The 57,671-nt window shown below is 73.2% G+C and carries 19 protein-coding genes (2 of these 19 only partly in view); 16 read left to right on the forward strand and 3 right to left on the reverse strand.

The genetic code is table 11. The features are described from left to right. The 12 genes from ACWEGE_RS17235 to ACWEGE_RS17290 form a co-directional block, all read left to right on the forward strand. Positions 1-316, forward strand: partial view of a cytochrome P450 gene (locus tag ACWEGE_RS17235; RefSeq protein ID WP_449661435.1) — the 3' end only. 908 nt of this gene lie to the left of the window's left edge; 316 of the gene's 1,224 nt are visible here — the last part of the coding sequence; its start codon lies off the left edge, out of view; the stop codon is at positions 314-316. A gap of 194 nt (positions 317-510) precedes the next feature. Further along, on the forward strand, positions 511-17,088 hold the full coding sequence (locus ACWEGE_RS17240) for a type I polyketide synthase (RefSeq protein WP_449661436.1): 16,578 nt from the start codon (positions 511-513) through the stop codon (positions 17,086-17,088). Between the two features lie 23 nt (positions 17,089-17,111). Beyond that, positions 17,112-29,513, forward strand: coding sequence for an SDR family NAD(P)-dependent oxidoreductase (locus ACWEGE_RS17245; protein WP_449661437.1), 12,402 nt, complete (start codon positions 17,112-17,114; stop codon positions 29,511-29,513). 14 nt (positions 29,514-29,527) lie between these two features. Further along, positions 29,528-39,826: a beta-ketoacyl synthase N-terminal-like domain-containing protein gene (locus tag ACWEGE_RS17250; RefSeq protein ID WP_449661438.1), complete on the forward strand. Its 10,299-nt coding sequence runs from the start codon at positions 29,528-29,530 to the stop codon at positions 39,824-39,826. Between the two features lie 37 nt (positions 39,827-39,863). Next, positions 39,864-41,030: an FAD-dependent monooxygenase gene (locus tag ACWEGE_RS17255; RefSeq protein ID WP_449661439.1), complete on the forward strand. Its 1,167-nt coding sequence runs from the start codon at positions 39,864-39,866 to the stop codon at positions 41,028-41,030. Positions 41,031-41,188: 158 nt separating this feature from the next. Continuing rightward, on the forward strand, positions 41,189-42,304 hold the full coding sequence (gene dpgA / locus ACWEGE_RS17260) for a 3,5-dihydroxyphenylacetyl-CoA synthase DpgA (protein ID WP_449661440.1): 1,116 nt from the start codon (positions 41,189-41,191) through the stop codon (positions 42,302-42,304). A 14-nt stretch (positions 42,305-42,318) separates the two neighbouring features. After that, positions 42,319-43,032: an enoyl-CoA-hydratase DpgB gene (dpgB, locus tag ACWEGE_RS17265; protein WP_449661441.1), complete on the forward strand. Its 714-nt coding sequence runs from the start codon at positions 42,319-42,321 to the stop codon at positions 43,030-43,032. Then, positions 43,029-44,390 carry a (3,5-dihydroxyphenyl)acetyl-CoA 1,2-dioxygenase DpgC gene (dpgC, locus tag ACWEGE_RS17270; protein ID WP_449661442.1) on the forward strand — a complete coding sequence of 454 codons (1,362 nt, stop codon included), beginning with the start codon at positions 43,029-43,031 and terminating at the stop codon, positions 44,388-44,390. The genes dpgB and dpgC overlap by 4 nt, the downstream gene beginning before the upstream one ends. Further along, positions 44,374-45,183 (forward strand): enoyl-CoA-hydratase DpgD, encoded by an 810-nt coding sequence (gene dpgD / locus ACWEGE_RS17275; protein WP_449661443.1) that lies wholly within the window; start codon positions 44,374-44,376, stop codon positions 45,181-45,183. Before dpgC ends, dpgD begins: the two co-directional genes overlap by 17 nt. Positions 45,184-45,523: 340 nt before the next feature. Continuing rightward, positions 45,524-48,289 carry an AAA family ATPase gene (locus ACWEGE_RS17280; protein ID WP_449661444.1) on the forward strand — a complete coding sequence of 922 codons (2,766 nt, stop codon included), beginning with the start codon at positions 45,524-45,526 and terminating at the stop codon, positions 48,287-48,289. 118 nt (positions 48,290-48,407) lie between these two features. Continuing rightward, positions 48,408-50,120 carry a 3-hydroxyacyl-CoA dehydrogenase family protein gene (locus ACWEGE_RS17285; RefSeq protein ID WP_449661445.1) on the forward strand — a complete coding sequence of 571 codons (1,713 nt, stop codon included), beginning with the start codon at positions 48,408-48,410 and terminating at the stop codon, positions 50,118-50,120. A 427-nt stretch (positions 50,121-50,547) separates the two neighbouring features. Then, entirely contained in the window at positions 50,548-51,519 is a 972-nt protein-coding gene (locus ACWEGE_RS17290; protein WP_449661446.1) for an anti-sigma factor RsbA family regulatory protein, read from the forward strand. Positions 51,520-51,664: 145 nt separating this feature from the next. Here ACWEGE_RS17290 and ACWEGE_RS17295 read toward each other — a convergent pair whose 3' ends face one another. Further along, positions 51,665-52,171 (reverse strand): helix-turn-helix domain-containing protein, encoded by a 507-nt coding sequence (locus tag ACWEGE_RS17295; RefSeq protein ID WP_449661447.1) that lies wholly within the window; start codon positions 52,169-52,171, stop codon positions 51,665-51,667. 212 nt (positions 52,172-52,383) lie between these two features. Here ACWEGE_RS17295 and ACWEGE_RS17300 point away from each other — a divergent pair, with 212 nt between their 5' ends. The 4 genes from ACWEGE_RS17300 (at position 52,384) to hypF (ending at position 56,782) form a co-directional block, all read left to right on the forward strand. Next, the gene (locus ACWEGE_RS17300; RefSeq protein ID WP_449661448.1) at positions 52,384-53,403 is read left to right on the forward strand and encodes an NADH-quinone oxidoreductase subunit B family protein; all 1,020 of its coding nucleotides are present in this window, start codon (positions 52,384-52,386) and stop codon (positions 53,401-53,403) included. Further along, positions 53,400-53,912 carry a NifU family protein gene (locus ACWEGE_RS17305; protein ID WP_449661449.1) on the forward strand — a complete coding sequence of 171 codons (513 nt, stop codon included), beginning with the start codon at positions 53,400-53,402 and terminating at the stop codon, positions 53,910-53,912. Before ACWEGE_RS17300 ends, ACWEGE_RS17305 begins: the two co-directional genes overlap by 4 nt. Then, entirely contained in the window at positions 53,909-54,502 is a 594-nt protein-coding gene (locus tag ACWEGE_RS17310) for a DUF5947 family protein (protein ID WP_449661450.1), read from the forward strand. Before ACWEGE_RS17305 ends, ACWEGE_RS17310 begins: the two co-directional genes overlap by 4 nt. 129 nt (positions 54,503-54,631) lie before the next feature. Next, positions 54,632-56,782, forward strand: coding sequence for a carbamoyltransferase HypF (hypF, locus tag ACWEGE_RS17315; RefSeq protein WP_449661451.1), 2,151 nt, complete (start codon positions 54,632-54,634; stop codon positions 56,780-56,782). On the opposite strand, the gene hypB is transcribed toward hypF, so the two are convergent. Both hypB and ACWEGE_RS17325 read right to left on the reverse strand, forming a co-directional pair. Next, positions 56,739-57,434, reverse strand: a complete 696-nt coding sequence (gene hypB / locus ACWEGE_RS17320) for a hydrogenase nickel incorporation protein HypB (RefSeq protein ID WP_449661452.1) — start codon at positions 57,432-57,434, stop codon at positions 56,739-56,741. The genes hypF and hypB overlap by 44 nt on opposite strands. Next, positions 57,427-57,671: the 3' portion of a hydrogenase maturation nickel metallochaperone HypA/HybF gene (locus ACWEGE_RS17325; RefSeq protein ID WP_449661453.1), read on the reverse strand. Its footprint extends 91 nt past the window's final position; 245 of the gene's 336 nt are visible here — the last part of the coding sequence; its start codon lies off the right edge, out of view; its stop codon occupies positions 57,427-57,429. Before ACWEGE_RS17325 ends, hypB begins: the two co-directional genes overlap by 8 nt.

The following is a 57,671-nucleotide window of genomic DNA, read 5'->3' on the forward strand; positions in this document are numbered from 1 at the left end:
CATCGAGGTCGGCGAGTGCACCATCCGGGCCGGCGAGGGCGTGATCATGGCCAGCTCGATGACCAACCGGGACGCCGCCGCGTTCCCCGACCCGGACACGTTCGACGTCGACCGCAACGCCCGCCACCACCTGTCCTTCGGCTGGGGGGTGCACCAGTGCCTCGGTGCGAACCTGGCCCGGCTGGAACTGCAGGTCATCATGCCGAAGCTGTTCGAACGGATTCCGACGCTGCGGCTGGCCGTTCCGGTCGAAGAGCTGTCGCTCAACGGCCCGGGCACCACCCAGGGGGTCGCGCAGCTGCCGATCGCCTGGTAGGCGGCCCCGAACACTCCGCCGCCCCGAGCTCGAACGCCGAGCGCGGGGCGGCTTTCGCGTGCCCGGCCCGAATTCTAGGGGGAGCGGCGCAATTCCTAAGGGGCACCGAGATTAGGGGACCCCGCATCCGATCCGCGAGCTAACTTGGGCCGTGCCGCACCTGCCGACTCGTGGGTTCAGGGGGAATGTTTCGCATGCTGCGTGCCGACCTCATCCGGCCACTGCCCGAGATCCTGCGGGACCGCGCCGCCCAGTCGGGCGAGCGGACCGCCTTCGACGACGGGCAGCTGAGCGTCACCTACCGCGAGCTCGAGCTGCGCACCCGAAAGCTGGCCGGGCACCTGGCCGATCTCGGCCTCGCCCGCGGCGACCGGGTCGCCATGGTCATGCACAACCGGGTCGAGGCGGTGGAAACCTACTACGCGGTCGCCAGGGCCGCCGGGGTGGCCGTCCCGGTCAACCCCCGTGCGGCGGACGCGGAACTGTCCCATGTGCTCGGTGACAGCGGGGCGAGCTTCGTGGTGACCGACACCGCCCACCTCGCCCAGGTGACGCGCCTGGCGGCCCCCGGGGTGACGGTCGTGGTCGCCGGAGCCGCGGCGCCGGAGGGCTTGCTGTCCTACGACGACCTGGTGACGCTCGAACCGGTCGAGGACGCCCGCGACGACCTCGGGCTGGACGATGTGGCCTGGTTGCTCTACACCTCGGGCACCACCGGTGCCGCGAAAGGCGTGCTGTCCACCCAGCGGAACTGCCTGTGGTCGGTCGCCGCGTGCTACGCGCCGGTACTGGGCCTCACCGCCACCGACCGGGTGCTGTGGCCGTTGCCGTTGTTCCACTCGCTGGCGCACGTGCTGTGCGTGCACGGGATCGTGGCCGTCGGCGCGAGCGCGCGGATCATGCCCGGCTTCGCCGCCGGCGAGGTGCTCGAGCTGTTGCGGTCGGCGGACTTCACGGTCCTGGTCGGCGTGCCGTCGATCTACCAGTACCTGCTCCAGGCCGGGCCGCGCGACGGACTGCGCACCGAGGACCTGCGCCTGTGCCTGGTGACCGGCTCGGTCGCGACCGCGGACCTGCGGCGCCGGTTCGAGGACGCGTTCGGCCTGCCGCTGGTGGACAGCTACGGCAGCACCGAGACCTCCGGGGCGATCACCGCGAACTCGCCGGCGGGCCCCCGGGTGCCCGGCTCGTGCGGGCGGGCCGTTCCCGGCCTCGACGTGCGGGTCGTCGACCCCGGCACCGGGCTGGACCGCCCGGCGGGCGAAGAAGGCGAGGTCTGGGTCCGCGGGCCGAACGTGATGGCCGGCTACCACGGCAGGCCGGCGGCGACCGCGGCCGCGCTGGCCGGTGGCTGGTACCACACGGGCGATCTGGCCCGGTTCGACGAGAACGGGTACCTCACCGTCACCGGCCGGGCCGGCGACGTGATCATCCGCGGCGGCGAGAACATCCACCCGGCGGAGATCGAGGACGTCCTCCTGCGGATCGACGGCGTGACCGACGCCGCGGTGACCGGCAGGCCGCACGACCTGCTCGGCGAGGTGCCGGTCGCGTACCTGGTCACCGACGGCCCGGTGGATCCCGCCGTGGTGTTCGCCGAGTGCGAGGACCGGCTGGCGGACTTCAAGGTGCCCGAGGAACTGTACGAGACGGCCGCCGTTCCCCGGACCACCACGGGCAAGCTGACCAGGCACGTGCTGCGCGAATGGCCGGCCACCGTGCTCGCGATCCGGAACGCCGCGCGGGACCTGCTCCTGCGGCTCGACTGGACCGAGGCGCCGGCCGAAGCCGGCACCCCCGGCACCCCGGAGACCGAGGTCGTGACGGCGGCCGCGCCCGGCGCCCGGGCCGCGGTCGAGGAGTGGCTCGCCTCCGGGTGTTCGCGGCTGGTCCTGGTGACCAGGGGTGCGGTCGCGGTGTCCGATGAGGACACCCTCGACCTGGCGCACGCCGCCCTGCTGGACCTGGTGCGGCCGGTCCGGACCGCGCACCCGGAGCGGATCGTCCTCGTCGACACCGACACCGACACCGGCTTCGACCAGGTGCTGGCACGAGCGCTGGCCGTGGGGGAACCGCAGGTCGCCGTCCGGGACGGGAAGGTGCTGGTGCCGCGGTTCGTCCGGGTCGCGACCGCACCCGAGCGCGGCGAACCGGGACTGGCGCCCGAGGACCCGGTCCTGGTGACGGCACTCGACGCGAGCCTCATCCGGCACCTGGCCGCCCGGCACCGGATCCGGCACCTGCTGGTGGTCTGCCCGCCCGAGGACTCGGCGGCCGCCGAGGCGTTGCGCGTCGAGCTCGCCCGGTCGGGCGCCGCGATGACGTACGCGGTCGGCGACCCGGCCGACCGCGACCTGCTCGCCCGGCTGGTCGCGGGGTGCCGGCTGGGTGGTGTCGTCCACCTCGGTGGCGCCGAGGTGGATGCCGCGCTCCAGCTGCACGAGCTGGCCGGTTCGTCGCCCCTTGTCCTCTGCACGCCGGTGGCCGTCCGCTCCGGCGAGACGGCGGCCTTCTCCGACGCGCTGGCCAGGCACCGTCGCGGCCGCGGCCTCCCGGCGGTTTCGTTTGCCGTGGACTCGCTGTCCGACCGGGAAACCGTGGCCCTGTTCGACTTCGCGCTGGGTTCGGCGGAGCCGGTCGTCACGGCCGCGCGGCTGGACGTGGCCGCCCTGCGCGCCCGGGCCGACGCGGGAGACCTGCCGCCGGTGCTGAGCAGGCTGGTGCCGGAGCAACCCGCGCAGCGGTCCGACATCCGGGCCGAATCGCTGCTTTCCCTGGTGCGCACCGAGGTCGCGGCCATGATGGGCTACGGCGGCGCGCCGGAGGTCGGGCCGGATCGGGCGTTCAAGCAGCTGGGGTTCGACTCGGTGCGGGCCGTCGAGCTGCGCAACCGGCTGGCGACGGCCACCGGCCTGCGGCTGCCGGCGACCCTGCTCTTCGACAACCCGACGCCCAGCGCCGTCGCCGGGCACCTGCGGGTCCTGCTCACCGGCGAGCCTGCCGAGCCGGCCGAGCGGCCGCGGACGGCGCCGAAGCGTGCGCTCGTCGACGAGCCGATCGCGATCGTCGGCATGAGCTGCCGGTATCCCGGGGACATCGGCTCCCCGGAGGACCTGTGGCGCCTGGTCGCGGCGGGCGGGTACGCGGTGGACGACTTCCCGGCCGATCGCGGCTGGGACCTCGACGGGCTGTACGACCCCGACCCGGACCACCCGGGCACGAGCTACGTGCGCTCGGGCGGGTTCCTGGCCGGTGCCGCCGACTTCGACCCGGGCTTCTTCGGGATCTCCCCGCGCGAGGCACTGGCCATGGACCCCCAGCAGCGGCTGTTGCTGGAGGTGGCGTGGGAAACGATCGAACGGGCCGGTATCGACCCGTTTTCCCTGCACGGCAGCGCGACCGGGGTCTTCGCCGGCCTGATGTTCCACGACTACGCCGGCCGGCTGCAGCAGATCCCCCAGGAGGTCGAGGGATACCTGGACACCGGCAACACCGCGAGTGTCGCATCGGGACGGATCGCCTACACCCTCGGCCTGCAGGGGCCGGCGGTGACGGTGGACACGGCGTGTTCGTCGTCGCTGGTGGCGTTGCACCTGGCGTGCCAGTCGCTGCGCGAGGGTGACTGCGACCTGGCCTTGGCGGGCGGTGTGTCGGTGTTCGCGACCCCGCGCGTGTTCCAGGAGTTCAGCCGTCAGCGCGGGCTGGCGCCGGACGCGCGGTGCAAGGCCTTCGCGGCGGAGGCGGACGGGACGGGTTTCGCCGAGGGTGTCGGCGTGCTCTTGGTGGAGCGCCTGTCGGACGCCGTGCGCAGCGGCCACCGGGTGCTGGCGGTGGTTCGCGGGTCCGCCGTGAACCAGGACGGCGCGTCGAACGGGTTGACGGCGCCGAACGGCCCGTCGCAGCAGCGGGTGATCCGCGCGGCCTTGGCGAACGCGCGGCTGTCCACTGTGGATGTCGATGCGGTGGAGGCCCACGGCACCGGGACCCGGTTGGGTGATCCGATCGAGGCGCAGGCGTTGCTGGCCACCTACGGGCAGGGTCGTGAAACGCCGTTGTGGCTGGGGTCGGTGAAGTCGAACATCGGGCACGCGCAGGCCGCGGCGGGCGTGGCCGGGGTCATCAAGATGGTGCTGGCGATGCGGCACGGCGTGTTGCCGAAGACGTTGCACGTGGACAGTCCGACGCCTGAGGTGGATTGGTCGTCGGGGGCGGTGGAGTTGCTGACGGAGGCGCGGGAGTGGCCTTCGGTGGGGCGGCCTCGCCGGGCGGCGGTGTCGTCGTTCGGGGTGAGCGGGACGAACGCGCACGTGATCCTCGAACAGCCGGAGCCGGCCGAGGTGGTGCCGGCGTGCGGCCCCGCCCGGGTCGTGCCGTGGGTGCTGTCCGCCAGGAGCGAGGAAGCGCTGCGCGTCCAGGCCGTTGCCTTGAAGACGTTCGTGGCGGACCACCCCGAGCTGGACGCGGCGACCGTGGGACGGTCGCTGGCGACCACCCGGGCGGCGCTGGACCACCGCGCGGTCGTGGTGGGTGGCGACCGTGCGGAGCTGCTGCGGGAGCTGGACACGCTCGCGGTCCGCGGCCCGGCCGAGGCGGCGCCGCAGGTCGTGTTCGTCTTCCCGGGCCAGGGCTCGCAGTGGGAGCGGATGGGCCAGGAGCTGCTCGGCTCGTCGCCGGTGTTCGCCCGGCGGATGGCCGACTGCGACCGGGCGCTTCGGTCCTATTTGGACTGGTCGGTGCTGGACGTGGTGCGCGGGGAGCCGGACGCGCCATCGCCGGCCCGGATCGAGGTCGTCCAGCCGGTGCTGTTCGCGATGATGGTGTCGCTGGCCGCCGTCTGGCAGTCGTGGGGCGTCCGGCCGGCCGCCGTGGTCGGCAGCTCGCAGGGCGAGATCGCCGCCGCCGTGGTCGCGGGCGGGCTGTCGCTGGCCGACGGGGCACGGGTGGTGGCGTTGCGGTCGCAGCTGTTCGCCGACGAGCTGGTGGGCAACGGCGCGGTGGCGTCGGTCGGGCTGCCGGCCGTCGAGGTGACGGCGCGGCTGGCCCGGTGGGACGGCCGGCTGGGCATCGCCGGGTTCAACGGGCCCTCGCTGGTCACCGTGGCCGGCGACCTGGCCGCGCTGGACGAGTTCGTCGCGGCGTGCGAGGCGGACGGGATCCGGGCCCGGGTGGTGCCCTCGACGGTCGCCTCCCACTGCGCCCAGGTGGACCCGCTGCGCGAGCGGTTGCTGGAGCTGATGGCCCCGGTCGCGCCCACCTCGTGCGACGTCCCGTTCTGCTCCACGGTCACCGGCGGCGTACTGGACACGGCCGAACTGGGCGCCGAGTACTGGTTCTCCAACGCCCGGGAGCCCGTGCACTTCGAGGACGTCGTCCGGCAGCTGGTGGACGACGGGCACCGGGTGTTCGTCGAGTGCAGCCCGCACCCCGTGCTGACCGTCGCCGTCCAGGACACCGCACCCGACGTCGCCACCATCGGGTCGTTGCGGCGCGGCCGGGGCGACCTCGGCCGGCTGGTCACCGCGCTGGGCGAGCTGTTCGTCCAGGGCGTCATCCCGGACTGGGACGCCGTGTTCGCCGGAACCCCGCACCGGCACCTCGACCTGCCGACGTATCCCTTCCAGCGCCGGCGGTTCTGGCTGGACGCGCCCGCCGCGGCCGGCGACACCGCCGCGCTGGGCCTCGGTACCGTCGACCACCCGCTGCTGACCGCCGTCACCGCGGTGCCCGACTCGGACGGCCTGCTGTTCACCGGCCGGTTGTCCACCCGGACGCACCCCTGGCTGGCCGACCACACGATCATGGGGGCCACGCTCGTCCCGGGTGCCCTGTTCGCCGAGCTGGCGATCCGCGCCGCCGACGAGGTCGGCTGCGACCAGGTCGACGAACTGACCATGCAGGCCCCGCTGGTGCTCACCGGCCAGGCCGGCGTGCAGCTGCGCGTCCAGGTCGGTGCCCCGGACGAGACGGGCCGCCGGAGCGTGACGGTCCACTCCCGGGCCGAGGACACCGGCGAAGGCCCCTGGACCCGGCACGCGGCCGGCGTACTCGGCCCGGTGACCGCCGAGCGGTCCGAGCCGCTCGCGACCTGGCCACCGGCCGGGGCGGTCCCGCTGGAGGTCGACGGGCTCTACGACCGGCTCGCCGAGCGCGGCCTGACCTACGGCCCGGCCTTCCGCGGCGTCCGGGCGGCCTGGTCGCTCGGTGCCGACGTGTTCGCCGAACTTGCGCTCGCGGACGAGCCGGCGGACCGGTACGCGATCCACCCCGCCCTGCTCGACGCGGCCTTCCAGGCATCGGAACTGACGGCGGACTCCGGCCGCGACGCCGAACACGGCCACATCGGGTTCAGCTGGACCGGGATCCGGCTCGCCGCCGCGGGCGCGACCGGCCTGCGCGCCCGGATCACGCGGACCGCACCCGACGCGCTGAACGTGACGTGCACCGACACCGCGGGCCGTCCGGTCGTGACGATCGACCGCGTCGAGCTGCGGCCGGTCTCGGCCGACCAGCTGCGCACGGCCCGGGCCGACCTGGGGAACTCGCTCTTCACCGTGAACTGGGTGGCCCAGCCCGTCCCGTCACCGCCGGTCGGGTCGGAGGACGTCGTCTGGGCCGGCGAGCAGCCGGACCCGTACCTGGCCACTGTGGACGCTCTCGCGCGGTTGCGGGAGTGGCTCGGTGAGGACCGGCCCGCGTCGTCGCGGCTGGTGGTGGTCACCTCCGGCGGCCTTGCCGGGCGGGCCGTCGCGGGGCTCGTGCGGTCTGCCCAGACCGAGCACCCCGGCCGGTTCGTGGTCGTGGACTCCGACGAGCGGTCGCGGGCGTTGCTGCCGGTCGTCGCCGCGATGGACGAGCCCGAAATCGCGCTGCACGCCGGGCAGGTGCTCGTCCCGCGCCTGGCCCGGGTGGCCGAGCCGGCCGCCGGTCCGGGTTTCCCCGCGGCCGGCACGGTGCTGATCACCGGGGGCACCGGCGGCCTCGGCGCGCTCGTCGCCCGGCACCTGGTCGTCCGGCACGGTGTCCGGCACCTGGTGCTCGTGAGCCGCCGGGGGGTCGCGCCGGCCGGGTTGACCGGCGAGCTGGCCGAGCTGGGCGCGTCGGTCCGGGTGGTGGCGTGTGACGTCGCCGACCGGGAGGCGCTGGCCGGCGTGCTGGCCGCCGTTCCGGCGGAGCACCCGCTGTCGGCCGTCGTGCACACCGCCGGTGTCGTGGACGACGGCGTCATCGAGTCGTTGACCGACGAGCAGGTCCGGGCGGTGTTCGGCCCGAAGGTCACCGGCGCGGTGAACCTGCACGAGCTGACGGCCGAGCTGGACCTCTCCGCGTTCGTCATGTTCTCCTCGGGCGCCACCGTGCTGGGCAGCGCGGGCCAGGGCAACTACTCGGCCGCGAACGCGTTCCTCGACGGGCTGGCCGAACAACGCCGGGCGGCCGGCCTGCCGGCGGTCTCGCTCTCCTGGGGCGTCTGGGACGAACAACGCGGCATGGCCGGCCGGCTCGACGAGCTCGACCTCAACCGGCTCAAGCGGGACGGCTGGGTGCCGATGGCGCCGGAGGAGGCGCTCGCCCTGTTCGACGCCGCCTGCCGGACCGGTGCCGCGACCCTCGTCCCGGCCCGGCTGAACCTGGCGGCGATGCGGGCCAGGGCCGGGCACGGGCCGGTGCCCGCGCTGCTGCGCGACCTCGTCCGCGTGCCGGTGCGGCGAGTCGCCGCCCACGGGGACGCCGACGAGCCCGAACCGACCCGGCGGCTCGCCGCGCTGGCCCCGGCCGACCGCTACGGGGTGCTCCTCGACCTGGTCCGGTCCCGGGCCGCGGACGTCCTCGGGCACACCTCGCCGGCCGCGATCACCGAGGACGGCGCGTTCAAGGACGCCGGCTTCGACTCCCTCACCGCCGTCGAGCTGCGCAACCGGCTCCAGACCGCGACGGGCCTGCGGCTGCCGGCCACGGTCACCTTCAACCACCCCTCGCCGGAAGCACTGGCCCGGCACCTCGCGAGCCTGCTCCACGGCACCGCCGAGGCGGCCCCGGCGAACACGGCCCCGGCGGCCGTTCCCGCCGCGGACGGCGACCTCGTCGCGATCGTGGCGATGGGGTGCCGGTTCCCGGCCGACGCGAACACCCCCGAGCGGTTCTGGGAGCTGATCGCCGACGGCGTGGACGCCGTGGGCGACCTCCCGCTCGACCGGGGCTGGGACGTGGCCGGCCTGTACCACCCGGACCCGGACCGGCCGGGCAAGAGCTACACGCGGTCGGGCGGGTTCCTCCGGGGCGCGGGCGACTTCGACGCCGGTTTCTTCGGGATCTCCCCGCGCGAGGCGCTGGTGATGGACCCGCAGCAGCGGTTGCTGCTCGAGGTGACGTGGGAGGCGATCGAACGGGCGGGGATCGACCCGCTGTCCCTGCGCGGCACGGCCACCGGCGTGTTCGCCGGCACGCACGGCCAGGACTACGCCCGGCTGACCGCCAACGTGCCCGCGGAACTCGAGGGCTACCTGGTGACCGGTACCGCCGCCAGTGTCTTCTCGGGCCGGATCGCGTACGTGCTGGGTCTGGAGGGTCCGGCGGTGACGGTGGACACGGCGTGTTCGTCGTCGCTGGTGGCGTTGCACCTGGCGTGCCAGTCGCTGCGCCAGGGCGAATGCGACCTGGCGCTGGCGAGCGCGGCCTCACTGCTGGCCGCGCCGCAGGCGATGGCGGCGTTCAGCCGTCAGCGGGCGATGGCCCGGGACGGCCGGTGCAAGGCGTTCGCCGCCTCCGCGGACGGCTTCGGGATGGCCGAAGGCGTCGGCGTCCTGGTCGTGGAGCGGTTGTCCGACGCGGTCCGGAACGGGCATCCGGTGCTGGCGGTGGTACGAGGATCGGCGGTGAACCAGGACGGTGCGTCGAACGGGCTGACCGCACCGAACGGCCTGTCCCAGGAACGGGTGATCCGGGCCGCGTTGGCGAACGCGCGTTTGTCCACTGTGGATGTCGATGTGGTCGAGGCGCACGGTACGGGTACGCGGTTGGGTGATCCGATCGAGGCGCAGGCGTTGCTGGCCACTTACGGGCAGGGTCGTGAGACGCCGCTGTGGTTGGGTTCGGTGAAGTCGAACATCGGTCATGCCCAGGCGGCCGCGGGGATGGCCGGGATCATCAAGATGGTGCTGGCCATGCGGCACGGGTTGTTGCCGAAGACGTTGCACGTGGACGCTCCGACGCCTGAGGTGGATTGGTCGTCGGGTGCGGTCGAGCTGCTGACCGAGGCACGGGAGTGGCCCTCGGTGGATCGGCCTCGCCGGGCGGCGGTGTCGTCGTTCGGGATCAGCGGGACGAACGCCCACGTCGTTCTCGAGCAGGCGCCGGTCGCTGCTCCGGTGGAACCTTCAGTGGACCCGGCCGCGTCGATGTGGGTGTTGTCGGCGCGGAGCGAGGGCGGGTTGCGGGCGCAGGCGGATCGGTTGCGTTCCTTTGTGGATGGTCGGGCTGAGGTCGGTGTGGCCGATGTGGCGTGGTCGTTGGCGACTGCTCGGGCGGTGATGGGGCATCGGGCCGTGGTTGCGGGCCGGGACCGTGCGGAGCTGCTGGCCGGGTTGAGCGCGGTGGCGGCCGGTGTCCCCGGGCCCGGTGCGGTTGCCGGTGAGAGCGCGAGTGTGCGTCGGGTGGCGTTCGTGTTCCCGGGGCAGGGGTCGCAGTGGATCGGGATGGGGTCTCGGTTGGTGGCCGAGAGTCCGGTTTTCGCGGAGTGGGTTTCCCGGTGCGATGAGGTCATGGCCGGGTTGCTGGATTGGTCCGTGGCGGAAGTCTTGAGGTCCGGCGAAGAGTTCGGTTCAGGTCCGGATGTGGTCCAACCCCTGTCTTTCGTCGTGATGGTGGGTCTTGCCGCGGTGTGGCGTTCGTGGGGCGTCGAACCTGCGGCAGTGGTCGGGCATTCGCAGGGCGAGATCGCTGCTGCCTGCGTCGCCGGTGCGTTGGATCTCGAGGACGCGTGCCGTGTCGTGGTGTTGCGCAGCCGGTTGATCGCGCAGGTTTTGGCCGGCCGAGGCGGCATGGTGTCGATCCCGCTGAACGTGGGGGATACCGAGCGCTTGCTGGTGGACGGAGTATCGGTCGCGGCACTGAACGGGCCGGGTTCCACGGTCGCCTCGGGCGATGTGGCCGGGTTGGACGAGGTGGTGGCGCGGTGCGAGCGGGAGGGAATCCGTGCGCGTCGGATCGCTGTTGATTACGCTTCGCATTCCGCGCACGTGGAGAGCCTTCGCGACGAATTGGCGGAGGTGCTGGCGGAGATTCGGCCGGTGGAGCCGTCGGTGCCGATGTGGTCCACGGTGGACGGCAAGTGGATCTCCGGGCCTGAGCTTGGTGCCGATTATTGGTACCGGAATTTGCGGCAGACGGTCCACTTCGAGGGTGCCGTGCGTGGTCTTCTGTCCGAAGTGGATGGTTTCGTCGAGGTCAGTGCCCATCCGGTGTTGACCCCGGCTGTCCAGGACACTGTCGAGGACGTGGGTGGTGCGGCGGCGGTCGTGGGTTCGCTGCGGCGGGACGACGGTGGCCTGGACCGGCTGCTGATGTCGCTGGGGGAGCTGTTCGTCGCCGGTCTGACCCCGGACTGGCCCGCTGTGCTCGGCCGCGGCAACCGGGTCGAGCTGCCGACCTACGCGTTCCAGCACCAGCGCTACTGGCTGGAGGACCCCACCCGGCCCGTCCAGGACTCCCTGTACTACGTGGACTGGACGCGGCTGCCCGAGCCCCCGCGGACACCCGACGTCGTCTGGTACGAGGACATCCGGCCGGAGCAGGCGATCCCGCCGGTCGTCGCCTTCCGGGTGCCCGGCCTCGCCGACGCCTGTCAGACCACAGTGGACGTTCTGCACGTGCTGCGGGACTGGCTCGCCGACCCGCGGACGGTGTCGTCGAAGCTGGTGCTCGTGACGTCCGGCGGGGTCACGGCGGGCGTGGTGTCGGGGCTGGCGCGGTCCGCGCAGACCGAGCACCCCGGCCGGTTCGCCGTGGTGGACGTGGCCGGGCCGGCCCCGGCTTCGATACCCGTGGATCCGGACGAGCCGGAACTCGCGGTCCGCGGCGGCCAGGTGTTCGCGCCCCGGCTGGCCCGGATGCCCGCCACCACGGCCGAGTGGTCGCCCTGGTCGAGCGGGGGAGCGGTGCTGATCACCGGCGGCACCGGCACGATCGGCGCGCTGCTGGCGCGGCACCTGGTCGCACGGCACGGCGTCCGGTACCTGGTGTTGACGAGCCGCCGGGGTGTCGCGCCCGCCGGGCTGACCGAGGAGCTGACGGAGCTGGGCGCCGCCGTCCACGTCGTCGCGTGCGACGTGGCCGACCGCGAAGCGCTGGCCGGCGTGCTGGCCGCCCACCCGGTGTCCGCCGTCGTCCACGCCGCCGGCACGGTCGACGACGGGGTGGTCGAATCCCTGCGGGACGAACAGGTCCGGGCCGTGTTCGAGCCCAAGGTCACCGGCGCGCTGAACCTGCACGAGCTGACGGCCGAGCTGGACCTCTCCGCGTTCGTCATGTTCTCTTCCGGCGCCTCGATCTTCGGCAGTCCCGGGCAGGGCAACTACGCGGCCGCGAACGGGTTCCTGCACGCCTTGGCCGAGCACCGGCGCTCCCTCGGGCTGCCCGCGACCGCGCTCGCGTGGGGCCTGTGGGACGAACGCAGCAGCCTGACCGCGGGACTGTCCGGCCAGGACCTGGCCCGGCTCCGGCGCTCCGGCACCCTCCCGATGTCCACGGAGGACGCACTGGCGCTGTTCGACGTCGCTTGCGCGGCCGACCGGGCGGTGCTGGTGCCGACGAGGCTGGACCTGACCGCGCCGGCCGGCCGCGCGGACGGCGAACCGCTGCCGGCGCTGCTGCGCGGCCTGGCCCGGCCGTCCCGCCCGGTGGCGACCGCCGGCGCCGAGGAGACCACGATCACCCAGCGGCTGACCGCGCTGTCCCGGCCCGACCGGGTCCGGTTCGCGGTCGACCTGGTCCGCGGGGTCGCCGCGGCCGTCCTCGGGCACAGCGCGGCGGACGCGATCGCCAAGGACCGCGCGTTCAAGGAACTCGGCTTCGACTCGCTCACCGCGGTGGAACTGCGCAACCGGCTCCAGACCGCGACCGGCCTGCGGCTGCCCACGTCCCTCGTCTTCGACCACCCGACGGCGGCCGCCCTCGGCGGGCAGCTGCTGTCGATGCTGCTGCCGGACACGGCCGAGGCCCGCCCCGACGCGGTGGCCACCGCGAGCGACGAGCCCATCGCGATCGTCGGCATGGGCTGTCGCTTCCCGGGCGGCGTCACGGATCCGGACGAGCTGTGGGAGCTGCTGCGCACCGGTGGCGACGCCATCGGGGCGTTCCCCGCCGACCGTGGCTGGGAGCCCGGCCGCACGGACGTCCGGCTCGGCGGGTTCGTCCACAGCGCGGCCGAATTCGATCCCGGGTTCTTCGGCATCAGCCCGCGCGAGGCCGTGGTGATGGACCCGCAGCAGCGGCTGCTGCTGGAGGTGTCCTGGGAGGCGGTGGAGCGGGCCGGGATCGACCCGGTGTCGCTGCGGGGCAGCCGGACCGGGGTGTTCACCGGCACCACCGGGCAGGACTACGCGGACCTGGCGGCGCACGTCCCGGAAAGCGAAGAGGGCTTCCTCGCGACCAGCACCGGCGCCAGCGTGGTCTCCGGGCGGGTGTCGTACACGTTCGGGCTGGAAGGCCCGGCGGTCACGGTGGACACCGCCTGTTCGTCGTCGCTGGTCGCCCTGCACCTGGCGAGCCAGTCGCTGCGGCAGGGCGAGTGCGACCTCGCGCTGGCCGGCGGCGCGACCATCCTGGCGACCCCGAACGTGTTCGTGACGTTCGGGCGGCAGCAGGCGATGGCCCGGGACGGCCGGTGCAAGGCGTTCGGCGCGGACGCGGACGGGTTCGGGATGGCCGAGGGCGCCGGTGTGGTGCTGCTGGAGCGGCTGCCGGACGCCGTCCGCAACGGTCACCGCGTGCTGGCGGTGATCCGCGGGTCCGCGGTCAACCAGGACGGCGCGTCGAACGGGCTGACCGCGCCGAACGGCCTCGCCCAGCAGCGGGTGATCCGCCAGGCGCTGGCCGCCGCCGGGCTGGCGGGCCAGGACGTCGACGTGGTCGAAGCCCACGGCACCGGCACCAGGCTGGGCGACCCGATCGAGGCGCACGCGCTGCTGGCGACCTACGGGCAGGACCGCGCGAACCCGGTGCGGCTCGGCTCGGTGAAGTCGAACATCGGCCACACGCTGGGTGCGGCGGGCGTCGCCGGGGTGCTGAAGATGGTCTTGGCGATGCAGCACGACCTGCTGCCGAAGACCCTGCACGCGGACGAGCCGACCGCGGAGGTCGACTGGTCCGCCGGGCGCGCCGAACTGCTGACCGACGCCGTGGCGTGGCCGAGGACCGGCCGGCCCCGCCGGGCGGGCGTCTCGTCGTTCGGCATCAGCGGCACCAACGCCCACCTGATCCTCGAGGACGTCGCACCGGAAGCTCCGGACGGACCGGACGCCCCGGAGGACGAGCCTGCCACCGCCTTCCCCTGGGTGCTCTCGGCCGTCACCGAGGACGCCCTGCGCGCGCAGGCCGGGCGGCTGGCGAGCCGGGTCGCCGGCCTCCGGCCGGTGGACGTGGCGTATTCGCTGGCGGCGACCCGGTCGGCGTTCCGGCACCGGGCGGCCGTGCTGGGCGGCGACCGTGCGGCGTTGACGGCGCTGGCGCGGGGCGAATCGGCGGCGAACCTGGTCCGCGGCACGGTCGTGGACGGCGGGCTGGGCTTCCTGTTCTCCGGCCAGGGGTCGCAACGCCCCGGGATGGGCCGGGACCCGTACACGGCCTTCCCCGTCTTCGCCGAGGCGCTGGAAGAGCTCTTCGCGGCCTTCGACCCGCTGCTGGAGCGGCCGTTGCGGGAGGTGATGTTCGACGGGGACGCCGAGCTCCTGAATCGGACCGCGTACACGCAGCCGGCCTTGTTCGCGTACGAGGTGGCGATGTTCCGGCTGGTGCGGTCGTGGGGGCTCGTGCCCGACGTCCTGATGGGCCACTCGATCGGCGAGCTGGCGGCCGCGCACGTCTCGGGGGTGCTGTCGACGGCGGACGCGGCCCGGGTCGTGGCCGCGCGCGGCGCGTTGATGCAGGCACTGCCCGCCGGCGGCCTGATGGTGGCGCTCCAGGCGAGCGAGGAGGAAGTCCTGCCGCTGCTGACCGAGCGGGCCGGCATCGCCGCGGTCAACAGTGCGACGTCCACTGTGGTCTCCGGCGACGCCGACGCGGTGTCGCGGATCGCCGGCCACTTCGCCGGCCAGGGCCGCCGGACGAAGACCCTGCCGGTGAGCCACGCCTTCCACTCACCGCACGTGGACGCGATGCTGACCGGGTTCCGTGCCGTGCTCGCGGACGTGCGGTGGAGCGAGCCGGAGATCCCCGTCGTCTCCAACGTGCTCGGCCGGATCGCCGCCGGCGAGCTGTGCTCGCCGGAGTACTGGGTACGGCACGCCCGGGAGACCGTGCGCTTCGCGGCTGGGCTGGAGTCGATGCGCGCCGCGGGCGTGAAGACGTTCCTGGAGCTGGGACCGGACGCGGTGCTCACCCCGATGGGCCGGGAGCACGCGGGCGACGCCGGGTACGTCTCGGCGGCCCGCAGGGACCGGGACGAACTGCCCGCCCTGCTGGGGATGGCCGCCGAGCTGCACGTGCGCGGGGTCGCCCTCGACTGGCCCGCGGTGTTCGCCGGATCCGGCGCCCGGCGGGCCGACCTGCCCACGTACGCCTTCGACCGGCGGCGGTTCTGGCTGGAGCCCGCCGCCCCCACGCCGCCGGATCCGGTGGAGCGCCGGTTCTGGGAGCTGGTGGAACGCGGTGACCTCGCGTCGCTGGCGGACACGCTCGGCATCGACCGCAGCGTGTCGCTGGACACACTGGTCCCAGCCCTTTCGGCCTGGCACAACCGGCAGCGCGGTGGCCCGGCCGTCGACCACCTGCTGTACCGGCCGGTGTGGCGCCCGGTACCGGGCGTGGGCCAGGCGGGCCCGGCCGGAACCTGGCTGGTGGTCGCGCCGGTCGGGCACCCGCACGACGACCTCGCCGCGGCGATGTCCAGGGCCGGTTGCCACGTCCGTGCCGTCGAACTGGCCGGCGCCGACCGCGCCACCCTGGCAAGGGCACTGCGCGACATCCGGCCCGACGGTGTGGTGTCCCTGCTCGCACTGGACGAGACCGCCCTCCCGGACCACCCGTCGGTGCCGTCCGGTCTCGCCGGCACGGTGGCGCTCGTCCAGGCACTGGGCGACGCGGGCGTGGCGGCGCCGGTGTGGTGTGTGACCCGCGGCGCCGTGGCGGTCGCCGGGGAACGCGTCACCAGCACCACCCAGGCCATGGTGTGGGGGTTCGGGCGGACGGTCCGGCTCGAGCACCCCGAACGCTGGGGCGGCCTGGTCGACCTGCCCGGCCACCCCGGTGACGCCGACCTGACCCACCTCGCCACCGTGCTCGCCGGCGGCACGGCCGAAAACGAGGTCGCGATCCGCTCGGCCGGGGTGTTCGCCCGGCGCCTGGAACACGCACCACTCGGGGCCGGCGATCCGGTGGCGAAGTGGTCCGCCGGCACGGTCCTGATCACCGGCGGGACGGGCGGCCTCGGCGCGTCCGTCGCCCGGTGGCTGGCCAGGACGGGCACCCCGCACCTGCTCCTGGTCAGCCGCCGCGGGCCGGCCGCCGGCGGTGCGGCCGAACTGGAGGCCGAGCTGTCCGGTCTGGGCGCGAAGGTGACCTTGGCGGCCTGCGACGTGGCCGACCGGGACGCGGCCGGGAGCCTGCTCGCGTCGGTGCCGGTCGAACACCCGTTGACCGCCGTGATCCACGCCGCCGGCGTGCTGGACGACGGTGTCGTCGACGCGCTGACCCCGCGGCGCTTCGACGGCGTGCTGCGGTCCAAAGTGGACTCGGCGCGCGTCCTGCACGAGCTCACGGCCGAACTGGACCTCGGTGCGTTCGTGCTGTTCTCCTCGTTCGCGGGCGGGTTCGGCGCGCCCGGGCAAGGCAACTACGCGGCCGCGAACGCCTTCCTGGACAGCTTGGCCGAGCAGCGCCGGGTCGACGGCCTGGCCGCGACCTCGGTGCTGTGGGGACCGTGGGCACAGGTCGGGATGGCCGCGGGCGCGGTCGAGGAGCGGGTGCGCCGGGCCGGCCTGGTCGCGATGCCGCCCGACACCGCGATCGAAGCCCTGCGGCGCGTGCTCGAACACGATGAGCCGGCGGTGGCGGTCGGCGAGGTGGCCTGGGACAGGTACATCGCGAACCTCGGCACCTCCAGCGCCCGCCGGCTCTTCGCCGACCTGCCCGAAGTGCGCGGGCTCGGGAACGGCGCCGGGTCCGCCCCCGTGCTCCGCGAGCGCTGGGCGGACGCGTCGGCGGGCCGGCGGGAACGGATGGTCCTCGACCTCGTCCGCTCGGCCGCCGCGGAGCTGCTCGGCTACGACACCCCGGACGGGGTCGACCCGGGCCGCGGCTTCCTGGAACTCGGCTTCACGTCCCTCACCGCGGTCGAGCTGCGCAACCGCCTCAACCACGAGACCGGCCTGAGCCTGTCGTCGACGATCGTGTTCGACGAACCGACGCCGGCCGCGTTGACCAACCACCTGCTCGCCCGGCTCCAGCCGCACGAGAACGGCACGGCCCAGCCCGTCGAACCGCTCCCCGAAGACTCGGGGATCGACGAGCTGGACGTGGCCGGGCTGGTGCGGCGGGCCCGGCAGAACCTGAGCGCCCAGTGACCCCCGGAGGCGAGAGCGACATCGTGGACAAAGCATCGGACAACTCGTTGCCGGAGATCGTCGGGGCGTTGCGCGACTCGTTGAAGGAGGTCGAACGGCTCCGCAGGCAGAACCGGCGCCTCACCGACGCGGCCGCCCAGCCCATCGCCATCGTGGGCATGAGCTGCCGCTTCCCCGGCGGCGTCCGCTCGCCGGAGGACTTCTGGCGGCTGGTGGCCGACGGCACGGACGCGCTCGGCGAGTTCCCGGCCGACCGTGGCTGGAACCTGGCGGAACTCTTCGGGCCCGACCCGGACCGGCCCGGGAGTTCCTACGTCCGGGAAGGCGGCTTCCTCCGCGACGCCGGCGACTTCGACGCCGGTTTCTTCGGGATCTCCCCGCGCGAGGCGCTGGTGATGGACCCGCAGCAGCGGCTGCTGCTGGAGCTGTCGTGGGAGGCGATCGAGCGGGCCGGCATCAACGCCGACACCCTGCGCGGCACCCGGTCCGGGGTGTTCGTCGGCACGCACGGCCAGGACTACACGACGATGCTCGCCAACGCCGCCCAGGATTCGGAAGGCTATCTGGTGACCGGCACCGCGGCGAGCGTCGCGTCCGGCCGGATCGCGTACGTGCTGGGCTTGGAAGGCCCGGCGGTGACGGTGGACACCGCGTGTTCGTCGTCGTTGGTGGCGCTGCACCTGGCGTGTCATTCGTTGCGGCAGGAGGAAAGCGACCTCGCGCTGGTCGGTGGCGTCGGGGTGATGAGCGCGCCCGGCGCGTTCGTGGAGTTCAGCCGGCAGCGTGGCCTGGCGGCGGACGGCCGCTGCAAGCCGTTCGCGGCCGGGGCGGACGGGACCGGCTGGGGGGAAGGCGCCGGCGTGCTCCTGGTGGAGCGGTTGGCCGACGCGGTCCGCAACGGGCATCCCGTGCTGGCGGTGGTGCGTGGCTCGGCGGTGAACCAGGACGGCGCCAGCAGCGGCCTGACCGCACCGAACGGTCCGTCGCAGCAGCGGGTGATACGGGCCGCGTTGGCGAACGCGCGTTTGTCCACTGTGGATGTCGATGTGGTCGAGGCGCACGGCACGGGTACGCGGCTGGGTGATCCGATCGAGGCGCAGGCGTTGCTGGCCACCTACGGGCAGGGTCGTGAGACACCGCTGTGGCTGGGATCGGTGAAGTCGAACATCGGGCACACCCAGGCGGCCGCGGGTATGGCCGGGATCATCAAGATGGTGCTCGCCATGCGGCACGGGTTGCTGCCGAAGACGTTGCACGTGGACGCTCCGACGCCTGAGGTGGATTGGTCTGCTGGTGCGGTGGAGTTGCTGACGGAGGCACGGGAGTGGCCTTCGGTGGATCGGCCTCGGCGGGCGGCGGTGTCGTCGTTCGGGGTGAGCGGGACGAACGCGCACGTGATCCTGGAACAGCCTGCCGAAGCCGCCGATCGGGCCGAGCCTTCGGCGGTGGTTCCGGCCGCGACGCTGTGGGTGTTGTCCGCGCGGAGTGCGGACGGTTTGCGCGCGCAGGCCGAACGGCTGCGTTCCTTTGTGGAGGGCCGGCCTGATGTCGATTTGGCGGACGTCGGGTTTTCGCTGGCTGCCGGTCGCGCCGTGATGGGTCACCGAGCTTTCGTGGTGGGTGGCGGTCGCGCGGAGCTGCTGGCCGGGTTGGGTGCCGTGGCCGCGGGCGAGCTGTCGTCGAGTGGCGGTTCTTCGCTGTCCCGGGTGGCGTTCGTGTTCCCGGGGCAGGGGTCGCAGTGGATCGGGATGGGGTCTCGGTTGGTGGCCGAGAGCCCGGTTTTTGCGGAGTGGGTTTCCCGGTGTGACGAGATCATGGCCGGGCTCTTGGGTTGGTCGGTGGCGGAAGTCCTGCGGTCCGATGAGGAGTTTGGCTCGGGTCCGGATGTGGTGCAGCCGCTGTCGTTTGTGGTGATGGTTGGTCTTGCTGCGGTGTGGCGGTCGTGGGGTGTGGAGCCTGCTGCGGTGGTGGGGCATTCGCAAGGTGAGATCGCTGCTGCGTGTGTGGCCGGTGCGTTGAGTCTTGAGGATGCCTGCCGGGTGGTGGTGTTGCGCAGCCGGTTGATCGCGCAGGTTTTGGCCGGGCGTGGCGGCATGGTGTCGATCCCGCTGAACGTGGGGGATACCGAGCGCTTGCTGGTGGACGGTGTGTCGGTCGCGGCGTTGAACGGGCCTGCGTCGACGGTCGTCTCGGGTGATGTGGCGGGGTTGGACGAGGTGGTGGCGCGGTGTGAGCGTGAGGGGATCCGTGCGCGTCGGATCGCTGTTGATTACGCTTCGCATTCCGCGCATGTGGAGAGTCTTCGTGACGAGTTGGCGGAGGTGCTGGCGGGGATTCGGCCGGTGGAGCCGTCGGTGCCGATGTGGTCCACGGTGGACAGTCGTTGGGTGGCCGGGCCTGAGCTTGGTGCCGATTATTGGTACCGGAATTTGCGGCAGACGGTCCACTTCGAGGAAGCTGTTCGCGGCCTGTCGGACGAGGGTTTCGACGGCTTCCTCGAGGTGAGCGCGCACCCGGTGGTGACCCCGGCCGTCCAGGACACCATCGAGGACGGTGGCCGCACCGCGACCGTCGTCGGTTCGCTGCGACGGGACGACGGCGGCCTGGACCGGCTGCTGAAGTCGCTGGGTGAGCTGTTCGTGGCCGGTCTCGTGCCCGGCTGGCGTGCGGTGTTCGGCGGTGCGCAGCGGATCGACCTGCCGACCTACGCGTTCCAGCACCGGCGTTACTGGCCGACGCCCAAGGCGGGACTGGGCTTGGGGGACACCGGCCACCCCCTGGTCGGCGCGGTGGCCACGCTCCCGGGAACCGGTGGGGTGCTGCTGACGGGCACGCTTTCGCTGCGGTCCCACCCCTGGCTCGCCGACCACTCGGTGTCCGGTGCCGTGCTGCTGCCCGGTACCGCGTTCGTGGAGATGCTGGCCCGGGCGGCCGACGAGGCCGGGTGCGCGTGCGTCGACGAGCTGGTCATCCACGAACCGCTCGTCCTCACCGGCGACGACGACGTCGACGTGCAGGTCGCGGTGGACGCCGCCGGCCCGGACGGCCGGCGGGACGTGACCGTCCACGCGCGACGGGACGACGACGGGTGGACGCGCCACGCGACCGGCGTGGTGTCCCCCGGTGCCCCGGACGGCGGGGCCGGCCTGACCGAGTGGCCGCCCGCGGACGCGGCTCCGGTCGACGTGAGCGCACTGTACGACCAGCTGGCCGGGAGCGGCCTGGAGTACGGCCCCGCCTTCCGGGGCGTGCGGGCGGCCTGGCGGCGGAACGACGAGGTGTTCGCCGAAGTCGGCCTTCCCGAAGACGTGCCGTCCACCGGCTTCGGGATCCACCCGGCGCTGCTGGACGCGTGCCTGCACGTCGGCGCCGACCGGGGCGGCACCCGGCTGCCCTTCGCGTGGCGGGACGTGCGGCTGTTCGCGTCGGGTGCCTCGCGGGTCCGGGTGCGCCTGTGCGTGCTGGACGACGACGCCGTGTCGGTGGACATCGCGGACCCGGCCGGCGCACCGGTGTTCTCGGCAGGGTCACTGGTGTCCCGGCCGGTCGGCCGGAGCAAGGCCGGTCACGGCTCGCTGTACCGCGTCGGCTGGGCCCCCGTGCAGTCCACAGTGGACGAACCGGCTACGTGGGCCGTGGTCGGACCGGACCGGGCGGCGCTCGAGACCGGCGGGTGCGCCGAGCTGTCCGAGTTGGACACCGTCCCCGACGTCGTGGTGGTGCCCTTCCTGACCGCCGGGCACGACGACCTGCCCGAGGCGGTGAGGGCCGCCATGCACCGGCTGCTCGCACTGATCCGGACGTGGCTGGCGGACGACCGGTACCAGGACGCCCGGCTGGTGATCCTCACCAGGCGCGCGGTGGGGACGAGCACCGCGGACCGCACGGTCGACCTCGTCCACGCCCCGCTGTGGGGCCTGACGAGATCCGCGCAGTCGGAGAACCCGGGCCGGTTCGTCCTGGTGGACGTGGACGACCTCGCGGGCCTGCCGCGCGCGATCCGCTCCGGTGAACCCCAGGTGGCGGTGCGCGAAGGAGCGGTGCTGGCGCCCCGGCTGGCGCAGGGCGGCACCGTGCCGGCCGTACCGGACGCGCCCGGCTGGCGCCTCGACGTGGCGTCGAAGGGGACCCTGGAGAACCTCGCGCCGGTGCCGTGCCCGGAGGTGTGGGCGCCACTGGGCCCCGGGCAGATCCGCGTCGCGGTGCGGGCCGCCGGGGTGAACTTCCGGGACGTCGTCCTCGCGCTCGGCCTCGTCGACCAGAACACCCCCGGCGGGGAAGCCGCCGGGGTGGTGCTGGAGGTGGGCCCCGACGTGCCGGGCTTCGCCGTCGGCGACCGCGTGATGGGGTTGCTGCTGGGCGGGTTCGGTCCGGTGGCGGTGGCCGACCACCGGCTGATGACGCACATCCCGGCGGGGTTCTCGTTCGTGACGGCGGCGTCGGTCCCGGTGGTGTTCCTGACGGCCTTCTACGGCCTCGTGGACTTGGCGGAGCTGAAGGCCGGCGAGTCCGTGCTGGTGCACGCCGCCGCCGGTGGCGTGGGCATGGCCGCGGTGCAGCTGGCCCGGCACCTGGGTGCGGACGTGCTGGCCACGGCGAGCAAGCCCAAGTGGGCCGCCGTGCGCGAGCTGGGTGTCGAGCACGTGTCGTCGTCGCGGTCGCTCGGGTTCGTCGAGGAGTTCCTCCGGACCACCGCCGGGCACGGGGTGGACGTCGTGCTGAACTCGCTGGCCGGCGAGTACGTGGACGGCTCGCTGCGGTTGCTGCCGCAGGGCGGCCGGTTCCTGGAGATGGGCAAGACCGACAAGCGGGACCCCGAAGCCGTGGCGGCGAGCCACCCCGGCGTCCGCTACCGCGCGTTCGACCTGCTCGAAGCGGGCCCGGACCGGATCCAGGAGATGTTCCGCGAACTGCTCGCCCTGTTCGAGGCCGGGGTGCTGCGGCCGCTGCCGATCACCTCGTGGGACGTCCGGCGGGGCGCGGAGGCGTTCCGGTACCTGAGCCAGGCGCGGCACGTCGGCAAGGTCGTGCTGACGGTGCCCCGGTCGATCGACCCGGCCGGGACGGTGCTGGTGACCGGCGGAACGGGGGTCCTCGGCCGGTTGTTCGCCCGCCACCTCGTCGCCGAACAGGGTGTCCGGCACCTGGTGCTGACCGGCAGGCAGGGGATCGCGGCCCCGGGCGCGGCCGAACTGCGGGACGAGCTGGTGGCACTCGGCGCGCACGTGGAGATCGCGTCGTGCGACGTGGCCGACCGGGAGTCGCTGGCCCGCGTCCTGGCGGGGGTCCCGGCCGAGCACCCGCTGACCGCGGTCCTGCACGCGGCCGGCGTGCTCGACGACGGGCTGGTCTCGACGATGACCACCGGCCGGCTGGACGCCGTCCTCAAGCCCAAGGTGGACGGTGCGGTGCACCTCCACGAACTGACGAAGGACCTGGACCTCGCGGCGTTCGTGCTGTTCTCGTCGTCGTCGGGGGTGGTCGGCGGTCCCGGCCAGGGCAACTACGCCGCCGCCAACACGTTCCTGGACGCGCTGGCGCACCACCGGCGGACCCAGGGGCTGCCCGCCGTGTCCCTGGCGTGGGGTTTCTGGGCCGACCGCAGCGCGATGACCCGGCACCTCGGCGACACCGACCTCGACCGGATGACCCGAGCGGGCATGAAACCGCTGTACGCCGAGGACGTCGTGCTCCTCGATGCGGCATCCGAACTGGACGAGCCACTGGTGGTGCCCGCCCACCTCGACCTCGCCGTGCTGCGGGCACAGGCCGAAAAGGGGCTGTTGCCGCCGATCCTCCGCGGCCTGGTCTCGGTGCCGAACCGGCGGATCGCGGCCCGCGCGGGCGAACCGGACAGGGCCACGCTCGCCGAACGGCTCACGGCGATGGCGGCCGGCGAACGCGCCCGTGTCCTCGTCGACCTCGTCCGCACCCACGCGGCGACCGTGCTCGGCCACGGATCACCCGAGCTGGTGTCGCCCGACCGGGCGTTCAAGGAGCTGGGCTTCGACTCGCTCACGTCGGTCGAACTGCGCAACCGGCTCCAGGCGGCCACCGGCCTCCGGCTGCCGGCGACCCTCGTGTTCGAGTACCCCAGCGCGGAAGCGCTCGCCCGCCACCTCGCCGCGGAACTCGCCGGTGCCCCGCCGGCCGCTCCGGCCGTCGTGCGCGCGGCCGTCGGCGCGGACGACCCGATCGCCATCGTCGCGATGGGCTGCCGGTACCCGGGCGACGTGAACTCCCCGGACGACCTGTGGCGGCTGGTCGCCGGGGGCGGCGACGCGATCGGCTCGTTCCCCGCCGACCGCGGCTGGGACCTCGACGGCCTGTACGACCCCGACCCCGGCAACGTGGGCACGAGCTACACGCGGTCCGGCGGTTTCCTGCGCGGTGCGGCGGACTTCGACGCCGCGTTCTTCGGGATCTCCCCGCGCGAGGCGCTGGTGATGGACCCGCAGCAGCGGCTGCTGCTGGAGGTCGCGTGGGAGACGATCGAGCGCGCGGGCATCGACCCGTCCTCCCTCAGAGGCACCCTGACCGGCGTGTTCGCGGGCGCCGGCAACCAGGACTGGAACGTGGTCGTCCAGCAGTCCGCCGAAAACGTCGAAGGCTACTCGATGACCGGGGTGGCGACGAGCGTCGCGTCCGGCCGGATCGCGTACGTGCTGGGTCTGGAGGGGCCGGCGGTGACGGTGGACACGGCGTGTTCGTCGTCGCTGGTGGCGTTGCACCTGGCGTGCCAGTCGCTGCGCCGAGGAGAGAGCGACCTTGCGCTGGCCGGCGGGGTGTCGGTGCTCCCCACCACGGCCGGCTTCATCGAGTTCAGCCGGCAGCGCGGGCTCGCGGCGGACGGCCGGTGCAAGGCGTTCGCCGCGGCGGCGGACGGCACCGGGTGGAGCGAGGGCGTGGGCCTGCTCCTGGTCGAGCGGCTGTCCGACGCGGTCCGGAACGGGCACCCGGTGCTGGCCGTGGTGCGGGGTTCGGCGGTGAACTCCGACGGCGCGTCGAACGGGTTGACCGCCCCGAACGGCCGGTCCCAGCAGCGGGTGATCCGCGAGGCACTGGCCTCGGCCGGGCTGGCGGTCACCGACGTCGACGTGGTCGAGGCGCACGGCACGGGTACGCGGCTGGGTGATCCGATCGAGGCGCAGGCGTTGCTGGCCACCTACGGGCAAGGCCGCGAGACGCCGCTGTGGCTGGGGTCGGTGAAGTCGAACATCGGGCACAGCGCGGCCGCCGCCGGGGTCGCCGGGGTGGTCAAGATGGTGCTGGCGATGCGGCACGGCGTGCTGCCGAAGACGTTGCACGTGGACCGCCCGACGCCGGACGTCGACTGGTCCGCCGGTGCGGTGGAGCTGCTCACGGACGCGAAGCCGTGGCCCGGGGAGGAACGGCCTCGCCGCGCGGGAATCTCGGCTTTCGGTGTCGGCGGGACGAACGCGCACGTGATCCTGGAGCAGCCTCCCGAGACCGCCGACCCGGGCGAGCCTCCGGCCGTGGATCCGGTGGCCTCGATGTGGGTGTTGTCGGCGCGGAGCGCGGACGGGTTGCGGGCGCAGGCGGATCGGTTGCGTTCCTTTGTGGATGGTCGGGCTGAGGTCGGTGTGGCCGATGTGGCGTGGTCGTTGACTGCTCGTGCGGTGATGGGGCATCGGGCCGTGGTTGCGGGCCGGGACCGTGCGGAGCTGCTGGCCGGGTTGAGCGCGGTGGCGGCCGGTGTCCCGGGGCCCGGCGTCGCGGTGGGTGAGAGCGCCGATTTGCGGCGTGTGGCGTTTGTGTTCCCGGGGCAGGGGTCGCAGTGGATCGGGATGGGTTCCCGGTTGCTGGGCGAGAGTCCGGTTTTTGCGGAGTGGGTTTTCCGGTGTGACGGGGTCATGGCCGGGTTGCTGGGTTGGTCGGTGGCGGAAGTCCTGCGGTCGGGTGAGGAGTTTGGCTCGGGTCCGGATGTGGTTCAGCCGCTGTCGTTTGTGGTGATGGTCGGTTTGGCTGCGGTGTGGCGTTCGTGGGGTGTGGAGCCTGCTGCGGTGGTGGGGCATTCGCAAGGTGAGATTGCTGCTGCTTGTGTCGCCGGTGCGTTGAGCCTTGAGGATGCCTGCCGGGTTGTCGTGCTGCGCAGCCGGTTGATCGCGCAGGACTTGGCCGGCCGAGGCGGCATGGTCTCCATTCCGTTGAACGTGGCCGAAACTCGGCCGTTGCTGGTGGACGGTGTGTCGGTCGCGGCGTTGAACGGGCCCGCGTCGACGGTCGTCTCGGGTGATGTGGCGGGGTTGGACGAGGTGGTGGCGCGGTGTGAGCGTGAGGGGATCCGTGCGCGTCGGATCGCTGTTGATTATGCTTCGCATTCCGCGCATGTGGAGAGTCTTCGTGACGAGTTGGCGGAGGTGCTGGCGGAGATTCGCCCGGTGGATCCGTCGGTACCGATGTGGTCCACCGTGGACAGTCGTTGGGTGAGCGGTCCTGAGCTTGGTGCCGATTATTGGTACCGAAACCTGCGGCAGACGGTCCACTTCGAGGGTGCCGTGCGTGGTCTTCTGTCCGAAGTGGACGGTTTTCTCGAGATCAGTGCCCATCCGGTGTTGACCCCGGCTGTCCAGGACACTGTCGAGGACGCGGGTGGTTCGGCGGCGGTCGTGGGCTCACTGCGGCGGGACGACGGCGGCCTGGACCGGCTGCTGATGTCGCTGGGGGAGCTGTTCGTCGCGGGGCTCGTGCCGGACTGGCCAGGGGTGTTCGGTGGCGGCCGCCCGGTGGAACTGCCGACGTACGCGTTCCAGCACCAGCGCTACTGGCCCACGCCCAAGACCGGCGCCGGCGACGTCGAGTCGGTAGGCCTGATGCCGGCCGGGCACGCGCTGCTGGGCGCCGTGACCGCGTTGCCGGGTGACGACGGCGTGGTGCTGACGGGCCGGCTGTCCCCGCAGTCGCAGCCGTGGCTGGCCGAGCACGTCGTGTCCGGTCAGGTGCTGCTCCCGGGCACCGCGTTCGCCGAGCTGCTGCTGCGGGCCGGGGACGAGGTCGGCTGCGGTCACGTCGGCGAACTGACCATCCACGCTCCGCTGGTGGTGCCGTCGCAGGTCCAGGTGGTCGTCGACGGCCCCGAGCCGGACGGCGCCCGGAACGCGACCGTCCACTCCCGACGGGCCGACGGCGGGTGGACGCTGCACGCCACCGGTGTGCTGTCGCCGTCCGGCGAGGTCGAGAGCGCCGAGCTGGCCGAGTGGCCGCCGGCCGGTGCCGTCGAGGTGGCGGTGACCGGGCTCTACGAGAGACTGGCCACCGACGGCCTCGAGTACGGCCCGGCGTTCCAGGGGCTGCGGGCGGCCTGGCGACGTGACGACGAGGTGTTCGCCGAGGTCGCCCTGCCCGAGGGCACCACCGCCGCCGGGTTCGGGATCCACCCCGCGCTGCTCGACGCGGCGCTGCACGGGCTCGGCGTCGCCGACCTGCTGCCCGGCGAGGCGGGGCAGACCCTGCTGCCGTTCTCCTGGCGCGACCTGGAGCTCTTCGCGTCGGGCGCCGTCGTCCTGCGCGTCCGGCTCGCCCCGGACGGGACCGGGGGCGTGTCGGTCGTGGCCGCCGATCGGACCGGCGCCCCGGTCCTTTCCGCACGGTCACTGGTGTTCCGCCCGGCGCCCCGGCCGGAGGCCGTGCACGACGGATCCCTCTACCGCCTCGACTGGGTCGAGGCACCGGCCACCGAAGCGGCTTCGGCCACCTGGGCCGTCGTGGGCGGGGAACTCCCGGACCTGGCCGCGCTCTCCTGTGCCGGCCTGACGGCCGTCGCCGAGGCCATCGACGCCGGCGCGAACCTGACCCACGTCGTGTTCCGGTGCCTCCCCGGCTCGGCCGGCCTGGTCGAGGCCACCCACGAGGTGACCGGCCGGCTGCTGTCGGCCGTGCGGACCTGGCTCGCCGACGAGCGGTTCTCGGCCGCCCAGCTCGTCGTCGTCACGAACCAGGCGGTGCTGACGCCGGACCCCGACCCGGCCCAGGCCGCGCTGTGGGGACTGATCCGGTCGGCGCAGGCGGAAAACCCCGGTCAGTTCACGATCGTGGACGTCGACGGCGAAGCGCTGTCCTGGCAGGCGCTGCCCCGCGCGGTGCGGGAACCGCAGTCGGCCGTGCGCGCGGGCGTCGTGCACGTGCCGAGGCTGGCTCGCGGTGTCTCGGCCGACCTGCTGGAGATCCCCGCCGGGCCGTGGCGGCTGGACGTGACGCAGCGGGGAACGCTGGAGCACCTCGCGCCGGCGCCGTGCCCCGAAGACGCCGGTGCCGCCCTCGCGGCCGGCCAGGTCCGCATCGGCGTCCGCGCGGCCGGGCTGAACTTCCGCGACCCGCTCATCGCGCTCGGGCTCTACCCCGGCGACGACGCCCGGATCGGCAGCGAAGGCGCCGGGGTGGTCCTGGAAGTCGGGCCGGGCGTCACCGGTCTCGCCGTGGGCGACCGGGTGCTGGGCCTGGTACCGGGCGCCTTCGGTCCGGTGGCGGTGGCGGACGCCCGGTTGCTCGTGCCGATGCCCGCCGGGTGGTCGTTCGTCCAGGCGGCATCGGTGCCCATCGCGTTCCTGACCGCTTGGTACGGGCTTCGCGAGCTCGGCAGGCTGACCGCCGGCGACACCGTCCTGGTGCACGCCGGTGCCGGCGGCGTGGGGATGGCGGCGATCCAGCTCGCGCGGTACTGGGGTGCCCGGGTGCTGGCGACCGCCGGCCCGGCCAAGTGGCACGTGCTCAGGGACCTCGGGATCGCGGAGACCGACATCGCGTCCTCGCGGACCGCCGAGTTCGCCGACCGGTTCGCCGCGGCCGGGGTGGACGTGGTGCTGAACTCGCTGGCCGGGCCCCTCGTCGACGCGTCGCTCGGCCTGCTCGGCGCGGGCGGCCGGTTCGTCGAGATGGGCAAGACCGACCCCCGGTCCGCCGTCGAGGTCGAGGCCGCCTACCCCGGCGTGACGTTCACCGCGTTCGAGCTCGCGCAGGCGGGCCCGGAGCGGATCCACGACATGCTCACCGAAATCGTGAAACTGCTGGAGGCCGGAGCCCTGCGGCCGTTGCCGGTCACGACCTGGGACGTGCGCCGGGCGCGGGAGGCGTTCCGGTTCATGAGCCAGGCGCGGCACGTGGGCAAGATCGTGCTGACCGTGCCGCGCCCGATCGACCCGGCCGGGACGGTGCTGGTGACGGGCGGGACCGGCGTGCTGGGCCGGGTGTTCGCCCGCCACCTGGTGACCGGGTGCGGAGCCCGGCACCTGGTGCTGGCCAGCAGGCACGGCGACGCGCCGGAACTGGTGGCCGAGCTCGCCGGGCTGGGTGCCACGGTGGACGTCGTCCCCTGTGACGTCGGCGACCGGGACGCGGTGGCCCGGCTGCTGGCGGGCCTCGAACGTCCGCTGACCGCCGTGGTGCACACGGCGGGCGTGCTGGCCGACGGCGTGGTCTCGGCGTTGGACACCGACCGCCTCGAGCACGTCCTCAGGCCCAAGGTGGACGGCTCGGTGCACCTGCACGAGCTGACGGCGGACCTGGACCTCGCGGCGTTCGTGCTGTTCTCGTCCGCGGCCGGCACCTTCGGCGGCAACGGGCAAGCCAACTACGCCGCCGCCAACGCGTTCGTCGACGCACTGGCCCGGCGCCGGTGCGCACAAGGGCTCCCGGCGGTCTCGCTGGCGTGGGGCTTCTGGGCCGACCGCAGTGCGATGACCGGCCACCTCGGGGACGCCGACCTCGACCGGATGGCCCGGGCCGGCGTGCTGCCGCTGTCGGTCCCGGACGGGCTGGCGCTGTTCGACCGGGCCGCGTGGGCCGGCGAGCCCGTGGTCCTCCCGATGCGGCTCGACACCGCCGCGCTCGCCACGCAGCCGGAGGTGCCGGCGGTGCTCCGCGGGCTCGTCCGGGCCCGCACCCGCCGGACGGCGCACTCCGGCGCGCCGTCCGGCAGCGGACGCACGCTGGCGGACCGGCTCGCCGGGCTGCCGGGCGAGGAGCAGGGCCGGCTGCTGGTGGACCTGGTCCGCACGAACGTCGCCGCGGTGCTGGGCCACCACTCGGTGGACGGCGTTCCCGAAGACCGGGCGTTCAAGCAGCTCGGGTTCGACTCGCTCACGGCCGTCGAACTGCGCAACCGGCTCCAGGCGGCGGCCGGGTTGCGGCTGCCGGCCTCGCTGGCCTTCGACTACCCGAACCCGCTGGTGCTGGCCGAACACCTGCGCTCGCAGCTGGTGGCCGACAGCGCGGTCACGGTGGAGCTGATGCTCGCCGACCTGGAGGCCGCGGTCGCCGCCGCCGGCGAGGACACCCGCAGGTCGGTGGCCGCCCGCCTCCAGACCGTGCTCGGCCGCCTGCGTCCCGGTGCCGCACCGGACGACCTGGACGCGGCCACGGACGACGAGCTGTTCCAGCTCGTCGACAACTCATTCGGCCAGGCGTGAGGGAGCTGGTTACCGTGTCGAACGAGGACAAACTCCGCGACTACCTCAAGCGGGCCATCGCCGACGCCCAGCAGGCGAACCGCCGGCTCCGCGAGGCCGAAGAGCGGGCGGCCGAGCCGATCGCGATCGTCTCGATGGGCTGCCGGTACCCCGGTGGGGTCGGCACGCCGGAGGACCTGTGGAAGCTGGTCGCCGACGGGATCGACGCCATCGGGCCGGTCCCCGCCGACCGCGGCTGGAGCGGCCCCGGTTTCGTGGGTGGCTTCCTGGACGGCGCCGCCGGCTTCGACGCGGACTTCTTCGAGGTTTCGCCGCGCGAGGCCCGGGTGATGGACCCGCAGCAACGGCTGCTGCTCGAAGTCTGCTGGGAGACCCTGGAACGGGCCGCGATCGTGCCCGCCTCCTTGGCGGGCACGGCCACCGGCGTGTTCGTCGGGACCAGCGGCCAGGACTACGCCTCCCTGGTGGCGGCGGCCGCGCAGGACGACGACGGCTACTTCGTGACCGGGAACGCGGCGAGCGTGGTGTCCGGGCGGGTCGCGTACACGTTCGGCTTGGAAGGCCCGGCGGTGACGGTGGACACCGCGTGTTCGTCTTCGCTGGTGGCGCTGCACCTGGCGGCCCAGTCGCTCCGGCGCGGGGAGTGCGACCTGGCGCTCGCCGCCGGGGTGACCGTGCTGTGCCTGCCCCATGTCTTCGCCGAGTTCGGCAGGCAGGGCGGGCTGGCCGGGGACGGCCGGTGCAAGGCGTTCGCCGCGTCCGCCGACGGCACCGGCTTCGCCGAAGGCGTCGGGGTGCTCCTGCTGGAGCGCCTGTCCGACGCCGAACGCCACGGCCACCAGGTGCTGGCGGTGGTGCGGGGCTCGGCGACCAACCAGGACGGCGCGTCGAACGGCCTGACGGCCCCGAACGGTCCGGCGCAGCAGCGGGTCATCCGGCAGGCGCTGGCCGACGCCCGCCTGGCCCCGCAGGACGTGGACGCGGTCGAGGCCCACGGCACGGGCACCCGGCTGGGCGATCCGATCGAGGCGCAAGCACTCCTGGCCACGTACGGACAGGGCCGCGACCGTCCACTGTGGCTGGGATCGGTGAAGTCGAACATCGGGCACACCCAGGCCGCCGCCGGAGTGGCCGGCGTCATCAAGATGGTGCTGGCGATGCGGCACGGTGTCCTGCCGAAGACGTTGCACGTGGACAGCCCGACACCCGAGGTGGACTGGTCCACCGGCGCGGTGCGGCTGCTGACCGGCACGATGACCTGGCCGCGGCTCGCCCACCCCCTGCGAGCCGCGGTCTCCTCCTTCGGCATCAGCGGCACGAACGCGCACGTGATCCTCGAGCAGGCCCCGGCGGCGCCGTCCGCCGGCACGGGCTCCCCGGCCGTGGCGCCCTGGCTGCTTTCGGCGAAGAGCCAGGACGGGCTGACGGCCCAGGCGGCCCGGCTGCTGGCGCACCTGCGTGCCACGCCCGAGGCGCGGGCCGGCGACGTGGCCCGCACGCTGGCGACCGGACGTTCGGCGTTCCCGCACCGCGCGGCGGTCGTCGCGGGCGACCGCGACGAGCTGCTCGCCGGCCTGGCCGCGCTGGCGTCCGGTGAGCCCGCCGGAACCGTCTTCCGCGGCGTGGCCGGCGGCCGGGTGGGGTTCCTCTTCTCCGGCCAGGGCGCCCAGCGGCCCGGGATGGGACGCGAGCTCTACCAGGCGTTCCCGGCGTTCGCCGCCGCGCTGGACGCCGTGTGCGCGCACGCCGAGGGCGCGCTGGACCGGCCGTTGCGCGCGGTGATGTTCGGCTCGGACGCCGAACTGCTCGCCCGGACCGGCTACACCCAGCCCGCCCTGTTCGCGTTCGAGGTCGCGTTGTTCCGGCTGCTGGAGTCGTGGGGCGTGCACCCGGACCTCCTGCTCGGCCACTCCGTCGGCGAACTGGCCGCCGCCCACGTCGCCGGTGCCCTGTCCCTCCCGGACGCGACGAGGCTCGTCCTCGCCCGCGGCCGGTTGATGCAGGCCCTGCCGGCCGGCGGGGCGATGACGGCCGTCCAGGCCGGCGAAAGCGAGGTGCGGCCCCTGCTCGCCGGCTACGCGGACCGGGTGGACATCGCCGCGGTGAACAGCCCGGGCTCGACGGTGATCTCGGGCGACGAGGACGCCGTCGCCGAGATCGCGGCCCACTTCGCCACGGCCGGGCGCAGAACGCGCCGGCTGCGCGTCAGCCACGCGTTCCACTCGCCCCGGATGGACCGGATGCTGGCCGAGTTCCGGCGGGTCGCCGAAAATGTCACGGGAGGGACGCCGCGGCTGCCCGTCGTGTCGAGCGTGACGGGTGAGCTGCTCACCGCCGAACAGCTGGGCTCGGCCGACTACTGGGTGGCCCACGCCCGGCAGGGCGTGCGGTTCGCGGACGGGATCGCGCGGATGTACGCGGACGGCGTCCGCACCTTCCTGGAAGTCGGCTCCGACGCGGTGTTGTCCCCGATGGGGGAGGAGTGCGTCACCGGGGGTGCCTCGTTCGTCCCGGCGACGCGCGCGGACCACGCGGAAACCGAGTCACTGGCCGTGGCGCTGGCCCGGCTGCACGTGTCCGGGGCCGGGGTCGACTGGCAGCTGGTGCTCGACGGCGCCGGGCACGCCGACCTCCCCACGTACGCGTTCCAGCACCGCCGCTTCTGGGTCGATCCGGTGCCGAAGGCCGGTGACCTGACGGTGGCCGGCCTCACCGCGGCGGACCACCCGCTGCTCGGCGCCACCGTCGCGCTCGCCGACCGCGACGGGCTGCTCTTCACCGGCCGCGTGTCCACGCGCGCCCACCCCTGGCTCGCCGACCACGCGCTGGGCGACCGGGCCGTCCTGCCCGGGGCGGCGTTCGTCGAGCTGGCCGCCCGGGCCGGGGCCGAGCTGCGGTGCAGCCGCGTCGAGGAGCTCGTGCTCGGCGAACCGTTGTTCCTCCCCGGCCATGGTGACGTCGAGGTCCAGGTGCACGTCGGCGAAGCGGACGCGAACGGCCACCGCGCGGTCGCCGTGTACGCGCGCCGCGACGACGACGCGTGGACGTCACACGCCACCGGTGCGGTCGGGCCGGCCCGCCACGAGACCGGCGGCGCCCCTGGCGCCTGGCCGCCGCCCGGCGCCGAGCCCGTCGACGCCGCCGAAATCCTGCAGCGGTTCGCCGAGGCGGGCATCGACCACGGCCCCGCCCACGAGTGCCTGCGCGGAGTCTGGCGAGACGGTGCCGAGCTGGTGGCGGAGGCGCGGCTGCCGGACGAGCTGACCGGCGCCGACCGGTTCCGGATCCACCCGGTGCTGCTCCAGGCAGCGGTGACGCTGGCGGCGGCCGGCGAGCCGGGACTGGCGGCCCAGTGGCGGGGCGTCGAGCTGTCCGGCGCGGCGGGCGAGCTCGTCCGGATGCGGGTCACCCCCGCCGGGGACGGCGGCCACGCCGTCGCGATGTCTACAGTGGACGGTCAATGGGTGGCCCTGGCGCAGGTCGTCCGGACCCGGCCCGTACCGCCGGACCTGGTGCGCGGGGACGCCACGCTGTACCGGATCGCGTGGACCCCGGTCGAACTCCCGGTGCCGGATCGCGAGCCGGCCGTCGTGGCGACCGACGACCCCGCGGTGGCCGCCCAGCTGACCGCGGCCGGGCTGGCCGTCGAACTGCGCGGGGACCTGGCCGGCGTCGAGGGTGTCGTCGCGGTCCGCGCCGGGAACCCGCGGCACGGCCCGGCGGTGCTCGTCGAACTGGACGAGCACGCCGACCCGGTGACGATCACGCGGGCCGTGTCGTCCCGTGCCGAGCCGCGGCTCGCCCTGCGTGGGGGTGAAGTGCTGGCGCCCCGGCTGGTGCCGGTGGATCCCGTGCGGACGAAGGCACCGGAACGGACGACCGCGCTGGTGACCGGCCGGCGGCCCGACCGGGTGCGCCTGGTCGCGCGGCACCTGCTGGGCGAGTACGGCATGGCGGTCGACCAGTGCGCCTTCGCCGACCTGGCCGTGACGTTCGACAGCGAGCGCCCGCCCGGGCTCGTCGTGCACACGGACCCCGACCGCCCGGCGGACGCGCGTGTCCTGCACGAGCGGACGAAGCACGGGGGGCTGGCGGCGTTCGTCACGTTCGCGTCCGTCGACGACGTCCTGACCGGTTCCGCGCTGAGCACCGTGGAGTCCTGGCGATCGGCGGGTTCGCCCGCGGTCTGCCTCGCGGCGGACCCGGAAGCCGCGCCGTCGGACGTGCTCGCGCTCCTGGACGCCGGTCTCACCACCGACCTGCCTGCCGTGGTGTCCGCCCGGTTCACCCCGGCTGTCCTGCGCGGGACGGACGTCCCGGCGTTGTTGCGCGGCCTGGTCCGCGACCGGCGCCGGCGCGCCGATCCGGCCCCCTCGGCGCGTGACGGCCTGACCGAGGAGGCGCTCGCGAACCTCGTGCGCAAGCACGCCGCCATCGTGCTGGGACACGCCTCACCGGCGACGATCGACGACCGGCAGGCGTTCAAGGAGCTCGGGTTCACGTCGATGACCGGCGTCGAGCTGCGTGGCCGCCTGCAGGACGCGCTGGACCTCCCGCTGCCGGCGACCCTGGTCTTCGACCACCCCAACCCCCTCGCCGTGGCGCGGTACCTTGCGGCCCTGCTGCGGGGCGGCCCCACCAGCGTGCCCGCCACCGAGCCGGTGCGCACGCAGACCGACGAGCCGATCGCGATCGTGGGCATGGGGTGCCGGTACCCGGGTGGCGTGGCGTCCCCCGAAGACCTGTGGCGGCTGGTGGCGGACGGCGTCGACGCGGTCGGGGACTTCCCCCGGGATCGCGGCTGGGACGTCGAGGGGCTGTACGACCCCGATCCGGACAGCATGGGCAAGACCTACGTCCGCACGGGCGGGTTCCTCTACGACGCGGCGGACTTCGACGCCGGCTTCTTCGGGATCTCGCCGCGGGAGGCGCTGGCCATGGACCCGCAGCAGCGGCAGCTGCTGGAGGTGTGCTGGGAGGCGCTCGAGCACGCCGGCCTCGACCCGCTCTCGGTGCGCGGCAGCCGGACCGGGGTCTTCGCCGGGCTGGCGTCCAGCGACTACGCGGCCCGGATCCACTCCGTGCCCGAGGAAGTCGAGGGCTACCTGGGGAGCGGCAACGCGAGCAGCGTGCTGTCCGGCCGGATCGCCTACGTGCTGGGGCTGGAAGGCCCGGCGGTGACGGTGGACACGGCGTGTTCGTCGTCGCTGGTGGCGTTGCACCTGGCGTGCCAGTCGCTGCGCCAGGGCGAATGCGACCTGGCGCTGGCCGGCGGCGTCACGATCATGGCCACCCCCGGCGTGTTCGTGGAGTTCAGCCGGCAGCGCGGCCTGGCGGCGGACGGCCGCTGCAAGGCGTTCGCGGCCGCCGCGGACGGGACGGGCTGGGCCGAGGGTGCGGGCGTCCTCCTGGTCGAGCGGTTGTCGGACGCGCGGCGCCACGGCCACCGGGTGCTCGCCGTGGTCCGCGGTTCCGCGGTGAACCAGGACGGCGCGTCGAACGGGCTGACCGCGCCGAACGGCCTGTCCCAGCAGCGGGTGATCCGGGCCGCGCTGGCGAACGCCCGGCTGTCCACCGCGGACGTCGACGTGGTGGAGGCGCACGGCACCGGGACCCGGTTGGGCGACCCGATCGAGGCGCAGGCGTTGCTGGCCACCTACGGGCAGGAGCGTGCGGAGCCGCTGTGGCTGGGGTCGGTGAAGTCGAACTTCGGGCACAGCGCGGCCGCCGCCGGGGTGGCGGGCGTGGTGAAGATGGTCATGGCGATGCGGCACGGGGTGCTGCCCAGGACCTTGCACGTGGACCGCCCGACACCCGAGGTGGACTGGTCCGCCGGCGCGGTCGAGCTGCTGACCGGCGCCCGGTCGTGGCCGTCGGTGGATCGCCCGCGGCGGGCGGCGGTGTCGTCCTTCGGGATGAGCGGGACGAACGCCCACGTGATCCTCGAGCAGGGCGACGGCGGCGGGAGCGGCCCGTCGGGTGCGGACGACCGGGTCGTTCCCTGGGTGTTGTCGGCGCGGACTGCGGACGGGGTGCGCGCGCAGGCCGAACGGCTGTGCTCCTTTGTGGACGATCGGGCCGACGTCGGTGTGGCCGATGTGGCGTGGTCGTTGGCGACCTGCCGCGCGGTGCTGGGGCATCGGGCCGTCGTGGTCGGTGGCAGCCGCGCGGAGCTGCTGGCGGGGCTCGGCGCGGTGGCTGCGGGTGAGCCGTCGCCGGGCGTGGTCTCGGGTGGTGGGTCTTCGTTGTCGCGGGTGGCGTTCGTGTTCCCGGGACAGGGCTCGCAGTGGGCCGGGATGGGTTCCCGGCTGCTGGCCGAGAACCCGGTTTTCGCGGAGTGGGTTTCCCGGTGTGACGAGGTGATGGCCGGGTTGCTGGGGTGGTCCGTGGCGGACGTCCTGCGGGGTGGCGAAGAATTCGGTCCGGGTCCGGACGTGGTGCAACCGCTGTCGTTCGTGGTGATGGTGGGTCTGGCCGGGGTCTGGCGCTCGTGGGGTGTCGAACCCGCCGCGGTGGTGGGGCATTCGCAAGGCGAGATCGCCGCTGCCTGCGTGGCCGGTGTGCTGGGTCTCGAGGACGCGTGCCGGGTTGTCGTGCTGCGCAGCCGGTTGATCGCGCAGGTGCTGGCCGGCCGCGGCGGCATGGTGTCGATCCCGCTGGGCGTCGCCGGCACGCGGGCCCTGCTGGTGGACGGGGTGGAGATCGCGGCCTTGAACGGGCCGGGCTCGACGGTCGTCTCCGGTGACGTGGCGGGGCTGGACGAGGTGGTGGCGCGGTGCGAGCGGGACGGCATCCGGGCGCGCCGGATCGCGGTCGACTACGCCTCGCATTCCGCGCACGTGGAAAGCCTCCGCGACGAGCTGGGCGAGGTGCTGGCGGGGATCCGGCCGGCGGAGCCGTCGGTGCCGATGTGGTCCACCGTGGACAGTGAATGGGTGACGGGTCCGGAACTCGACGCCGGTTACTGGTACCGGAACCTGCGGGAGCCGGTCCGCTTCGAAGGGGCTGTGCGTGGCGTTCTGTCCGAAGTGGACGGATTTGTCGAGGTCAGTGCGCACCCGGTGCTGGCCCCGGCCATCCAGGACACCATCGAGGACGCGGGTGCCTCGGCGACGGTCGCCGGGTCGTTGCGGCGGGACGACGGCGGCCTGGACCGGTTGCTGACGTCGCTGGGTGAGCTGTTCGTGGCCGGTCTGGTACCGGACTGGCGCGCGGTGTTCGGTGCCGGCCGAACGGTGGAGCTGCCGACCTACGCCTTCCAGCACCAGCGCTACTGGCTCGACGCGCCCGAGGCGGCCGGCGACGCCGCCGACCTCGGCATGACGGCGACCGGCCACCCGCTGCTCAGTGCGATGACGGCGTTGCCCGGCGACGGCGACGTGTTGTTCTCGGGCCGGTTGTCGCCGCGGACGTTCCCGTGGCTGGCCGGGTTCGTCGTCGAGGACGTCCCGGTGATCTCGGCCGGGGTGCTGACCGAGCTCGCCGTCTGCGCGGCGGACCACCTCGGCTGCGACCGCATCGGCGAGCTGACCGTGCACCAGCCCCTGCCGGTGCCCGAGCTCGGTGGTCTGCTCGTCCAGGTCCGGGTGACCGGCCCGCACCGGGACGGCCGGCGGGCGTTCGACATCCACGCGCGGCCCGACGACGAGCTGTCGGAGTGGACGTGGCACGCCGGTGGCCACCTCGCGGAGGGCGACGCACCGGCCGACCGGCAGGCCCAGGACCACGACCAGCCGGTCGAGGTCGAGCTGCCCGGGGAACTCCACGACGCCGCAGGCACCTTCGGCATCCACCCGGTCCTGCTGGACGCGGTCCTGCGCGCCGGACGGCCCGGCGCGAGCCTGGTCTTCTCCGTCTCGGACCTGCGGCTGCACGCCACCGGCGCGACCAGACTGCGCGTCCGGACGGCTCCCGGGCCGGGCGGTTCGCGGTCCGTGGTGGCCGAGGAGCCGGGCGGCACCCCGGTGCTCACCGCGGCGTCGGTCGCGTTCCGGCCGGTCACCAGGAGCCAGGTCCTGGCGGCCCGCACCCCCGCGCACGCCGGCCTGCTCGCGGTGAACTGGGAGTACGTGCCGGTCCCCGAGGTGGGGGCGGCCCGTGGCCGCTGGGCGCTGATCGGCCTGGACACCATGGGCATCGCCCACGCGTTGAAGACCGTGGGCACCGAGGCCGACACGTACGCGGACTCGGCGGCGCTCATCGAGACGGCCCAGGACGCCGTGCCGGACGTCGTCGTGTTCATGTACACGTCCGAGAGCAGTGAGGACGACGTCGTCGCGTGGCGGTCCTCGATCGCGGCGTGCGCCACGGACCGCCGGTTCGCCAAGACCCGGCTCGTCCTGCTGACCTGCGGCGCCGTCCCCGCGGCGCCGGACGAGAACGTCCACGACCTCGGGCGCGCCGCGTTGTGGGGGGTGGCCCGGTGGGCGCAGGCCCGGTGGCCGGACCGGCTGGTCGCGATCGACATCGACGAGCGGGACGCGTCCCTGCTGCTCCTGCCGCGCGCGTTGCGGGCGGACGAGCCGCAGCTCGCGATCCGCGCGGGTGACTTCCGGGCCCCGCGCCTGGAACCGTCGGTCCCGGCGCCCGCCGCGGCCGCGGACCGCCCGGGGAAGGTGCTCGTCGTCGGCGCCGAGCCGGCCGCGCTGGAGGTGCTCTCCCGGCACTTCGACACGACCACGTCGGAAGACCCGGCCGAGCTGACCGGGGTCCTGGCCGTCGACCCCTCGCCGGCCGAGGCGATCCGGCTGCACGAACTCACCCGCGACGCCGGCCTGACCACGTTCACGCTGGTCTACGCGGCGGTCGGCCTGTTCGGCGAGCCGTTCGACGCCGACCGCGCGGCCGGCCACGCGGCACTCGACGCGCTGGCCCAGCAGCGGCGCGCACTGGGCCTGCCCGCGACCGCCGTGGCGTGGCCGAGCCGCCCCGACGACGTCGCGTCGGCGCCGTTCCGGACGATCCCGCTCGCCTCCGACGAAGGCGTGGCGTTGCTCGCGGCCGCGGCCCGCGCGACGACGGCCGCCGTGATGTGCGCCCGGTTCGACCGGGCCGCCCTGCGCGTGCAGGCGGCGGCGGGGGTGACCCCGCCACTGCTCAAGCGGTTGACGCGGGCCCCGGTCGAGCGGCCGGTCGTGAGCCACGCCGACGACGCGGAAGGCGTCGTCCTCGCCGCGCTGGCTCCGGACGAGCGTCGAGCGGCACTGCTCGCGCTGATCCGCCGGTACGCGGCAGCGGTCCTGCGGCACACCGACGCCGAGTCCGTCGAGGACCACCAGCCGTTCCTGGAGATCGGCATGGACTCGCTGACCGCGGTCGAACTGCGCAACCGCATCGCCGCGGCGACCGGCCTGTCCCTGGGCGCGTCCCTGCTGTTCGACCACCCGGCACCGGCCGAGCTCGCCGGCTACCTCGCCGACCGGCTCGACCCGGCCCGCCAGGTCGAGACCGGCGAGGCGGCCCCGGCCGACGACGCGGAAGGCGGCCCGATCGGGCGGCTGTACCTGGAGGTCTGCCGGCGCGGCGAAATCAAGGAGGGCCTGAAGCTGCTGCACATCGCCTCGCTCGTGGCCCCGTCGTTCGAGACGCTGCCCGCCGAGAGCGCGCCGCAGCCGATCTGGCTCGCGCGCGGTGCCGGCGAACCGATCCTGGTCTGCTTCCCGTCGTTCAGCCCGGTGGCCGGGCCGCACGAGTTCGCGCGCTTCGCGGCCCACTTCCGCGGCGTCCGGGACATGCTGATCCTGCCGGAACCCGGGTTCCTCGACGGGGAACGGCTCCCGGCCGACCTCCCCGCCCTGATCCGGCTCCAGGTCGACGCCGTCGAAAAGTACGTGGGTGACCGGCCGTGCGTGCTGTCCGGGCGGTCGGCGGGCGGCTGGGTCGCCCACGACGTCGCCATCGAACTGGCCGCCCGCGGCCGTCCGCCGCGGGCGCTGCTGCTGGTGGACAGCCCGGCACCGGACCAGATGGACGACCCCCGCGTCGGCGACGTGGTGATCAAGGCGATGCTCGACCGGGAGAGCGCCTTCGACCTGCTCGGCGACGACAAGCTCGTCGCGATGGGCTGCTACAGCCGGATCTTCATCGGCTGGCAGCCGGCCCCGGTCGACGTGCCCACCATGCACATCAAGGCCGCCGACCCGTTCGCGGAGGAAGTGCGCGCATTGTTCCCGCCCGGGGACGAGGGCTGGAAATGCTACTGGCCGCAACCGCACGACAGCATGGACATCCGCGGCAACCACTTCACGATGCTGGAGGACTACGCGGAGCTCACCGCCCACAAGGTCGAGGAATGGATCCGGAGTTTGCCATGACGTTGTTCACCCTTCGATGTGACAAGGAACGGCCGCAATGAAAGTCGCGATCATCGGTGCCGGATTCGGCGGCGTCGCCTCCGCCATCACGCTGGCGAAGGCCGGCCACGAAGTCGAGCTCTTCGAGCAGGGGGAGACGCTGCGCCTCGGCGGAAACGGCGTCATCCTGTTTCCCAACGCCACCCGGCTGCTCGCCGACCTCGGCGTCAGCCTGGCCGGGCTGGGCAGCCGGATGGACGCCCTCGACCTGCTGACCAAGGACGGCACGCCGCTGATGAGCATGCGGCTGAGCAGGATCGCGGACCGCTACGGCTCGCCCATCGTCGTCAGCGAACGCGGTGACGTGCTGCGCCGGATGGCCGAACTGCTGCCGGCCGGCAGCGTGCGGTTCGCCAGCCGGTGCACCGCGATCGAGGACCGGCCCGGTGGCGGGCCCGGGGTCGTCGCGCGGTTCGAGGACGGCAGCCACACCTACGCCGACCTCCTGATCGGCGCCGACGGGCACCGGTCGGTGGTCCGCACGCACCTGTTCGGCGAGGACCCGGCCGGCTACACCGGGGACGCCACCTGGCACGGCGTCACCGAGCTGCCCGACGCGTTTTCCAACGGGCACCGCATCCACTCGCTGTACGACGAGGAGGGCATCTGCATCGTCCACCCGGTCGGCGGCAACAAGGTCTACTGGGCGTTCGAACTGCCGTGGTCGGACGGGGACCGGGTGCCGCCGGGCAGCCACCCCGGTTCTCCGGTGGCCAACCTCCGGGAACGGTTCGGCGGCTGGACGGCATCGGTCATGCCCCAGCTGCTCGCCTCGATCACCGACGACGACGTCGGCGTGTTCCCGCACGTGCTGCACCACGTCCGCCCGGCCTGGGGCCGGGGACCCGTCACGCTGGTCGGCGACGCGGTGCACGCGGTTCCCCCGCGGCTGGGCATGGGGCTGGCCCAGGCCCTCGAGGACGCGTGGGTGCTGGGCCGGGCGCTGACGCACCAGGGCCGGCCGGCGGACCTGGTGCGGACCTACGAACGAGCGCGGCTTCCCCGGATCCGGAAGATGTACGCGGTGGCGTCGGCGATGGGCCGCAAGACGCTGCCGCTGCCGCCGCGGTTGCTCCGGGTGGCGGGCAGCTGGCTGCCGGTGACGTCCTACCAGACCGCGCTGATCAAGAGGCTGAGCAACTACCTGAACGACGACGCGCCGTGAAAATCCACCCTTAACCCGCGTCCGCCGGAACCCCCTAGCCGTTCCGGTGATCACCCCTAGAAAACGGAAAAAGGCCGGGCGCACACCAGGGTGGCGGGTGCGAATTCGGCCGGGTAGGTTCATCGGTGGATAGTTCGATCGATTCCCGTGGAGCGCGCGTGGCTCAGACAAAAACAGATGACGGCGCTGTTTCGCCGGTCGGCGCGCTCGCCGGTGCCGGCGTGCGAATAACCGGTATCGGCACCGCGACGCCGGCGACGTCCTATTCCCAGCAGGAATTGCTGGACATTTTCGGGGTCACCGACCCGCGAATCAGGTCGCTGTTCGTCAACAGCGCCATCGACCGTCGTTTCCTGGTGCTGCCGCCGGAGAACCCGGACGGCACCCGGCGCCACGAGACGCAGGGCGAGCTGCTGGCCAAGCACCGCACCCACGGCATGGAGCTGGGGGCGCGGGCGGTCCAGGAGTTCCTGAAGACCACCGGCGCGGACCTCTCCGACGTGCGGTACCTCTGCTGCGTCTCGTCGACCGGCTGGCTGACGCCCGGGTTCAGCGCGCTGCTCATCCGCGAGCTGGGCCTGCGCCACGACTGCGGCCGGCTGGACGTGGTGGGCATGGGGTGCAACGCGGGCTTGAACGGGTTGTCCGCGGTCGCCGGACGCGCCGCCGCCCACCCGGGCGAACTCGCCGTGATGGTGTGCGTCGAGGTCTGTTCGGCGGCGTACGTGTTCGACGGCACGATGCGCACGTCCGTGGTCAACAGCCTGTTCGGCGACGGCTCGGTGGCCGTCGGGGTGCGGGCGGGGGACGCGGGGCCCGCGGTGGCGCCGGCGGGGCCGGCCATCCTGCGGTTCGCCAGCTGCATCATCCCGGACGCGATGGAGGCGATGCGGTACGACTGGGACGAGACGGTCGGCAAGTTCAGCTTCTTCCTCGACCGGGACGTGCCCTACGTCGTGGGCGCGCACGCCGAGGTCGTGGTGGACCCCCTGCTGGCCGCGGCCGGCCTGCGGCGCAGCCAGATCGCGCACTGGGTGATCCACTCCGGCGGCAAGAAGGTCATCGACTCGATGATGGTCAACCTCGGGCTGACCAGGCACGACGTCCGGCACACCCTGGGTGTGCTGCGCGACTACGGAAACCTCTCCAGCGGCTCGTTCCTGTTCTCCCTCGACCGGCTGCTGGCGGAGAAGGTGGTGCACCCGGGGGACTACGGGGTGCTCATCACGATGGGACCCGGTTCGACGATCGAGACCGCCTTGGTGCGGTTCTAGAAGGCGGTGGAGGGTTGTCTTCGAAACAGGCCATGTCCGGGCTGAGCGACGGCGCGGACGTCTACTACCGGATCGACACGGCGGAAACCCTGTCGCCGGCGCTGATCGCCACGCTCGACGAGCTGTGCGACCGCGTCGAGGCGGCGGGTGACGACGCCATCGCGGTGCTGCACCTGATCGGGCGGGACGACGCGGTCAGCGCCTGGCCGGGCCAGGACGTCGGCATCCACGCCGTGAACCGCTGGGAGCGGGTGCTGCGCCGGGTGGAACGCCTCGGCGCGGTGACGATCGCGGTGATCGAGGGCAGCTGCCACGGTCCCGCGCTCGAGATCCTGCTCGCCACGGACTACCGGATCGGCACCCGCGACACCCGGCTGAGCCTGCCGCTGACCTCGGGCGAGTTCTGGCCCGGCATGGCCCTGCACCGGCTGGCCAACCAGGTCGGGGTGGCCCAGGCGCGCCGGCTGGTGCTGTTCGCGTCCGAGCTGTCCGCCGCCCAGGCGATGCAGCTCGGGCTGGTCGACGAACTCGTCGACGACGTCGTCGAGGGCGTGTCCGCGACCACCGCGCTGGTCGGCCGGGTGACCGGCGCCGAACTCGGCATCCGGCGCCGGCTGCTGCTGGAGGCCACGACGACCACCTTCGAGGACGCGCTCGGCACGCACCTCGCCGCGTGCGACCGGACGCTGCGCCGCGCGGCCGCGGGAACGGCGTCGGTGACGCCATGACCACGAGCACGTCGACCCTGGACAGCTGGGCGGACGCGGAGCTGCCGCACGGCACGTTCGACCACGACCGGGCGGCGCTGACCCGGCACACCTCGGCGGGGGAGGACCTGCTGGCGGAGTTGCGGCCCAAGCCCGACCGCGGGCCGGCCGAGCGGCGCACGGCCGAGCGGGTGCACGAGTCCTGCCGCCGGTGGCGGGCTCGGTTCCTGCACCGCCACGCCGCCGGCCTCTACGACGAGCTGACCGGCGGCCGGGCGAACCACGTGCGGCTCGCGGAACTGGCCTTCGCGGCGGCCGAGGCCGTGCCCGGGCTGGTCCCGACCCGGCGGCAGATCGACGGCGAACGGCAGGTCGTCCAGGCGGACAAGGAAGGCCGCGAGATCGACCAAGGGCTGTTCTTCCGCGGCCTGCTGCGGGTGCCGGACGTCGGCGACCACCTGCTCGACGCGATGGCGCTGCCGACCGCACGGGCGCGGGAGCTGCTGCCGGAGTTCGCCGCCACCGGCCGGCTGGACCTGGGGGCGGTGCGGATCGAGCGGCGCGGCGCCGCGGCGCACGTCACCACGCGCAACGTCCGGTGCCTCAACGCCGAGGACGACGCGTTGATCGGGGACATGGAGGTCGCCGTCGACCTGGCGCTGCTGGACGACCAGGTGCGGGTCGGCGTGCTGCGCGGCGGTCCGATGACCCACCCGCGGTACCTCGGCCGCCGCGTGTTCAGCGCCGGCATCAACCTGACCGACCTGCACCAGGGCCGGATCTCGTTCGTGGACTTCCTGCTGCGCCGCGAAGTCGGCTACATCAGCAAGCTCGTGCACGGCGTGCTGGTCGATTCCGCCGCGGACGCCTGGCCGCACCGCACGCTCGACAAGCCGTGGATCGCCGCGGTCGACTCGTTCGCCATCGGCGGGGGGATGCAGCTCCTGCTGGCGGTCGACCACGTGATCGCGGGTGCCGACGTCTACTTCAGCCTGCCCGCCGCGCAGGAGGGCATCGTGCCGGGCGCGGCCAACTTCCGGCTCCCCCGGGTGGTCGGTGGCCGGCTGGCCCGCCAGATGATCCTGGGCGGCCGCACGCTGTGGGCGGGGGAGCCGGAGGCCGGGCTGCTGGTCGACGACGTCGTCGACCCGCAGGAGGTCGGGGCCGCGGTCGAAGCGGCCGTGAGCCGGCTGGACAGTCCCGCGGTCACCGCCAACCGGCGCATGATCAACCTGGTCGGCGACCCGCGCGACGAATTCCGCGAATACATGGCCGAATTCGCGGTGGCCCAGGTGCGCCGGGCGTACAGCGCGGACGTGCTCGAAAAGGTGGGCCGCCGGGTCGCCGACCGGCTGGCGAGGCATGGCACAGCCGGCTGACCAGCCGCGGGTCCGGTACGACAAGCGGGGGCCGGTCGCGTACGTGACGCTCGACCGGCCCGCCGTGCTCAACGCCATGGACTCGCGCATGCACGTGGAACTCGCCGGGATCTGGGACGACATCGAGGCCGACGACGAGATCGTGGCCGGGGTGCTGACCGGGGCGGGCGACCGGGCGTTCTCGGTGGGGCAGGACCTGACCGAGCTGGCCGGCCGGGTCGAGGCGGGCACGGACCGGTCCAGCTTCGGCAGCCGCGGCAAGCCGGGGTGGCCGCGGCTCACCGACCGGTTCACGATGAGCAAACCGCTGATCGCGCGGGTGAACGGCTACGCCATCGGCGGCGGTTTCGAACTGGCGATGGCGTGCGACATCATCGTGGCCGCCGAGCACGCGACCTTCGCACTGCCGGAGGCGCGGCTCGGCCTGATCGCCGGTGCGGGCGGGGTGTTCCGGCTGGTCCGGCAGCTGCCGGTGAAGACGGCGATGGGGTACCTGCTGACCGGGCGGCGGATGTCCGCGCGCCGGGCGCTGGAACTGGGGCTGGTCAACGAGGTCGTGCCCGCGGCGGACCTCGACGACTGCGTCGACGGCTGGGTGCGGGACGTGCTGCGGTGCGCGCCGCTGGCCCTGCGCGCGATCAAGGAGGCCGCGATGTCCTCCGCGCACCTGTCGATCGAAGACGCGTTCGCCGCCCGGTACTTCTGGGAGGAGCGGCGGATGCACAGCGACGATTCCCGGGAGGGGCCGCGCGCGTTCGTGGCGAAGCGGCCGCCGCGTTGGCTGGGGCGCTGAGCGCACGCCAAAACCTCGATCCCGCCCCCGCGCGTGAGAAACCGCGTCGACGATCGAAGAAAAATGTCAAGTCCGCCGCCTGAACGTCATCCAGTCACACCGAATCTCGTTTTCGCGAAAAACGATGGCCGGTGGGATGTCTCCAAATGTCGGCTCCGCGGACCGCGGCAGCAAACTGGCAAATCGGATGTTCGGTGCATAGTGGACACATCCGGGTAGTCCGGTTTGGCCGGGTCAGAGGCGCCCTTGCTGGGACTACGCGAGATGCGTTACTCTTGCACACGCTCGGCTGGGGGCTGTACTCCGTGGATCTTGTCGGTAGTTGACAATTGGGGGGTTCATGAGCGAATTTACCGGGAAGCACGTTTTACGCAGACTTAACGAGATATTTATCCATAATAGCAGAGAGGCCGGTGGTGTCGCACTCGTCCAGGGGTCAATGGCCACCGGAAAAACCACATTACTGCATTCATTCCACGACGAACTTGTCAAATCCGGTGAGCTCGTCCTCACCGCTTCGGCGTCCCGCGAGGAACGGCACCTGCCGTTCGGCGTGGTGGAACAGCTGCTCAGCCACGCTCAGGCGCTGCCCGAGCTGAAGGCGGAGGCCGCGGCCCTGACCACCGAATCGTTCGGCTCGCCGGACGGCCCGAACGGCCCGAGAGGACCGCGGTCCCCGGGCCGGGTGTACACCCTGGGCGCCGCGCTGCTGGCGCTGGCCCGCGACCGCCCCGTCCACTTCGTCGTCGACGACGTCCAGCACGCGGACCCGTCGACGTTGCAGTGCCTGCTGTTCATGGCTCGCCGGCTGCGCTGGACGCAGACGTTCATGGTGTTCAGCATGTCGCACTGCTCGTCCCACGAGTCCCAGCAGTTCCTGGCCGGGCTCAGCGGCCTGCCGTACGTCCACCGCGTCCGGATCGCCCCGTTGACCGTCCGGGGGGTCGCCGACGTGCTCACCACCCGGCTGGGGCCGGGTGCCGCTCGCGGTGCGGCCCGCGTCCACCGCGCCACCGGCGGGAATCTCCGGCTGGTGAACGCGATGGTGGAGGACGTCAAAGGTGCCGCCCAGGGCGGCACCGTGGAGCTGGGCGTGGGGCGGGCGTTCGAAGAGGCCGCGCGGGCCTGCCTGCACCGCTGTGACGACGAGAGCTTCGGCGTGGTCCGGGCGATGGCGGTGCTCGGCGAACTCGCGACACCCGAGCGGATCGGCGTGCTGCTCGGCCTCGACGTGGAATCGGTGACGCTGGCCGTTTCCGCGCTGGAGCAAGACGGCCTGCTCGAAGCGGGCACGTTCCGCCACCCGGCGATCTGCGGGGCGGTCCTGGGCACGTGGACGTCGACCGAACGCGCCCACGAACACCGGCGCGCCGCGAAACTCCTGCACGACGAAGGCGTCCGGTCGTCGATCGTCAGCAGGTACCTGCTGGCCGCGGGGGCCGCGGCGGAACCCTGGGGCGTGGCGGCGCTCAAGGAGGCGGCCGGCGAGCAACGGCACGACAGCCCCGAGCTCGCCGTCCAGTGCCTGGAACTGGCCCGGCGGCTCAGCGGTGACGAACACGAGCAGGCGGCCGTCACCACGATGATGGTGTCGATCGAGTGGCGGACCAATCCCGCCAACGCGTCCAGGCACGTGCCGAAGGTGATGGACCTGCTGCGCGGGGGCCGGTTCGCGCCCGCCGATCTGATGACGATCATCCGGTACCTGCTCTGGCACGGCCGGATCGACGACGCGCAGACCGCCTTGGAGCAGCTGTCGGACTCCGTGCGGGCCAACGAGTGCAGCCGGGCCGAGCTGGTCGTCTTCCAGCTGTGGCTGCGGTACTCGTACCCGGCGCTGCTCGAGCGGGTGCCGGCCGCGAAGGAGGCGCTCACGGCCGCGATCACCCCGGCCGCCGTCGCGACCGCGCCCCAGCTGCAGGCGGGCGAACTGCTCAACCTCGTGTTCACCAACGGCAACTGCGACGAGATCGTCACCGGTGCCGAGCACATCCTGCAGACGTGCCGGTTGACCGACACGACGCTGGAGCTGCTCATCACGGCGCTCGTGGCGTTGCTGCACGTGGACGGCCTGCAGATCGCGGATCGCCGGTGCGGCAGCCTGTTGCAGGAAGCGGCCGCCAGGGGAGCGACGACCTGGCAGGCGGAACTGTCCAACATCCACGCGGTCATCGCGATGCGGCAGGGTGACCTGCCCGCCGCGGTGAAGCGCGCGAACGCGGCGCTGACCTACCTCGACCAGCACGACTGGGGAACGCGGGTGGGCGGTCCGCTCGCCACGCTCGTGCTCGCCTACACCGCCATGGGCGCCAACGCCAAGGCCGAGGCCACGCTGGACCTCCCGGTGCCGCAGGAGATGTTCCAGACCGGCTTCGGGCTGTACTACTGGCAGGCCCGCGGCACGTACTACCTCTCCACCGGGATCGTGCAGGGTGCCCTGTCCGACTTCCAGGCGTGCGGCGAGCTGATGGAGAAGTGGCAGGTCGACCTGCCCGGTCTGGTGTCGTGGCGGATCGACCTCGCACAGCTGTACATCCGGCAGGGAAAGCTGTGTGACGCGCGGACGCTGGTCGAAGAGCAGCTGGCCATGCTGCGCACCGGCGGATCGGTCCGGGTGCGGGGGATCGCGCTGCGGCTGCTCGCGGTGCTGTCCGAGCCGGACCAGCGGCCCAAGCTCCTGGCCGAGGCCGCGGACATCCTGAAGCGGTGCGGTGCCCAGCTCGAACTCGCCCACACCCTGGTGGATCTCGGCGACGCCCACCGCATGCTCGGCGAACCCGACCGCGCGCACGTCGTCGAGCACCAGGCGAAGTACCTGGCGAAGCGCTGCCACGCCGAGATGCCACGACGGACGCGGCACACCCTGAACGCCAGGCCGCGGGCCGCGACGCTGCTGAGCCGCGCCTCGAATTCCGTCGATCTGCTGAGCAAGGCCGAACGCCGGGTCGCCGCGCTCGCCGTCGGGGGGATGACGAACGAGGACATCGCCCGGAAGCTGTGCCTGACGGTGAGCACCGTCGAGCAGCACCTGACGCACGCGTACCGGAAGCTCAACGTGCGTCGCCGCACGGATCTCCCCGCGGAACTGCAGTCGTCGGTGGCGTGACGCGGAGGGCCGCTCCCGCGCGGAGCGGCCCTCCGCCGTCTTGCTGCGCCGTGGGTTGCTCGCCGGCGGCGGCCGGTGTTGTCTGGGGTGAGGGTGATCCGAACCGGAGGAAGGCGCTGTGGCCGAACAAGGGAACACCGTCGGTGTCGTGGGTCTCGGGTCGGTGGGGCTGCCCCTCGCCGAGCTGCTCGTCGAGGCCGGTGTTCCGGTGGTCGCCGTGGACACCGATCCGGCCGCGGTCGAGCGGGCCCGCGCCCGCTCGATCGCCGCGCACGCAGGCATGTCCGTGCTGTCCCCGGCGAGCCTCGTGGTCGAGGCGGTCCCCGAACACCGGGAGACCAAGACGGCCGTGCTGCGGACGATCGCCGAGGTCTGCCGTCCGGACACCGTGCTGGTTTCGACGACCGCTTCGCTGTCGCTGATGGCGCTCGCGGCCGAGTCCGGCCGTCCGTCGGCGGTGGTCGGCTGGCGGTTCGTGGTCCCGCCGGCGCCCGGGGGAGCCTGCGAGGTGGCGCCGACGGCGATGTCGGACCCCGGCGCCGTCAAGGCCCTCGATGCCTTGGTGCGCCGGCTTCCCTTGACGGCGAAGGACTTCGGGCCGGCCCGGCCGCTCGCGTGGGAACTGCTCCTCGGCTACCTCAACCGGGCGGTCTCCCTCTACGAGTCCGGCTACGCGACCCGCGAGGACATCGACACGGCGATGAAACTGGGGTGCGGTCTGCCGTCGGGTCCGCTGGCGCTGCTCGACCGCCTGGGCCTCGACCTGGTCCGGCGTGAACTGGCCGGGTTGCACGAACGCACGGGACGGGCGGCACACGCGCCCGCACCGCTGTTGAGCGACCTGGTCGGGCGCAAGCGCTTCGGGTGCAAGGCCGGCATGGGCGTCTACGACTACGAAACGGCCGACGTGGCTTCGCGGCCCGCGGACCCGGCCGGGACCGCGGCCCCGCGTCCGGTCAGCCGGATCGGCATCGTCGGGTCGGGCACCATGGGCCGGGGAATCGCCCAGGTCACCGCGCTCGGCGGCTTCGACACGGTGCTCTCGGCCCGCACCCGGGAGAAGGCCGAGGCGGCCATCGAGGCGATCGACGCGGCCATGGTCCGGGCGGTGCGGCGCGGTCAGATCCGTCCGGAAGCCCGGCGTCAGGCACTGGCCCGCATCCACCCGTCGTCCGGCTACGGCGAGCTCGGTGACCGCGACGTCGTGATGGAGGCGGTCACCGAGGTCGAGGCCGTCAAAGCCGAGGTTTTCGCCGAACTGGGCCGGGTGTGCCGCCCGGGCGCGGTCCTGACCACGACCACGTCGAGCCTGTCGGTCGCCGGCTGCGCCGAGGCCGCCGCCCGGCGCGGCGAGGTGGTCGGAATGCACTTCTTCCACCCGGCGCCGTCGATGGGCCTGGTCGAGATCAGCCGGACGCGGTTCACCGGCGACGACGTACTGGCCACGGCGCACACGTTGGCCCGTTCGCTCGGCAAGACGCCGGTGAACTGCACGGACCGGGCCGGGTTCATCGTGAACTACCTGCTTTTCCCGTACCTCAACGACGCGGTCGCCTTGGCCGAGGCGGGTGCGGCGACGGTCGAAGAACTCGACCGGGCGGTGGCGAACGGGCTCGGCCACCCGCTGGGGCCGTTCGCGCTGATGGACGCGATCGGCCTGGACGTCTGCGAAGCGATCCAGAAGCGGCTGCACGAGGTCCACGACGACCCCGACATCAAGTGCAGCGCCGTGCTGACGGCATTGGTCGACGGCGAACGCCTGGGCCGCAAGGTCGGGGCCGGCTTCTACAACCACGACCTGTCGCCGTTCCACGACGTCCTCGGGGTCTGACCGCCGGGCACGCGGGGGACGTTGCCGCTGCGGGTGACGGAAAAAGCAGCGCCACGCGACTTCGGGGCAATTCTTATTTCCTGTCCGAAATGAAGGCGAATTGCTCTCGAACAGGCGGGCGTGAGATCGTTCCCGGCCACTCCCGTCGAGCCGCGGACAGTACTGTCGCGCGGGCCGGCCGACGGGACACATCTGACCGAAGATCCTCTGCGCATCAGGGGTTTCGGCAGGTCGGGAACCAGGGTGCCGCGAGGTGCGGGGACGACGTTTGTGTCGGCCGCGCGGCAAATGCTCCGAATGGGTGTAATAGGTTCGTCGTGTGATGGCTGGAGTGCGATTTTGCGGGTACGCTCCCAGCGGTCTGCATGCGTTGCCCGGGGGAACGCGATCGAATGGACAATCGGCGAAGAAATCCTCAGGAGGCTCGGTGTGCATCAACACCCCGGCAGCTGCCGCGGCACCGGAAACAGCGGTAGGGTCAGGTTTCCGGCACCAGGGCTGCCTCTACGGCCGCGATGCCGAGTTCCTCGCGATGGCCGTTCCGTTCGTGCAGGGCGGGTTGCGCCGGGGTGAGCCGGTGCTGGTCACCACCACGGCGGCCAACCTCGAACTGCTGCACGCGGTGATGGGCGCGGAGGCCGACCGGATCGCCTTCGCGGAGTCGGACTACTTCGGCAGGCGGCCGGCGCAGCTGGCCGACGCGCTGCACCGCTACTGGGACCGCCACCGGTCCACCGCGCCGACCGGCGCGGTCCGCGTCCTCGCCGAACCCGCCCGGGCCGGTGGCTCCCGCGACGAAGCCGCCTGGCAGCGGGCCGAGGCGGAGTTCAACGTGGCGCTGGCCGGGACCCGGATCTGGATGATCTGCCCCTACGACACCAGGACCGCCGGTCCCGCGGTCGTCGAGGTGGCCCGCCGCACGCATCCCGAGTACGTCGTCGGCGGCGAAATCCGGTCGTCCACGCAGTTCAGCGCCCCGGCGGAGGCGGACGGACCCGCGGCGGCCGCACCGTCGCGCACCACCGAGGACCTCTTCCGCTTCGAGGGCGACCTGGTCGCCGTGCGGCGTCACGTGCTGGAGCGGGCCGGCGCCCTGCTGTCGTCGGAGGACACCGCGACGCTGTTCGGCATCGCCGTCGGCGAGGCGATGGCCTACCTGCTCGAGCACGGCATCGACCGGGCGGCCGTGTGGGTGCGGCCGGCGGCGGGCCGGCTGGTGTGCACGCTGCACAGCGAACGCCCCGTCGACGGCCCGGCGTTCTACGGACCCCGGGCGGCGGCCCGCCCCGGCACCACCCTGTGGATGACCGACCAGATCTGTGAATGGCTCGACGTCAGCTCCGACGCGGCCGGCTGCACCATCGAGCTGGCCATGCGGGAGCGCCCCGCCCGCAGCTAGGGGAGCGGGTACGGACTCGGGGTCGGCCGGGAGCGCGGCCAGGCCGGCCCCGACCGGCGAAGTTCGAGGTGTCACACGGGCATGACCGGCGGGCTTCGGGGTGGCGGGCCGCCCGAGCCTCGAGACCCCGGGACACATCTGTCCGTCAGTGCAACCGCACGTCTCCGAAGCGGTCCTCGATGCGGCGCAGGTCGCGCAGCCGGGGCTCGGTCTGCCCGCCCAGCCAGCGGTTCACCGTCTTCGGGGAGACACCCAGCTCCCCGGCCGCGGTCTCCTTGGTGATCCCGCGGCTGCGCAGCGCCTCGGCCAGCCACTCGGCGAAGCTGGCGGCGGGCGCGTCCGGCTGCCGGAGCACCGGGGCCGGCTCCTCGCCGCGGGAGGGCAGCACGTCGAACTCGACGCGCTGGGGGTACTTCCGGCAGGAGACCTCGAGCACGCCGGACGGTCCGGCCGCGCTCAGCAGGGCCCGGAGGATCGTGTTGCCCACCTCGCGTTCCTCGGCCTCGGCGAGCGGCGCGCCGGCGAGGCACTCCTGGACGAATTCCCGGATTCCCGGAACGGCGGACGGGCGCGCCGGAAAGATCTTCGTGCTGATTTCGACCGGCACGACCTCGATCGATTCGCCGAGTGAGCGGCCCGCCGATTCCACCACGATCAATGTCCCTTCCGCCGGGCGTCCAGTGTAGTCGTCCGCGCGATTCCCGGCTGCCCTCCGAACGCACCCGGTATTGTCCGCCGTCCGGGAGCAGTTGTGTCCGGGACGGCGGCCGGCCGGTCTTGCCGCTGCTGCCGGACGGGTCTACGGTTGGCCGGTCATCCGGGAAGTCCCGCGCGCGGCCCGCGGCCGCGGGGAAGGTGCCATCGATGGTCAGGGTCCCGCAGACCGGCAACGGCGCGGCGGAGGACTCCGAGAACAATCCACCGGCCGTCCACATTCTCTGGATGAATGGCGGGTTGAGCTGTGACGGCGAATCGGTCGCGCTGACCGCGGCCACTCAGCCCAGTATCGAAGAGATCGTTCTCGGCGGTCTCCCCGGGCTGCCCGAGGTCGCCATGCACTGGCCGTTCCTCGATTTCCACAGCGGCCCCGACGGCGGTTCCGGCAGCTTCATCGAATGGTGGCACCGGGCGGACCGCGGCGAGCTCGACCCGTTCATCCTGATCGTCGAGGGGTCGATCGCCGACGAGACGAACAAGGCCGAAGGCTACTGGTCCGGGTTCGGCACCGACCCCGCGACCGGGCAGCCCGTGACGGCGAGCGAGTGGCTCGACCGGCTGGCCCCGAAGGCGATGGCGATCCTGGCCGTCGGCACCTGCGCGAGCTACGGCGGCGTGCACGCCATGGCGGGCAACCCGACCGGCGCCATGGGCGTGCCCGAGTACCTCGGCCGGGACTGGCGGTCGTGGGCCGGGCTGCCCGTCGTGTGCGTGCCGGGGTGCCCGGTCCAGCCGGACAACCTCTCGGAGACCATCCTGCACCTGCTGTTCCAGGTGGCCGGGAGCGCACCGGAGATCGACGTCGACGAGGCGCTGCGCCCGAAGTGGCTGTTCTCCAACACCGTGCACGAAGGGTGCGACCGGGCCGGCTACTACGAGCAGGACGAGTTCGCCGATCAGCACGGCTCGCCCAAGTGCCTGGTCAAGCTGGGGTGCTGGGGCCAGGTGGTCAAGTGCAACGTGCCCAAGCGGGGCTGGATCAACGGCGTCGGCGGGTGCCCGAACGTCGGGGGCATCTGCATCGGCTGCACGATGCCGGGCTTCCCGGACAAGTTCATGCCGTTCATGGAGGACCCGGCCGGTGCCGGCAGCCCGACGGCCACGAGCAGCGTGTCCGGCTCCGCGATCCGCATCCTGCGGGAGATCCGGACGGCGGCGGACCGGTGAGCGTGCCCGGCGTGCCGAGCCCCGGCGAACGCCTCGAGACACTTCTGGGTGCCCTGCTCGACGGCCCGCACCGGCGGCCCGCCGAAGAGATCGTCCGGCAGCTGACGGACCTGTACGGCGAAGGCCTGACCCGGATCGTCGGCACGCTGCGCGAGCACGCCCGCGACGACGTCGTCGGGGCGATCGCCGCCGACGACGTCGTCGCGGGCCTGCTGGCGCTCCACGACCTGCACCCCCTCGACGTACCGGCGCGGGTGCGGCTGGCCCTGGACCGGATCCGCCCGCAGGTCGGCGCGGTCGGGTACCTGGGCGAGGGCGACGGCGTGGTCCGGCTCAGCCTCGGCGCCGCCCGCGGCTGCTCGTCCGAGGTGCGCACCGCCCGGGCGACGATCGAGGCCGCGGTCCGGGCCGCCGTTCCGGAGATCACCGGCGTCGAGATCGTCGCCGCCCCGGTGCTGTACCAGATCGGCATGGGACCACCCGCCGCACCGGAAGGGAGAGCGTCGTGAGCGTGGCTCGGCCCGCGTTCGCCCGGGATCGGCGCTCGGCGCGGCAGGAGCGGTGCGAGTTCTGCGGGACGCCGGTGGCCGCCCGGCACTGCCACGTCGTCGACACCGGCCGCCGCGGCCTGCTGTGCTCGTGCCGGGCGTGCTTCCTGCTGTGCACGGCCGGGGGACCGCGGTACCGGGCGGTTCCGGAGCGCTACCTGTGGGATCCCCGGCGGCCGATCGGGTGTCTCGACTGGTGCGGGCTCGGGATTCCGGCGCGGTTCGCGTTCTTCGTGAACCGCGGTACTCAGGTCACGGCGTTTCAGCCTGGGCCGGCCGGTGCGGTCGAGCTGCCTCTTCCGGCCGGGCTCTGGGCGGAGCTGGCCGCTGCTCGGCCGCTGCTGGGGATGGCCGAGGCGGATGTCGAGGCGATCGTGTTCCGCGGGGGTGCGGGGGGTACGGACTGTTTTCTGGTGCCGGTTGATGTTTGCTACCGGCTGGCTGGGGTGGTTCGGCGGTACTGGGCCGGGTGTGACGGGGGTGCCGAGATGCGGGAGCGGGTGGGGGAGGTCTTTCTGGAGATCGAGCGGCGGGTGCGGCCGTTGGGGTAGGTGTTGTGTCTCCGTAACCGCGATGCCCGATTGTGACTACGGCCGGCCTGCCGGGCCTTGCCGCGGCTTACGGGATTGCCGGGCTCGCGTGGTCTGGCGGAGGGGGTGAGTCCGGCGCAGACTTGGCGCGTGCGGGTGGCGGTCCGGGTTGTCGGGGTGGTTCAGGGCGTGGGGTTTCGGCCCTTCGTCCACCAGGTGGCGGGGCGGCTCGGGCTCAGCGGGTTCGTCGGGAACGATGTGCACGGGGTCTTCGCCGAGGTCGAAGGGGCGCCGCCGGAGGTCGAGCGGTTTGTCCGTGCGCTCGAGGCCGAAGCCCCGCCGCTGGCCGTGGTCGACGATGTTCGGGTGCGGGAGGTCCCTGCCGTGGGGGGCGCCGGGTTCCGGATCGTCGGGAGCCCTCGGGGCGGCGGTGCCGACACGCTGATCTCCGCCGATTGCGCCACCTGCGACGACTGCCTTCGCGAGCTCGCCGATCCCGGGGACCGGCGGTTCCGGTACCCGTTCGTGAACTGCACGAACTGCGGCCCGCGGTTCACCATCGTCCGGGGTGTGCCCTACGACCGGCCACGCACCACCATGGCCGCCTTCGCGATGTGCGCCGAGTGCAAGCAGGAGTACGAAGACCCGGCCGACCGGCGGTTCCACGCCCAGCCCGTCTGCTGTCCGGCCTGCGGGCCCGCGCTGCGGTTCGAGCCCGGCGGCGGGGAGCCGGTCCCGGCCGCCGCCGAAGCGCTGCGTGACGGCGCTGTCGTGGCCGTGAAAGGGCTGGGTGGCTACCACCTCGCCGTCGGCGCCCGGCACGAGGAAGGCGCGCGGCGGCTGCGGCAGCGCAAGCACCGCGAGGACAAGCCGTTCGCCGTCATGGTCGCCGATCTGGCCCAGGCGCGGGAACTGGCCGAAGTGGACGGTGCCGCCGAGCGTGCGCTCACCGGGCGGCGGCGGCCCATCGTGCTGCTGCCGAAGAAGGCCGGCCTCGCGGCCGCCGTCGCGCCCGGGAACCGGCGGATCGGGCTCATGCTGCCCTACACCCCGCTGCACCACCTGCTGCTGGAGCGCACCGGGCCGATCGTGCTGACCAGCGCGAACGTCTCCGACGAGCCCATCGTGTACCGGGACGAAGACCTCGGTCGCCTCGACGGCATCGCCGACGCCGTCCTCCGCCACGACCGGGCGATCCACGTCCGGACCGACGACTCCGTCGTGCGGATCACCCGGGGAGCGGCACAGCTGCAACGGCGCTCACGCGGCTACGCACCCGAGCCGGTCCGGCTCGAGACGAAGCAGCACCTCCTGGGCTGCGGCGCCGAGCTCAAGAACACGTTCTGCCTCGCCAAGGGCCGCCACGCCTTCGTCTCGCCCCACATCGGTGACCTCGAGAACTACGAGACGCTCAAGGCGTTCACCGAGGGGATCGAGCACTTCAAACGCCTCTTCGCCATCGACCCCGTGCTCGTCGCGCACGACCTGCACCCCGAGTACCTGTCCACGAAGTACGCCCTCGAGCAGGACGTCGAGCTGCTGGGCGTCCAGCACCACCACGCCCACGTCGCCGCGTGCCTGGCCGACAACGGCGAGGACGGCCCGGTCCTCGGCGTCGCCTTCGACGGCACCGGCTTCGGGCCCGACGGCACCATCTGGGGTGGTGAGTTCCTCCTCGCCGACCTCGCCGGCTACCAGCGGCTGAGCCACCTGCGGCCGGTCGCCATGCCCGGTGGTGCGGCGGCCATCCGGCAGCCGTGGCGGATGGCCGCGTCCTATCTGGACGAACTCGGACGGCCGGCCCGGGAAGACATCGTGCGGCTCAAGCGCAGCGGCCTCAACTCACCCCTGACCTCCAGCGCCGGACGGCTCTTCGACGCCGCGGCCGCGCTGCTCGGCGTCCGCGAGAGCATCACCTACGAAGGCCAGGCCGCCATCGAACTGGAGCAGCTGGCCGATCCCGCCGAACGGTCCGCCTACCGGGCCCGCGTGGACGACGTCGTCCACGGTGAGGACCTCATCGCCGCGCTCCTGGACGACGACGGCCCGCGGGCGACGAGAGCCGCGCGGTTCCACAACGGCGTCGCCGACGCCATCGTGCGGACCTGTGACCGCTTCCGCGACCACAGCACCACGGTCGCGCTCTCCGGCGGGGTCTTCCAGAACGTCCTGCTGCTCGACCGGACGGTCGAACTGCTGGAACAACACGGCTTCCGCGTGCTCACCCACCGGAACGTGCCCACCAACGACGGCGGGATCAGCTTCGGCCAGGTCGCCGTAGCCAGTCGTACCACCCGGTGAGGCCGTCGCCGCGCGTCGCGCTGACCTGGAGCAGCGCCGCCGACGGGTTCACGCGGCGGACGTCCCGCTCGAACTCGGCGACGTCGAAGTCGACGTAGGGCAGCAGGTCCACCTTGTTCAGCAGCACCAGGTCGGTGGCGGCGAACATGTGCGGGTACTTCAGCGGCTTGCCGGGGCCCTCGGTCACCGACAGGACCACGACCTTCGCCGCCTCGCCGAGGTCGAACAGCGCCGGGCAGACCAGGTTGCCGACGTTCTCGACGAACAGCGTCGAGCCGGGCGCGGGCGACAGCGAATGCAGCGCCCGGTGCAGCATCGACGCGTCGAGGTGGCAGCCGGCGCCGGTGTTGATCTGCACCACCGGTACGCCCGTGGCCTTGATCCGCTCGGCGTCCAGCAGCGTCTCCTGATCGCCTTCGACCACCGCGCACGGCCCGCCGAGGTCCCGGATGGTCCGCTCCAGCAGCGTCGTCTTGCCGGCCCCTGGCGAGCTCATCAGGTTGATCGCGAAGACGCCCGACTCGCGCAGGTGCGCGCGGTTGTGCGACGCGAGTTCGTCGTTCTTCGCCAGGATGTCCTGCTCCATCACCACCGTGCGGGTGTGGTCGGTGATCCGGACGTCCGAGTCCGAACAGCCGCAGGTGTCACACATGGCTGACCTCCACCGAGGCGATCCGCAGTTCCCGCCCCGCCAGCACCGCCGCGTTGGCGCTGCCGCAGGGACACAGCACGATGAAGTCGTCGAGGCCGAACTCCTCGCCGCAGTCGCGGCAGCGGGCCCGGCCCGGCGGCTCGGCGATGTCCAGCCGGGCGCCTTCGAGGGACGTGCCCGCGCACAGGACGTCGAAGCAGAACCGGACGCTGTCCGGCACCACCCCGGACAGCCGTC

The sequence above is a fragment of the Amycolatopsis sp. NPDC004747 genome (assembly GCF_053601335.1).

Coding starts and splice junctions, on each gene's coding strand:
- ACWEGE_RS17240 (WP_449661436.1), top strand. CDS start 511: ATGCTGCGTGCCGACCTCATCCGGCCACTGCCCGAGATCCTGCGGGAC.
- ACWEGE_RS17255 (WP_449661439.1), top strand. CDS start 39,864: ATGAAAGTCGCGATCATCGGTGCCGGATTCGGCGGCGTCGCCTCCGCC.
- dpgC (WP_449661442.1), top strand. CDS start 43,029: ATGACCACGAGCACGTCGACCCTGGACAGCTGGGCGGACGCGGAGCTG.
- dpgD (WP_449661443.1), top strand. CDS start 44,374: ATGGCACAGCCGGCTGACCAGCCGCGGGTCCGGTACGACAAGCGGGGG.
- ACWEGE_RS17280 (WP_449661444.1), top strand. CDS start 45,524: ATGAGCGAATTTACCGGGAAGCACGTTTTACGCAGACTTAACGAGATA.
- ACWEGE_RS17300 (WP_449661448.1), top strand. CDS start 52,384: ATGGTCAGGGTCCCGCAGACCGGCAACGGCGCGGCGGAGGACTCCGAG.
- hypB (WP_449661452.1), bottom strand. CDS start 57,434: ATGTGTGACACCTGCGGCTGTTCGGACTCGGACGTCCGGATCACCGAC.